The sequence below is a fragment of the Paenibacillus sp. EPM92 genome, from assembly GCF_016586185.1.
Taxonomy (GTDB): Bacteria; Bacillota; Bacilli; order Paenibacillales; family NBRC-103111; genus Paenibacillus_G; species Paenibacillus_G validus.
In genome coordinates this window covers 1-57,671 of the sequence record NZ_BCPS01000057.1, presented here as the reverse complement: position 1 = coordinate 57,671, position 57,671 = coordinate 1, and the positions used below count along the sequence as shown (strand labels likewise).

The following is a 57,671-nucleotide window of genomic DNA, read 5'->3' as shown; positions in this document are numbered from 1 at the left end:
CTAAACAGGTTAAAGGATAAAGCCAATAAAAAGATTACCGTCCCGGGTACAATCGCTACCCAAGGCTGAATGTATAACGAGCTTTGCAAGGATCGCAGCATGCTCCCAAGCTCAGGAACCGGCGGTGTAACGCCCAGGCCCAAGAAACTTAAACCGGTGGAGATGATGATACTTAATCCGAACAATGTAGTTACGAACGACAGAACAGGCCGCATAATATTGCCCAGCAGATGATACCTGATTATCATCCAGTCCCCTGCACCGCTCGCCCTAGCCGCCTCGAAAAACTCGTGTCCCTTTACTTGCTGTACTGAGGTTTCCACGACACGCACGATAGGCGGGATAAAGACGAAAGGCAGCGCAATGAACGAGTTTTGAATGCCAGGTCCTATTGCGGCGGATATGGCAATAGCCAGAACGACGGCGGGAAAGGCGTAGAACACATCCATGGAGCGCATGATGAGCGTATTCATGCGTTTCCCGTAAAAGCCTGCGATAATGCCCAAGGTCAGCCCCACTACACCGGCTATGAGTACAGGAAGCAAGCCCATTAATATCGTAAGTCGGAGCCCGTATAAAACACGAGTGAGCATATCCCGGCCCTGTTCATCTGTCCCTAATACGTGCCCCGGACTGCCGATCTGCTGCAATCGTTCAGTGGCGCTCCCGATATACGGATCGTAGGGAGCGATGAACGGTGCGAAGATCGCAGAAGTAAGCAGCATGGCGATGAATAAACCGGTAATCCACGCAACCGGATCCGACTTGAATTTATTCCATGCCGAGTTGCGTTTAGGTTCTTCTTCCGGAACAGCCGTGCTAGCATCAACCTTCACGTTTTCTCCGATTAATGTGTTTTCTTGCACGATCCTTCACCTCCATGAAGAGCTATGATCTTTGAATACGAGGATCGACCGATGAATGAACCAAATCGATCAAGAGATTCACTAACACAAAGATGAGAGCGATGATCAAGACGCCGCCTTGGATTAGCGGAATATCTCTTAATCCGATTGCTTGATTGAGCAAACTGCCGATTCCGGGCCAGTTGAATATCGTCTCCACCAACACAGATCCGCTCAGCAAGCTGCCGATTTCCAATCCGGTCACGGTCAGCACCGGTGGAGCAACGTTGCGGAAGATATGCCATAGTACTCGCCCTCTAAGCATCCCTTTGGCTTTTAGGGTAACTACGAATTCCTCCGTCAACACTTGTATCATGCTTGCTCTAACCATTCGCGCCATCATCCCTACCGTCGAGACACCTATCGCAATCGCGGGCATGATGAGATGCTGAAGGGAATCCAGCCATCCTCCGCCCCCGATTTTGTTCATTCCGCTGGACGGCAGCCAATGGAGCTCAACCGAGAATACGACAATAAGAAGAAAAGCGAGCCAGAACGCCGGGACGCTAATCCCCGCTAAGCCTATTGCGCTAACGAGCTTATCGACCCATCCTCCTCTACGAAACGCTGAAATTGTCCCCAGCAGTGTGCCAAAGAAAAAACCGAATAGTCCCGCTGCCGCCCCCAAAATGAACGTATTCCACAATGCCGTCCCCAGCAAGCCGATGACAGGTGAGCGCATGCCGATGGACATACCCAAATTGCCTTGGAGAGCATTCAGGAGCCATATTCCGAACTGCACCGGGAGCGGCTTATCCAGACCTAATAACTCCGTAATTCGCTGCTTGTCTTCGACGGACGCATCCTCCGGAAGCAGAATATTGACGGGATCCCCAGGCATAATGTGTGCGAGGGCAAAAATAATGAGTGAAACCCCTAACAGGGTGGGGATGGCCAGCCCCACGCGCTTCCATGCATATCGGTTCATTTGCGTTATCCCACCTTATTAGGCTTGAAGCCTGTTTTTACTTTTCCACCCAGACGCCCCGGAAATCTGCAAACCATGATGATGGAGGTTCAAAGCCTTTCACCTTCGGGCTTAATGCTCTGAGATTCAGATCATGAACGACAGGTAAATACGCGACATCGTCCTGAATCAACTTGGCGGCCTTCAACAAAAGCTCATCCTGCTTGCTTACATCGACCGTATTTTTCACTTCAGTGATCAGCTTACTTAATTCTTCATTGTTATATCCCATATTATTGCTTCCGCCGGGTGGAGGAGTGATGAAATTCCGTTCGAAGTCGCTCGGGACGCGCATCCCCCGGGACATCTCGATCGCATGGACCCCGCTCGGGAACTCTCCTCGTAACGTATTGCTGATCGTGCTCCAGTCATATACATCGAATTTCACCCTGAAGCCAACCTGAGCTAAATTCATCTGAATGTATTCCGCCATCGGGAGCGGCCACATGTTGCCCGAACCGCTGGATGGCATTTGAATCTTTAAATCTACTCCATCCGGATAGCCCGCTTCCGCCAGCAGTTGCTTTGCCTTCTCCGGATTATATTCAAACGTTTTCGCATCCTTCGGGTACCACTTCTGCTCCTGGAAAAAGGGACCGTTCGCTGCAGCACACGCCCCATTTAACAAATTTTCACACAGCCCTTCCTTATCGATGGCAAGAGCGAACGCCTCCCGAACACGGACATCATGAAAGGGAGGAATGGACATATTAGGCTGATAAAACCAAATATGCGCGTAAGGCTTTGTCACAACCTGAAACCCGCTTTGTTTGATTTCAGGGATGGCGTCTGGAGGCGGAACCTCGGCTAGATGGATCTCACCCGATCGAAGAGCTGCATAGCGGGATGCCGGGTCTTGCATCGGACGCACGATCAATTGATCCAGTTTAGCCGGCTCCTTCCAGTATTCTTTGTTCGAGGCCATGACCGTATATTGCCGTTCCTTATACTCCACAAACTTAAAAGGCCCGGTACCTGACGGATTTTTCTCATAGGCATCGCCGTGCTTTCTTACAGCCTCAGGACTCGCGAACAAAATATAAGGAAGTTCGTACAGTATGAAGCCGTCAACCTCCTTGGTGTAGATTTCCAGCGTCAAATCGTCGATTTTCCGATATATATCGATGGAACGGGTTCTGCGGGAGTTAAGAGCGGACATATTGGCGTTATAGTCCGGAGAATCTTTCTTGATTAATCGATCCAGATTAAACACTGCGGCATCGGCATTCCACGGGCTTCCGTCATGGAACTTAACGCCTTCCCTTAAGTGAAAGGTCCATTTCTTTCCATCCACCTCCCAGCTCTTTGCCAATCCGGGAACAATTTCATCCGCCGCTAAAGGATCAAAATTGACTAATCCGTCATAAAGCTGAAATCCGACAAATTTATAGGCTTCCAGCCCTTGCGAGGGCACGACATCCATCGTAGGAAGATCCGAGCTGGTCATCGCTACGATCAATGTCCCCCCCTGTTCAGTCCCTGTTCCCTGCGTTGGGCTTGAAGCTTCATTCGTTGTCGGTGAACCCGTGCACGCTTGTATTAAAAGTATAGTCGCTAACGCCGCCAGAACGTTCATCCTTTTCCTTAGCCTCATCCGGCCCACCTCTTCCTTTGGTCTGTTATCATATCTTCGCTTGTACGAAAGACGGATCATTCATCTGAAAGCATCGAACAGAATGCTGGAGCGGCCTTGAAGATTGAATATAATAATCAGGAACACCGGATAAACACGCATCCGTAGCGATACTGCATCTCGGTGCAAAGCTGCATCCTCTAGGAAGCCGATACGGGACAGGAGGCTGGCCGCCTATCGTTTGCAGCCTTCCTTTTTTTCCGGGAGTCACATTCGCTTCTATCATCGCTTTGGTATACGGGTGCTTCGGTTGTTGAAGAATCGCTTCAACGGACCCTTGCTCCACGATCCGGCCCGCGTACATCACGGCTATTTCATCAGCAACCTGAGCCGCTACGCCTATATCGTGCGTGACGAAGATCATGCTCATACCGGAGCTCCTTCGGAGATCGGATATAAGTCTGAGGATTTGTGCTTGGACGGTCACATCAAGTGCAGTCGTAGGCTCATCAGCCAGCAGCAGCTTGGGACCGCAGGCTATCGCCATGGCGATCATGACTCTTTGCCTCATGCCCCCGCTTAGTTGATGGGGATAGTTGCGAAACCGAAGCTCAGGATAAGGCAGCTTGACCTGATCCAAAAGTTGAACGGCTCGATGCTCCGCTTCTTTGTTCCCTAGTTTTAAATGCTTGCGGATGGTTTCGGTTAACTGAACACCGATCGGGAACACGGGATCGAGAGCCGTCATCGCGTCTTGGAATATCATGGCGATCTCTTTCCCGCGGATCTTTAAGTAGGCATCCTCTCCCATTTGGGTCAACTCTTTACCTTCGAAAATGATTCTGCCCCCGATATTCGTTTTTTTGCTTCTGTTAATGCCCAAGATCGTACGGAGCATCACGCTTTTTCCTGAACCGGACTCGCCCAGAATGGCTAATGCACGGCCTTTTCCTAGAGTGAGAGACACATCGGAAACCGCCTTTGCTTCTCCAAGATCAGTACGAAACGTAACGGACAATTGACTAATATCCAGAAGCCCCATGCCTGTTTCACCCCTTTGTCAACTCTTCCTTAAGTCAATTATATGTTATATATAATAACATTTAAAATACCTTATCCGTATAGATGTGATAACGAAAACTTTTGGAAGCCTTAACATTTCGAAAAAAGTCCAGTGGAACCTCGGGGTATACGCATTTAACTTTGTTTGTGTTATATTATATTACATATAGTTAATTTTGGATTCCGGAAAGGATGTTTTCAATGAACATCGACCATCTGCAAACCTTTCTTACCATTTGCGATTGTAAAAACTTTTCCGAAGCGGCCAAAATGTTATACGTTCCGCAACCGACGATTTCTAACCGTATTCGTTATATGGAAGATTTTCTCGGACATGAATTGTTCGTTCGTGGAAAAAAAGGGGTTCAAATCACCCTTGCAGGCGAAGCTTTATTGCCCTACGCCAAACAAATACTGGACACCTTCGGGGAAGCGGTCAACAAATTGAACAAGCCTTTGGACAAGCAAGAATTAATTATTGGTAGCTCCATCCCTTTTACATTTCCATTAATACTGGATAAAATCCAGGATCTTTACAGCTTTACGCCAGAGACAAGTCAATCCTTAATACGAATTTATTCTACAGATATGATCAATTCTTTACTCCGCAAAGAAATTGATATGGCTTTTGTGAATAAGCCTATCAAGCACAGGGACGTAGAGACCCATCATATCGGTACGGAAGCCCTTCATCTGGTGCTATCAAAGCATCATCCTATGATCACGCAAAGTATCTCCAGCCTTCCGTCCATAACCAATCATGAATTTATCGTGTACTACCAACCTTATTACGAATTGTTTCGGGATCACCCCTTGATGAGCTTAGAATATAAGAGGAAGTTTGTAACTAATCATGCGGGGCTGATTAAGCAGCTCATTATTCGCATGAACGCCATATCCTTTCTGCCCCTATCTCTGGTGGAGGGAGAGCTTGAACGGGAAGAACTCACATTTATTCCGTTGAAGGAGGCTCCTTATACCTTGTCTATTCCCTATTTTTTAATTTACCGGCAAAACGAACGTTATTTCGAAGAGATCTTACTGAAGCAGCATGAGAATCAAGAAAAAAAATTCCAGAACATGCTGGAGCAATTGGATTGTTATCCTGGAAATCAAAAAAGAGGTCCTTACTCGATGTAAGGACCTCTTTCAACGGTAACAATTCCTATGCTGGTTACATTTTTAACGATTTATTATAAGCATACGCTCGTCTTTGCCGCCGATACACGAAACCAATCCCGAGCAACAGTACGCCCATAACCCCAAAACCAAAGGAAAGACCTATCACTGTACTAAGTGTACCGAATAAAACCGGATTCGTTAATTGAACAATGCGATTTGACATGGTCCTAATACTCATCCCCATTCCCTGCTCCTCCGGTTGAACAGCTTGAGAGACCATGATTAAACCCATAGGCTGATTAATTCCTGTACATGCTCCCCATATGAAAATAATACCTGCGATAAGCCAGAAATCAGGCTCTAATGTCAATAACAGCAAACATACTGCACCGCTGAATATACTTATCAACATAATCCGGTGGTGCCCGAGAGCATCCATTAAATAGGACGTACAGGGCCGAATCAGTAAGGCCGCCAGCGCAGATATGGAGAGGATCGTCCCGATTTCGCTATACGTTAATCCGATATTCGAAAAATACAAAGGTAAAAAAGTAGTGCGAAGATCGACCAACATAAACAATACGCCATTTAGCAGAATAGCCACCGAAAAGACTTTGTTCTTTCGCAATAGCAAGTACCCGCTTCCGTAGCTCTGCATGAATGCTTGCTTCCATGTCTCCGCTTTCCCTGAAGTGTACGTAACGCTCCCCTTGTTCGGAGCCGGAATCTTTAACGCCAGAAGCATTCCCATCAGACTGATCGCAGTAAAAATCCAAAAAACAAGCTGAAACCCGCCAAGTTCCGAAAAGAATCCTCCCGCTGCCGGACCTGCCAATTGTGCAATCGAATTATAGAACGTAAAGCTTGAAATCATTCGATTGCCTTTGCCGCTGCCTTGCTGAGCAGTGGCTGAAAGTGATGCTGCAGCTTGAAGTGCCCCCCAAGAGAACATCCCCCCGACTCCGCTAATTAATTGTCCGCATAAGACAATTGAAATGTTGGAATAAGATCCTCCACCGATCAAATAGGCCCCGCCACTGATCAAGCTTAAGAAAGAACCGACGGTCACAGCTCTCCGTGCCCCCATCTTATCAATCCAGCTTCCAACCGGCATTGCAAAAACAATCGGAATTATAGAATTTAGTGCCATAAATAAGCCCACGGCTAGTGACGAAAAGCCCTGATCGTCAAAGAACAGTGCCATAGTGGGACGCACCATACTGAAGCTTAGCCAATACAAAACAGCTGATAAAAAAATGAACGACATGCTGTTCAAAGAAAAGATCCGACTCCATTTTGATATATTTTTCATCAAGCCCTCCTTGAAGCACTCATTTCTGCTCTTCCTTACCTTACCATTTCAAATATAGGTTTTTTTAATTTTACTTAATCACTTGAAATGAAGTAAAATATCAGAAATTTATGATTCTGTCTATTTATTCGTATAATAAAACAATAAGAGACAATATTCGCATAGGATTGGAGTCGGTTAGAACAGCAGAGTAGCTGTTATTACAAGAATTTTCTTTGACAACCGCGCTCGTATATGCTAAATTACTACCTATAAAACAAAGTAATTTCATAGGAATGCTGACCATATGGATGGAAGCCTTCTTCTCTCGTATTTTCATGAGAGTTAAGAAGGCTTTTTTTCATTTGGAGGTTGTATGCTTCCTCAATGGAGGTTAGTTTGATTTTTGGATTTGGTTTAATTTAAACAACTAAGAGATGGAGGTAACAATATGGCAAAATCGGTAACACTTTATCCACTTGGCGTCGGAGATGCCTTCACTGCGCGACATTTTTTTGTGAACTGCTTAATCAACGTGGACGGTCGTGAGTTCTTCATTGACTGCCCGGCTTATCTAGGAAAAATGTTTCATTATAACAATGAGAACGGGGAACAGCAACTCGAGCTTAATCGTTATCGCGAGCTGTTCATTACTCATATGCATGCAGACCATGTCGGCGGACTCGAGGAACTCGCATACTTTCAGTATTACAAAACCGAGAACCCCGTTAAGCTCTATGGTCCAGACTGGCTGCTTCAAGACATTTGGTCTCATTTACGTCCAGCACTTGAGCCTTCTGTGCGTGAAGGAGGCGGGCTTGCTAACTTTGACTGGTTTTTTGACCCGGTTCCGATTGATCATTTCCATGATTTCGGGGACTTCAAAGTCAGCTATACCTACACGCGTCACGTCCCGCGAACGCTAGCTTTCAAATTCGACTTTGGTAATTTCAAGCTTGGTTATGCCCCGGATACAGGATTTGATCATGATTTAATTGCTTGGCTTAATGAGTGCGATTTAATCATCCACGATGCATGGTTCGGCGAAACGGAAGCATTAGGAGGAAACATTCGTAATCTTCACACGCCGATTGCTGATTTGTTAACACTACCAGAGGATTTTCAACGGAAAACGCTCCTGTGCCATTATGCAGACACAGCCTATAGTGACAGTACGGAGAATCCAAGCGAAGAGATTGGTGCCTACCGTTTATTACAGCAAGGAAAAGTATACAAGTTGGTATAAGGTCAGAAATTGCAGGTGATAGAGTCATTTATCCAGGTTTTACGTGAAGCGCCCCAATATAACCCTCACAGATCATCTGTGAGGGTTAATTCATTTCCCTGCTTACCCGTACACTTTTAATTTAAAGCTTGTTTCAGAGCTTTTCCTGCTGAGAAAACCGGAACTTTACCAGCAGGCAGTTCTATTTCTTGACCTGTTTTACGGTTTCTTCCCATACGCGCTTCACGATCACGTACATCAAAATTACCAAAACCATGGAGCTGAACGTCTTCACCTTGTTTTAAAGCATCAAAAATCGAATCCAACACAGAGGCAACCGCCATTTCTGCATTCTTTTTTGAAAAACCGCTTGATTTTGCGACTTTTTCTATTAAATCGTCTCGATTCATTCTTAACACCTCGCTTCATTTTAATATTATATTCCATTACACAACAGTACATGCCCCTTTCATCACTCTAGAGGGTCTACTCGAACAAAAGAAAAGCTGCTCCTACAACGTTAGGAGCAGCTTGATGCGCATCTTAATAAATTTTCGTAACGTTCTCAGCCTGCGGTCCGCGGTTACCTTGTGTCACATTAAACTGAACACGTTGACCTTCATCCAACGATTTATAACCGTCACCTTGGATCGCACTAAAATGAACGAATACGTCGTCTCCGCCTTCAACTTCGATAAAACCAAAACCTTTTTCAGCGTTAAACCATTTTACTGTACCTGTTTGCATTGTAGTTCCTCCAAAAACAAATTTGTAACATGATCATTTTCCGTAAAATAAAAAAATTATACCTTGAAAATAATTCCATCATAAAATGTCCTTATTTGAGGCGCAACCTCATATTCGGTCCGATGAAAATAATATACATTTTGAATAAATAGGGATATAATGAATTGAAGTAAAGAAAGTAAAGAAAGTAAAGAACTTAAATTTTCCAAGCTTATACAAATATCTAAATCGTAGGAAACTAAAAGAAGGGTGAATAAGTTGGAAATTTCCAGAATCAGCAGTAAAGGACAAGTCACCATTCCCAAGAGCATTCGTGAATTATTAGAAGTCGATGCGGGGGATCGTATTCTTTTTATAGAGGAAAATGGACGAGCCTATATAACCAAAGCCAGCTTGGTTGCGCTCAATGATTTTCAGCTGACCATGGCAAGGGGTGCTAGAAATCAGGGGATTTCCAAACAAGAATTTGAAAATAAACAGGAAACAAATCAGGAGAATTCCTGGGGCAAGCCCAGGGATAAGAAACAGGTATGAGAAATGAAGAAGCGAAGATCAGAGATTTCTCGGAATTAAGGATTGGGAGGAAAGATAAACATGAAGGTGGAATTATGGTTTACGCCACAGGGACAGCAAGCGATCAATGAATTCGAGAACCATGAGATCATCGAGTCCTTCACAAGGCATATGAAAACACTAACGAAGAAGTATATGGTGCTCACTTCGGTGCCCCTCGACGAGAATCAGGATATCGCTTCCGCGGGTGTTCTGAATGTGCTGGTGCAAACAAAATCTGTGGAAGTGGACATGTTTTTTCGCGAGTTGGGAAGGGATATGAAAAATCCGCTGAACAAACGGTTTGACGGCAAGCTGGGCAACATTTTCAAGGTGAAAGTGGTCAATGAAAAACCTTCGGTATGATGCGCCACCTCTCCATGCTAATCATGGGATGGTCAGTTACTACTCAGTTGGACCATTTGGAGATCCTAGATTTCATCTAAGATCTGTGATATAATAAATTATTGGTTTATATGGAAAACTAAGTCATGCCCTATAAAACGTATCGCGGAATTAAAGGGATACATTTTATAAGGTGTGATTTTTTTCTTTGTGCAGCTCAAAACAATGAATGACATGAGGTGATCTATCTTGTTCACACAAAATCAATGGCTTGACCATCAAATCGATTTTGATAACGCCATGTTTTTGAGAGTACCGGTTTCAGTTTGGCGCGGAAATACATGTATTGATTACGGCGGGTTTATTAAAAATCATGATATTGACGCCGTTTTTATCGCTGGCGATTATTTCCTCAAAAAGGAATTCGGCTTTAAGGTAAGATAAGCACTAAATGGGATGCTAAAGGGTCGTGCCCTAAAGTCGTATATCGGTGATTCGCCCCGCTAATTCCGGTATTCAGCCCTCCAAAGCCCTCGTACTTTCTAATGGCATCATAAGGGACCGACCCAAGTAAAATGTGTTCATAGCTTTTGGGAACTAATTTACGCATAAACTTGTCCCCATCCGCTGCCTTGTCAAATCTAAACTTGTCATTCGCTAAAAAGTACTGTCTGGCACACTGCAGAGCCGTTGCAAAAAAAAAGAAATTTTACATCCAGACTGTCTAACCCGGTAACGGCTTCAAAATCACGTTCCAGATCATCCAAAATGGCTCTCGAATTACTCGCAACCTGCGCGACCCTGTCAGACTCCCGAATGATTGTATCCATATTTTCAAGGCGCATATTACTCTTCTGACTTAGTGCTTCTCGTCTTTGCTTTAGTTCACTGAACTTATCCATGCCATCCCCATTATTCTAAGTTAGTTTGAATTTTTTAACCAATGAGCAGGAACTTTTAAGTAATGAGGTAATCTAGTATCTTTATTACCTTTAGCCGAGTTAACTTGAGCTTGAGTAAGAAAAATACATCCGGTAAGATTTGCACCTGATAAATCAGCATCTCTTAAGTCTGCACCAATAAAATCCACTTTTCTTAAGTCAGCCCCCCTCAAATTAGATGCAATCAACAATGCCCCTCTTAAATTCATACCTCGTAGGTTAGCACCTTTTAAATTCGCACCTATAAAATCCTTGCGTATCTTGCTTTTCTTATTACTTTGAATGAATTCTTTTCGAATTAATTCACTTGTTTTGAGTAATAAATTATTCACGATTTCTCTGTGGGCGGGTACATCTAAATTTAGAATATCTTTCGGATTAAGATTAGTTAGAGATAAAGTTTTATCAAAAACGCTTTGCAATTCATTCTGGATGGGTTGAGTTTCTTCTAAATCTAAAGCTTGACTTAAGTAGCAAAGCATCTCATGCAACTGTTGAACAATAGGAAATACTGCAAACATTTCCTTTGATAACTCTGGATTCCTTCGCCAATCATTACCTTTGAAAATTTCTTGTGAAACATGTTGTCCTGCACCAAAACATTCATAGGAAACACACCCATGAAAACCTTTATCTCTTAGATGTTCATGTATGCTACAACGATTATCTGGACACAAGTTACGACAAGGGACTCCGCCTTCTTTATTAAAAGCAAAATCTGCTGATTTTGTATAGGGTAATGCCACACAACATAACCCAAAACAATTTTCACAGTCAGACTGCAATGTACTATTCAAAAAACCACTTCCTAAATTAATTCTTATTATAAAGCCAATAAAATATAATTTAATTTTGCAATCAATAATAACTTAAATCTGTTCATTTTAAAAGCTCACAATCCAGCAGTACACTGCTCCATACTTATCCTCCGTAAAATAAAAAGGCCCACCTTGGTACGCATTGTTAAGAGGCGTGGTGGGATCTGTTGATCTCGTTTTACAGGAATTGGATGACAGCGTCAAAGTATGTACAGCATCGAGGGTAAGCCGGAAGCTGCATGCCCAGATTCACCAATTACTTCTTCATCCACGTATCTTCAGGATTCCAATCCAAGGCATTGGTTGTAAACATCCCGAGGTTCTGTACTTTAGGTGTAAAGGCGATACCATTTATCAGACTAAACGTTGGGAAACTAATGGCGTATTCATCAAAGACTACTTTTTGCAGTTCAAGAACTGCTTTTTTTGAGGATTCAAAATCAGGCGCGGTTCTTGCATCAGCCAGCAGCTTTTCTACCTTATCCGGGTGGATGATGCTTTTCGCATAAAGTGCTGCGTCCTTGCTCAACAATCTGTTCATCTGGACTATCGTACTAGGTGACAACACTCTATAACTCATAACCATCCCGTCCCACTTATCTCCAATCAGAGCGACCCACTTCGGAGTATCCACACTGATCACTTGAGCATCAATACCTACCTTGGCAAGATAGCTTTGAATAGCGGTCATTTCTTGTACCCTAGGTGCATCCGTTGTGATCTTCGTCTTGAAGCCGTTCGGATACCCTGCCTCCGTCAGCAATTGCTTCGCTTTTTCAGGATCGTAAGGAAATCCCTTCACATCCGGATTGTAATACTGGTGCGAAGAGTTATTCCATTGGTTCGTGGGGACAGCTAATCCTCTCAAGACCGAGTCGGCAATTGCCTTTGAGTCGACTGCATGCATAGCCGCTTGCCTAACCTTCACATTGGCAAACGGGGAATCAGGATTGGCGCTGTCAAACATTAGCCCAACACCTACTAAGGCCCCGGCTATCTTCTCATCCGAGCGGGTCACATATTTTCCTGACTTCTCCAACTCGATATAATCATCAGCATTCATTTGCGTAAAAACATCAGCTTTTCCAGATTTAAATTCAATTGCTGCCGTGTTTCTGTCATAAATAAGGGAGTACTCTATGGCATCCAAATAAGGCTTGCCATTTTGCCAATAGTTTTCGTTCTTCTTAAACTTTAAGGAAACATCCTTCTCCCAACTCACAAACTTGAAAGGCCCCGTACCTACAGGATTGTTGTTGGCCCACTCTTTACCATTCTTTGTAATAGCTGTGGGCGATGCCATCTTGACGTAATAGGCTACAGATTCAAGCAAGCTGTTATTCCATTCTACAAGATTCAGTCGAACGGTGTTCTCATCGATAACATCGATCGACTGTATACCATTGACCTCAGCTCGCTTTGCTTTCTGGTATTCTTCGATATTCCACTTCACGGCTTCCGAATTAAAGTCGGTATTATCGTGAAACTTGATCCCCTTCTTTAATTTAATAGTAATCGTTTTCATTTTGGGATCGGTTTGCCAGCTTTCTGTCAACCACGGTGTAATCTTTCCTGTTTCGTCATAGCGACCAAGCGTTTCAAACACAGGCTGAACAAAGTACAAATTGGAGGATACCCGTTGATCTGCCGGATAACCGATATTGGTAATATTGTCGACCCAAATCATTCTTAACGTGCCCCCATGGCTCGGTTCTGAACTCTTCAGATCATTCGATGCTTCCAGTTTAGAAGTTTCTTGCTTACTGGTTTCTTTGGTGCAACCGGCTAGTACCACGGAGATCAACAGACAAATTGTGAGGCTGGCATAGATAAGCTGAGCCACTCCTGACTTTTTTCCCATTTGAACGTTCCCTCTTTCGGTTTAAGTTTTCTGTGGATTTACGGTTCCGATATGCTGTTACCGCCAATCTTAACCCAGACACCGTTCAACAGACAGCAAGAACCTCCTCTCCGGCTAGAAAATGGGGGGATTTTGCAACATGGCGAGAATCAAGGTAATGCCGGCAGTACGCGCAGCCTCTTCGATCCAGCGGGACAAAGCGATCTCATTAAACGTGTATAAAGCGCTTACATTTTGAAGCGGATACACAGCAACATCTACTAGCGGCAATGGATTCGAGGCAAAACCTTTCGTTGGATTTATGATGGACCTATTCGTATGTTACTTCAATTACTTGTGAAATTGGTGTGTTTTTTTTATGAATATGTGTGCTTTTTTAATTTTATTGTTGTATCTACTTTTGCAGCGCAAAGAGGCTGCCTCGCGGCAGCCTTCATTCCTTACAACGATACTATGGACTTATGATCTGCAGTCGTCCTGTTAGCAGGCGCATGTCACTACAGGTTGGACGATAGTAGTCTTTGCCGGAGCTCCTCGGGAATCGGCTCGGCCTTCAGCTTACCGCCATTCAAGGAAACCCAAGCCCGAATTTCGTAGCCTTCCGCAACCAGATTCTCCCCGAGATAAAACGTATGCTCGATCTTAAACACTTTGTTTTTCACTTCCGACACCACGGATACTACCTTCACCCAATCATCGAAGTTCAGCGGCCGGCGAAATTGGCAATGAGCTTCAACTAGCGGAGTTCCCAGACTCTCGTTTTGCTGCTTTCTTGTAGGAAACCCGATGGCTGCAAACATCTCATGGAAAGCCTGATCCATCCACTTATAGAAATTCGGATAGTAGACAATGCCCGCCGCATCCGTTTCAGCGAATCTAACCTTAAATTCCCAAACACTTTTATACATGGCAGCCTCCGATTAAACTTTCCCTATTCCATAGGGAGCACTCTTCTCCGGGGATAAAACGCTTTCATTTCAGCGCCTTTATTTGTACATGTAACTCAATGACTTGCTTGTTTCAATATGGCTTCTTTTAATTTTAACTTTTGAATTTTTCCGCTTGCTGTAGCTGGCAGACTCTCCGTAAACACCACTTGCTTGGGAACCTTGTAATCCGCCAAATGCTGTTTAACGTATGCCAGCATTTCTTCATTTGACGATTGTTCATCCGCTTTTAACTTAATGACGGCGCAAGCAATTTCCCCCATCACCGGATCGGGAAGTCCGATGACCGCGGCTTGCAGCACTTTCGGATGCTGGTACAAGATTTCTTCAATCTCTCCCGGATAAATGTTATATCCGCCGCGAATAATCATCTCTTTCTTGCGTCCCACAAAACGAATATAGCCGTCCGGCTGCATAACCCCCAGATCTCCCGTATAAAACCATCCGTCTTGGTCGATGACCTGGCTCGTTTGTTCCGGATTGTTATAATAGCCTTTCATCACTCCAAAACTTCTGCAAGCGATTTCGCCAACTTCTCCAAAAGGAACCGGTTCCCTGCTGTCATTAACAATTTTGGCTTCGGCTCCGGGAATCGCTTTGCCTATCGTTTCATGAATGTTTTTCTCCGTGTCCTGATAGGCTGTAATCGTTAATGAACCGATTTCGGACATGCCGAAGGAGTTGCAAATGTTCATCCTCATTTTTTCCTTGATCGCCCTTATCGTTTCCGCAGGACACGGAGCCCCGCCAACAACCCCTGTCCGTAAAGAAGACAAATCATAGCTTGCAAAATCGGGATGATTTAATTCAAGAATATACATCGTCGGCACCGCATGATGAACGGTTACTTTTTCTTGTTGAATGAGCTCCAACGCCTCTTTGGCTTTATAAACGTCCATCAGCACGATTTTCGATTGCATCGAAATCGCCGCAAACAGATTGATTCCCATGCCAAAAATATGGAAAAGCGGAGCAGGAATGAGGTAAACATCCTCCGGGCTGCTATGAATACTCTCCCCGATGGTTCTGCCCGACCAGACCATGCCCCGATGGGTAAGCATGGCTCCTTTAGGAAAGCCGGTTGTTCCCGAAGTATAGAGAACACAAAATACATCGCGCACAGGGTCAATTTCCACTAACGCAGGTACATGGTTCCCCGCCTGTTCAATCAGGCTTTCAAGAGAAATGATGCCCTCCTTGTCGAAGCGGACGGAAACCACACCCTGAACCAGGGGAGCAACGGATTCGACCCCAACCTGCTCGTCGAATTCGGCGCTAACAAAGAGAAGCTTGATTCCTGAATCCTTGATGATATGCTGCGCTTCGTGCAAACGATATTTGGTGTTAAACGGGACCAGGATGGCCCCGATTTTGGCAACGGCAAAATAGATCGCAACGGTTTCATGCCAATTGGGCAAGCTTACCCCCACGCGGTCGCCTTGTTTAATTCCCTTCGCGTCCAAAGCGGCGGCGATCCGGTCGGTTTCCTGCAGCAGCTCGGCATAGGTCAGCCTGCGGGTTCGATCGTATACGGCTTCTTTATCAGGCCTCTTTTGAGAGGACGCTTCCAATAATTGATATACATTTAATAATTCGCATTGACTGCCGGACATCTAACGACTCCCCCTCTAGAGTCTTTCCCAGATGGCTGCAATCCCTTGGCCTCCACCTATGCATACGGAGGATACCCCGTATTTTTTCCCTCTGCGGCCCAGTTCATAGAGTAAAGACAAGCTGATTCTAGTTCCCGAGGCGGCTAGAGGATGCCCCAGGGCAACAGCCCCTCCATTCACATTACCGATCGACGGATCGAAGTTCAGTTCCTTCTGACAAGCTAAATATTGGGCGGAGAAGGCTTCATTGATCTCAACCAAATCCAGTTGATCTATGGTCATACCCGCCTTCTCTAAAGCTTGCCGGATCGCTGGAACCGGACCGATCCCCATGTATTTCGGATCGACCCCGACGACTCCCCAAGAGACCAGGCGCGCGATGGGCTTCAATCCTTTTTGGGCGGCGTAGCTTCCCGATGCGACAATGACAGCTGCCGCCCCGTCATTCATCCCGCTTGCATTCCCGGGCGTCACGACCCCATTTTCGATAAAGCGCGGCTTCAATTTGCCCAATTGCTCCAGACTCGTTTTTCGCGGATGTTCATCGGTATCAATGATTTTAATTCCCTTCCTATCCTGCACGGAAACCGGGACAATCTCTTCGGCAAAATAGCCTTTCTCGATTGCAGCTAGTGCACGTTCATGACTGGACAACGCGTGCTGATCAATCTCCTCGCGCGAAAGCTCATACTTTCGGGCGAGATTTTCTGCTGTAACGGCCATCGTGCACTCGCCGTATGTGTCATAAAGTCCATCCCATAACCAGTCTTCCATCACAGGAGCGCCTAACGCCTTGCCCCAGCGGGTGCCCCGGATGACATGCGGCACCTGGCTCATGCTTTCCGTTCCTCCGGCCAGGACCACATTAGCTTCACCCGTGAGAATATATCGGGCGGCGGTAAGAATGGACTCCAGGCCGGTTCCGCACAGGCGGTTAATCGTCAAGGCCGGGACCGGGATGGGAAGACCCGCTTTCAAACCGACATGGCGCGCCAACAGGTGGGCATCCCGGCTCGATTGCTGAACATTACCGAACACTACTTGGTCGATCTCTTCCGCCTCGATCTTCGCTTTCTTGATTGCCTCTTTGGCCGCAGCAACCCCTAAATCAGTTGCGGAAATATCGCGAAACGAGCCGCAAAATTCCGCAAACGCCGTCCGTGCGCCTTCCAGCAAAACGATATCGGTATTGTTATCCATCGCTTCTCATCTCCCAAGGGCTTTCTATCGACCGACGTAAACAGGCTTGCGCTTTTCGAAGAAGGAAGCCATTCCCTCTTTTCTGTCCTCGGTCTCGAATGTAATGCCAAAACAAACCGTCTCGATGGTCAATGCGTTGTTCAGATCGGTATCGGCTCCGGTATGCAAGGCGGTCTTCATCATCTTCAGGGCAACCGCCGGTTTCTCGGCCAGCTTCGCCGCCCATTCAAGCGCTGTGTCCATCAAGCTTTCCAGCGGCACCACCTTGCTGACCAAACCGTAAGCCTGCGCCTCCTGCGCTTTGATCATATCGCCAAAATAGAGCAGCTCTTTAGCCCGCGCTTGCCCAATGAGCCGCTGCAGCCGCTGTGTACCGCCCCCGCCGGGGATGATCGCCAAGTTGATTTCCGGCAAGGCGATTTTCGCGTTCTCCGAGCAAATCCGGAAATCGCAGCATAGGGCGAGCTCACAGCCGCCTCCCAGTGCGAGTCCGTTGATGGCGGCAATGACCGGCTTGCCGATGTTTTCCAGTTTCTCGAAGGCTTTGCGTGAAATCCGGTTCATCCTGGCGATGCCCGCAGCGTCGAGTTCTTTCATTTCGCTGATGTCGGCGCCCGCCGCGAATGCGCGCTCCCCCTTGCCGGTAATAATGATGGCGCCAATGTCATCGTTATTTTCCAGCTCCTCCAGTATCTCATACAGCTCGCTGAAAAGCTTCTTATTCAAAGGATTCATCGGGGGCCGATTCAGGCTTAGCACCGCAACTCTACCGTTTACTGTCAGTTCCAGGGTTTCAAACTCCATCGTCTTGTTCATCTCCTTTGGATTGTGGGGGTTATTTGTTGTAATCATACCAGCCTGCTCCTGTTTTCTTGCCCAGACGTCCTGCGCGAACCACTCGTTTCAAGGATTGCGGCGCCGCAAAGCGGTCATCCTTGAATTCCTCATAGAAGTAGTCCAGCACATGCAATCCGATATCGACTCCGGCAAAATCTTGCAGTTCAAACGGGCCCATCGGGTAATTGAGCCCCAATTTTACGGCCTTATCTACATCCTCCATCGTCGCGACCCCTTCCTCCACCAGGCGCATCGCTTCGACGAATTGTGGGATCATGACCCGGTTAACGATGAACCCCGGCGAATCCTTCTTCACTTCAATCGGTTCTTTGCCGAAATCCCGGGCCAGGCCCATCAGCGTCGCAACCGTATCGTCGCTTGTGTTATAACCCCGAACGACTTCAACCAGCTTCATGATCGGAGCCGGGTTGAAAAAATGCATGCCGGCCACGCGGTCGGCACGTTTCGTCGCTTGCGCGATTGATGTGATCGACAACGAGGACGTATTGGTGGCCAGGATCGCTTCGGGTCCCAGAACAGCGTCCAGCTGACGGAACATGTCCTGCTTGATCTTCATATCCTCAACGATCGCTTCGATGACAACATGGGCCTGCTCCATCCGCGTTAAATCAGAGGTAGCCTCTATGTTAGCCAACGTCGTTTCTTTATCGGCTTCCGTCAGCTTTCCTTTTTCAACCAATCTGGCCAAGATGGAAGCAATTCGGCCTTTTCCTTTATGGACCAGCTCGTCGTTCATATCATATAAAACAACGCGAAACCCTTTCTGAGCCGCAAGCTGCGCTATGCCGCTCCCCATCGTTCCCGCTCCGACAACGCCGATGATACGTTCGTTCATCTTATAAATCTCCTTCTCTAAAATAAGCTCGTATTTTTGTATGCGCTTTATAGTTTAATTATAAAAAATTTAGTTGCATCCAAACACGTTCACGATGTAGGAAAAACGGAATAACTTTTCGTCCACCGTAATCAACTTAATTCGATCAGTCTTTAGCCGCGTACGACCAAACGTGATTGGAGAATACTTTTTCAATTTGCAGATTCGTTTCCATGTAATCGAGCATTCCGATGACTTCCGACATCACGAATGTAAATTGGCGCCGGTACTCCGTAGGATACATTTCCTTGGCCAGCTCAAACGGCGTTTTTGCCCTGAGCTTGACCAGCTCTTTGACTCTGTCCGCCTTTTCATCCATCCTTGAAAGTCTGGAGTCGATCAAGGCCGCATGTTGACCGAACGCCTCTCCGTGACCGGGAAACACGATATCCGCGGCGAGCTCCCGGCATTTCAACAGCGATTCCCGGTACAACGCAAGCGAGGGCAACCGGTTCCCGTCTATATCCGGCTCGACAAGCGCATTGCTTGAAATCTTGGGAAGCAGGTGATCGCCTGCCGCCAATACCTTTCTTTGGCGGTCATAGAACATCAGATGGTCGGGGGAGTGACCCGGCGCGTAAATAGGCTCCAGGCTGTCCAGCCCTTGAATATTCCCTCCCTCATCCACCTCAATGATGTCAGCCGTCACTTTTTCATGTTTATTTTCGACCATACTTCTTTTCATCTGCTCGATACGTTGAGCGCCTAACTCACCGCAGCCCATCTCACGGTACAATGTATCAAAAAAGTCACAGCGAAAGCTTAAATATTCCGGATCCCGAGTAAGCCGCGGAACCGCCAACGGATGGGCCAGGACAGGAATCTTGCGACGCTCCGCAATCCTGTTAATTAATCCGATGTGATCGGGATGATGATGGGTGAGCACAATTCGCTCCAAATCCGTTAATGAATAGCCTAAGTTTCCAAGTGAGCTTTGCAGAATGGCAAACGCTTCATCTGTATTTATGCCGGCATCGATCAAGGTTAACTTGCCGTTCCGCTCAATAACCAACACGTTGACCGGACCGACCGGGAGAAGGGTCGGCAGCGTGATTTGATGGAATCCATAACCGTCCTTATGAACCGAGTACATGGAATGCTCCTCCAATACGGGCTAAAATAAAAAACGGGATGCCGGTAACCAAACACCCCTTGAATAATCGTATGGTTCAAGAAATTTTCACTCCCAGATAAGCCGATTGAACGTTTGCGTTATTGCTAATTTCATCTCTCGTGCCGTTTAGAATGATTTTGCCCTGATCCATCACATAAACGCGGTCGGCCACTCTCAGGGCGGCTTTGACGTTCTGTTCCACCAGAATGACCATCGTGCCAAGCTGCTCTTTGATATATTTCAAATTTTCCAATATTTCATTCACGATCATCGGTGCTAACCCCATAGACGGCTCATCCAGCAAAATAATTTTCGGATTCGACATTAAGCCTCGTCCGATCGCGAGCATTTGCTGTTCTCCGCCGCTTAGAAAACCGCCGAGATTATGCATATGTTTTTTCAATCCGGGGAACATTTCAAGTACTTTCTCCAGGTTTCCCTTGACGCTTTCCTTCTCTTTAAAGTATTTGGAATACATGCCGAGCCGTAAATTTTCTTCAACGGTCAGGTTGCTGAAAATTTGCCGCCCTTCGGGAACAAGTGCCAAACCTTTGCCAACAACATGATGGGAAGGGAAACCGCTGATCGTTTCGCCGTGTAAAGTCACTTTCCCTTCCGACGGCTTGTAAAGACCGGCTAACGTGTTCAACAGGGTGCTTTTTCCGGCGCCGTTCGCACCGATCACCGAAACGATTTCGCCGCTATGTACTTCGAGATTAATGGCGTGCAGTATTTGGATGTTGCCTATATGTGTGCTTAAGTTTTCTACTTTCAGCATTAAACCGCCTCCTCCCCCAAGTACGCTTTAATTACTTTTTCATTGCGTTGTACGTCTTCGGGAGTTCCTTCCGCAATTTTTTTGCCGAAATCGATGACGACGATACGATCGGCAATTTCCATAACGGTAGCCATCTTGTGCTCGACAAACAAGAACGAATGGCCTTTCTTTTTATACTCTACGATGTACTCGGACATTTTTTTCGTTTCCGCATCGTTTAAACCCGCCATCGGTTCGTCTAACAAGACGAGTGTAGGCTCATACATGATGGCGCGGGCGAATTCCAATTGCTTCTGAAGTCCGTAGGAGAGCTGCCCTGCTTTTTCATGCATCAGATGGAGCAGCCCTACCATTTCGAGCGCGTCCAGAGCGAGCTGATACGCTTGTTCTTCATCCTTCTTGACGATCGGCAGTCGAAATCCCGCACTGAGCACATTCGTCCTCAATTTCACATGCGCGCCCATCATGGCATTTTCCAGAACGGTCATATTGCGAAAAATTTGAAGATTTTGGAACGTCCTTGATATTTTAAGCGGCGCCAGCTCATATATTTTTTTGCCGGTAAGTCGATTTCCTTGATAAATAACTTCTCCTGAGGTAGGCGGCATAAAACAAGAAATCGTATTGAACAACGTGGTCTTCCCGGCACCGTTCGGACCGATGACCGCCACAATCTCCCCTTCCCCAACTTGAAAGCTAACGTTATCGACCGCGGTTACTCCGCCGAATTTTTTCGTCAATCCCTTAACTTCCAGTAAGTTTGTCATGTTTAAACCCCTTTTGCTTCTTTCATCATTTTGGTTTTGCTGCGCGAAGCTTTGACCCAGGCGCCTGATAGTATCGAAATGACCCCTCTAGGAGCAAACATCATCACAATCACGATCATAAAACCGTAAACCACAATTTCAACCGGACCGCTGAGATGGAGGTAGTCTTTACCGATATACCGGATCAGTTCCTGCAGGAACATGATGGTGCCCGTACCCAGCATAGCGCCCCAGATGGAATGGCTTCCGCCGACCATGACCATGATCAGCAGCAAAATGGAGAAATTAATGTAAAACGTAGGAGGTGCGATAAAATTAATAAAATGCGCGTAAAAGCTGCCCGCTAACGAGGCATATGCGGCGCTGATCGCAAAAATGGCCACTTTATATTTGGCGACGTTAACGCCCAAGGTTTGCGTAGCGATTTCACTGTCGTGTATGCTCCTGAGCAGCCGGCCAATAGGAGAGCGAACGATATTCGTTGAGAAAATGATCACGAGTCCCACAACGGTCCATATGAAATAATAAAAATAGAGCGGATTGCTCAGATCCAGACCGAACAACGATAAAGTCGGAATGCTGTGCAGGCCCAAGGGGCCCCCCGTATAATCCGACAACCCTACAATTAGAATATAGATGATAATATTAAAACCGAGGGTGGCTAAAGCCAGAAAGTGTCCTTTCAGCTTGAGAATGGGAATTCCGATCAGATAGGCGATGCCAAAAGTGACCACCATGCCAAGGATCATGGCCAACCAAGGCGACATCGCGGCTTTCGTCGTCAGCATGCCGGACACGTAGGCTCCGATTCCAAAGAATGCGGCATGCCCTAAAGAGATTTGCCCCGTATAGCCGATCAGCAGACTTAGTCCGACCGTAATGATGCTGTACAGGCCGATTAGAATCAGCACCGTAAAAATATGCGGAGCATGGACGAAAAACGGAAGAGCTAATATGATGGCAATTAAACCGATAAACGGTTTCCAACGATTGCCGTATAAAATTGCGTCAAGTTTAGCCATTATGATTGCCCCCTCTATACTCTTAGACCGGTTGCTTTGCCGAACAAACCGTTCGGTCTGAAGAATAGCACCAACAGCAATACCGTGAAGCTAATGGCGTCACTATACGTACTGGAAAGCAAACCGCTTGAAAAAGCTTCGACTACACCGAGCACCAAACCGCCCATGACGGCCCCGGAAATATTATTCATCCCTCCGATAACCATGGCGACAAAGCCTTTAAGACCGATTAGAAAGCCCATCTCGTACGTTGCGTCCGTTAAGGGAGCGATAATAATGCCGGCGATGGCTCCAAGGGCTGCGGCCAACGTGAAGGATAAGCCTGACATCGCCTGGGTGTTGATCCCCATTAAGCTTGCGGCGCGGGGATTGGTCTCGCTCGCTCTGAGGGCGGATCCGATAAAGGTTTTATCAAAAAAGAAATACAGCAAGGCGAGCAGGACGATCAGTATGGCAAAAATAAACAAACTTTGCGGGTTGATAACGGCCCCGAAAAAATGGATGGGCTTTATCTGAACAATCGGCGACAAGGTTTTCGGATAAGTACCCCAAATAATTAATCCGAGTCCCTTAAGAAAAATGGACAATCCGATAGTAATGACAACAAGGGTGACGGGTGCGCTCTTTCTCGCCGGTTTTATAAGTGTTCTCTCTATGAATAAGCCGATAAACGCGGTAAAAAGGATCGCTATTGGAATCGCTGCGAACATGGGAAGACCAAAACCAATTAAAGAAATACACGACATCGCCCCGATCATCGCAAACTCACCTTGAGCAAAGTTTAATATTCCCGTTGTATTGTAGATGGTGACAAATCCGATGGCTAGCAGTGCATAAATGCTGCCAACGGTAAGTCCGGTGATGAGAAATTGCAAAAATTGCGCGAAATCCATGTTCGATCTCCCTTCTAGTGAAAATCTATGGCAGATCGATATCTGCCATAGATTATTATCCATCCAACTATTCTTCGTATTTCCAGGCGTTGTCTTTAATGCCGAGTACGGTCAATCCGTCCACCTGTGAAGTCAGCCTTGTCTGTGCAAAATCGAAGGTTCCTGTAATGCCCGGATATTTGCCCAAATCTTTATTTAAAAACTTAGTAATATTTTCCGGAGTTGTATGTCCTGCCTTGATCGCCTCCACGATCATGGAAAGCCCGTCATACGTATGAGCGGCAAACAAGTCGGGTTCGCCGTTAAATTCGGCTTTGAATGCGTCACGGAACGCCTGCAATCTTTTCTTCTGATCCGAATCCGGCAGCTGGTCGACGATGCTTAACCGGCTTCCAACCACATAGAGCCCTTCATTGTTGCCTTTTACCTGATCGAGGAATCCCTGGTTCGCGGATGCGGTGCTTTGAATCATCGGAATGTTAAAGCCGAGGGCCTTAAAGTTTCTCGCCACAACCCCGGCGCCCGGCGTTCTGGACCATACGACGACAACCTGGGGATTCGCTTTTTTGACATTCGTTAATTGAACGGTCATATCGGTAGCCGTAGCGTCGAATTCTTCGTGTGCTACAATTTCAATATTATTTTCTTTTGCAAGGTCCTTGAATGCGGGAAGACCTTCAACGCCGAACGCATCCTTGGCATTTACCCAAGCCACTTTCGTAATATTTTTTTCTTTAACCATTCCACGACCTTAACGGAAACGGTTTTTGAACTTGGGGTCATGACAAATACGTTATCCTTATCCGAATTGGCAGGTGCAACCGTCAAAAACGGAAGCTTGGCCGAGATCGCCTTCGGAAGAATTGCGGCGGTTGTACTTACTTGCGTTGCTCCCACGACCGCAACGACGCCTTCGGAAATCAAGCGGTCCATGGCAATGACGGCTTTGGTGTCATCCGTCTCATAGTCCTGCATGACTAGTTTAATTTTATAGCCGTTAATAGGCCCTTGTTTATCCAATTGCTTTTGAAACAATTTTTGTGTTTGAACTTCCGTCAAGCCTAATGTGGATGCGGGTCCGGTTTCGGCAAGCACCAATCCGATTTTAATTTCTTTGGCGTCGCCGCCGCTTCCATCCGATTTGGCAGGCGCGCCGCTGTTGGATGCGTTATTACCTGCTTGCGGGCCTTGCGGGCCGCACCCTGCCAATACAAGAAGCATGACGGCAAGAGCGAATACTAACATGTTTCGGCTTGACATTTTCATATGAACACCCCTTCTTAATAATTAGACCTAACTCTTTTTCGACATTGAAAACGCTGTCATATCTTGTAACAATTTTAATTTTACAGAAAATTCAAACTAAGTATACCTGCATCATGTAGGAATTATAATTTGTCAATTTGTCCACTATGTAGGAATAGCATGAACTTCTGCGTGAACTATTGTTCAGCCGGCCTCTAAACGATTCATAAGCTCATCTTTTAATTTGACTTTCTGGATTTTTCCGCTCGCCGTTGTCGGCAGCTCCTCCACAAATACCACTTTGCCGGGAAGCTTATAGCTGGCGATATACGTTTTTAAGTAATCGATGATTTCCTCCTGCGTCGCCTGGACATTAGGCTTCAGCTTGACGGCGGCGCATACGATCTCGCCTAAAGTCGCATCAGGCAGGCCGACAATCGCGGACTCCAGAACTTTCGGATGGTTTTGAAGCAAGCCTTCGATTTCCTGGGGATAAATATTGTAGCCGCCCCGTATGATCAATTCCTTCTTGCGGCCCACAAATCGAATGTACCCGTCTTCGTCCATCGTGCCCAAATCGCCCGTATAATACCACCCTTCAGGATCAAGCACTTGCCGGGTTTGCTCAGGAGATTGGTAATATTCTTTCATGACGCCGAAGCCTCTGCAAGCAATTTCGCCGGTTTCACCTGGAGGCAGCGTTTCCCTCCGGTCATTGACAATTTTCACTTCGACGCCTTCTACTGCTTTGCCGACCGTCTCGAGAATGTTGCTTTCTTTATCATCATACTGCGTGATGGTTACCGTACCGGTCTCGGTGATGCCGTAGGAAATGCAAAGATTCATGCCCATCTTCTCACGGACCCCTTTGATCGTTTCCGGAGGACAAGTGGCCGCTCCCGTTATTCCCGCCCGCAGCGAAGATAAATCGTAGGAGTCAAAATCAGGGTCCTTCAATTCGAGATTCAACATCGACGGAACCGCGTGGTGAATCGTTACTTTTTCCTGCTCGATCAGCTTTAAGGCGTCTTTCGGTTTGTATTTTTCGAGCAGCACCATTTTGGATTGACAATAGACGGCAGACATCAAGTTAACGGCCATTCCGAAGATATGAAACATCGGCGCCAGAATAATAAACACATCATCGGAGACACATTGCAGGCTCTTCGCAATCGTCATGCCGGACTGAACGACGCTGCGATGAGTGACCATGGCCCCTTTCGGCACGCCGGTCGTTCCCGAAGTATACAAAATACAGAACGTATCATGCAGAGGATCGATGGCAGGCTGCGGCGGAATGACGTCATTCGAGCCTGCTAGAAGGTCGGTAAATGAGAGGCAGCCCTCCTTCTCATACCGGACCGTAATGAGCTGCAAATGGTTCGGTTCTCCGCTTTCAAAGCCTGTTTTTTCAAATTCCTGGGATACAAAAACGACTTTGGCTCCCGAATTTCCTAAAATATGCTGTAATTCATGCAACCGATACTTGGGGTTAAATGGAACGAGAATGGCCCCTATTTTCGCAATGGCAAAAAATAATTGAACCGTCTCATGCCAGTTGGGTAAAGAAACGCCGACCCGATCCCCTTCTTTGATGCCCAGCGATACGAGAGCAGATGCTAACCGATTGACTTCCTCCTGCAGCTCGCCGTAGGTCAGTCTGCGCGTCAGGTCATAAATCGCCTCTTTATCGGGACTGCCTTGCACCGCCATATCCAACAGTTGTGAAACAGACACGCTATTCCCTTGCATGTGATCATTCACCTTACCTTCCTGTGTCCTACATATTTTGGGTAACCTTATTTCGATGACGCGTTAACATGATCGAAAGCCCGAAAATCAATAAAAACAAAGCCATAAACAGGGAAGACAAACGATACATCAAGCCGTACCCTACACCCGAGGCCAGTACGCCCAATAAGATGGAGCCGAGCGCAACCCCTGCATCGATGGAATTGTAGAACATTCCGTTCGCGATCCCCCGCTCATCTGCGGATACTTCCTTGATCATCCAGGCCTGAATGGACGGCTGGATCATCCCATACCCGCAGCCATAGACGATTGCCGACAAAATAAGTTCGAGCAAGCGGTCCGAGTAGGAAAGGAAAATGACTCCCAGCATGACCAGAAAACCACCGGGTATCACGGCGGCAACAGGCCCCCTGCGATCGAATATTTTTCCGGCAAAAGGCCGAATCAGCAGTACCATCAAGGATTGAACCAGAAAGAAGCTGCCCACGCCTTCAATGTTACGCTGAAGGCCAAACAGTGCGATGAAACCGATCAGGCCGCTGTAAGTGATGGATAAGAGCATATTCAAAATGGCGGGCAGAACTAATTTCCGGGAAAAGTAGGTGTTTCCTTGTGAAGATTTCCCTCGAACCGCTCCTGTCGCCATTGTGCTTGCTCCTGGCAACACCCCGTAGATGATAGGAAAAATCAGAAGAAGAACAATCGAAGCTGCGGCCGTTAAAGTCCCAAAGCCGTAATTGGCGAGCAAATACATCCCGATGAGGGGCCCTACAGACAATCCGAGTGTATTGGAAAATCCGAAATACCCCATGCCCTCTCCCATTCGCGCGAGAGGAACCCGATTGGATGCCATAGTGGGCAATACGGTACTGGCCACGCCAAAGCCGAAACCATACACCATTCTTATACCTAAAATGGCGATTAAGGCATGACACCAATAGGTGCCGGCTGTAGCTATCCATGCGATGAATAAACCAAGGAACAAAAGCCGACCCATTCTTTCTTTCTGGCCAGGTCTGCCTGCAAACAGTCTCGCGGCCACCGAGGATAAGGCGAAAAGGCCCGTTATCACTCCGATGCTGAAATCACTGGCCTGAAATTGCTCCTTTAAATACGCAGGGAGAGAACTGATCAGCATCTGTAAGTTTAAAAATAATAAAAACCCGCAAAGTGTGATCCCCAAAAATCCCTTGGTCCACAATTGATCCTGCTGCTGGTCCATGACATCACCTTCCGAAAGTAAACCTGCTTCCCGGATTCCTCCTTCATTTTGACTGGATACAATGTTATCGCTTACATTTGGATGGGTTAAAATAACCGATTTCCTTAAATCTTATTATAAAAAGAAATCCGGCGAAAAAATACCTTCATCGTGCAGGAAAGTAAGCGCATAAATTTCCGCATCGTGACGTATGAACAAGAAAGAAAATACCTTCCAACGAAAACGATGGAAGGTTGGACGATTTGATAAGCCATGATGGAGCCTCTTAAGCTCACTTCGGCTTCTTGTCTTTCAGATGTTTATCCAAGAAAGCGATAAGGATATCCGTAATTTCCGTTTGCACCCATTGCGGTCCGCCGTGCCCGGCACCTTGAACCACGTAGTAGGTGGAATCCACTCCTTGGCTTACGAGAGCCTCATGCAAAATCTCCGTTTGGTTCGGAGAAACCAACGTATCCTTATCGCCATGCATAATTAAGAATGGAGGTGCATCCTTCGTAATATACGTGATCGGATTGGCTTTGGCCGCTTTCTCAGGATTGGAATGGATCGATCCGCCGGGGCCGAACACCGCAGGTCCGTTTACCCACATCCCTTCCGGCGCGGAAGGAGAGTCGTGAACAGCTTCCACCTCTTTGGAGAAACCGTATCCTACCTTCGTTAAATCAGACAAACCGTATAAATCAATGACGGCCTGCACGTTGCTGCTCAGATGAAGATAATCGCCTTTGTCAAATGCCGCAACCTCATTGGTTGTTCCGCTGAATGCCGCCAGATAGCCGCCGGCTGAATTCCCCATCACCGCGATACGGTCCGGATCAATACCATATTTAGCAGCATTGGCCCGAAGGTAGCGGATCGCCGACTTTACATCTTCTAGCGGTGAAGGGAAGGTGCTTCTGGGGGTGACTCTGTATTCGATACTTGCCACGACATAGCCTGATTCGGCCATCGTCATTCTTTGTTGTAAAGAGCTGTCTTTATTGGCTGACATAAAGCCTCCGCCAGGAACAAATACAACGGCGGGAAGAAGCTCTTGACTGCCGGGCTTCAAAATATCCATATGAAGAGGGAAATTAGGATCGCCAAAGATTGAAGGCTGCGAGTAAGAAAGCGGTTACTTAAACCTTCATGCTCGTTCTCTATGCAGCGAAGTCATTCCTTGTGTTGAAATCATCATACAATGAATACCCATGATTGGGTACGTTCGTGATGCAGGAAAAGAACAAATGAAAATTCTCCGCCGTAAACAAAGGTTTAGGCATCGGAGCTTTCCGTAAGATGCAGATCATACAGCTTGTACGCCAGCATGATGTTAAATCGCTGCTCGGCATCGTCAATATCCACCTGAAGGATTTCCCTGATTTTTTCCAGGCGGTATTTAAAGGAGCTGCGGTGAATGAATAAGCGATCGGAGGAATCTTTGATATTTCCGTTCGTCTGCAAATATACCCTCAGTGTATCGAACAGGTCGCGGTTCTTTCCGTTAGCGTACTGCAGCAGCGGGTCCAGATACGCTCTCAAAAATAGGGGAACGATATGGGGATCCGCCAAGTTGTACAGCACCGTATAGGAGCCTAGCTGATGAAAGCTGAGAAATTGCTTGTCCGGAAAGCGATTATAAAGAATAGCCAACGTTTTTTGCGCTTGCTTGTAGCAATTATAGTAATCTTCGATTTTATGGGCCTCTTGACTGATTCCCAAATAACTGGCCACATGGTCGAACTCGGAGCTAATGATTTTCTTGATTCTTTCATAAAAGGTTTTCCAAAACGCACCGGTCGCTTTGGCTTGGGGAACAATGGTTACATAATATTCATCCTTGCGTGTCAGGATAATCCCGGGCTCTGATCTGGAAACATGGTCGCGGATCCGATCCCAGATCCATGTTTTTTGGGCATCGACTTCAAGGAGATTGGATTTCTGCTCTTCCTTCTCTTCGAACACAAAGGAAAACAATCCAATGACGTGCGGCTCGAGAATATTCCAATTCAGCAGATTGGCGTACTCTAATATTTTGCCTTTGTTATGGATTTCCTCCACAAATAACTGATTGAAAAAGCTGTCCTTCACCTGTTCCCGCACGTCAAGAACAACCTTCTGCTTGATGAATTGAACCGCATATACGTTAAGCGCATGGTTCAGGGTCATCTTTAATACGGTATCGAGCTTCTTTCTGGGAATCGCCAGGCCCAGATAGCCCAACAGATCACCTGCTCCAACGACCTTAAACATGCCGAATTCAAGCTGGTCGTTAACCGTGATCCAATACTCCAATTGCTTGCTTTGCTGAAAGTGCCGCCTTTCGTTCTTCACCTGGGATAGAATACGCTCCCCCATCGCAGGATCGGATTCCAGGATACAGCTCGAAGTCAGATGAAAGAACCGGTCAAACAAAAAAACGGAGCATTTCATCATATCCGACAAAAACTCGGAAATTTTGGAGAATCCGTCGTCTTCCAGTGTATGCTTGACCAATTCCTGCTGATGATGCATGAACGTTTCAAGCCGGTATTTGCGGTCTTTTTCACTGGAATACAATCTCGCATTCTCAATCAGAGCCGAAACGTGCGAGGCTAAAAACTGCAGCAGCTCTAAATCGTCGGCTGTAAACAACGCATGCTCTTTATTGATGACATGCAGGACGCCGATCGTTTTCAAATTGATGATCAACGGAATTGTAATTTCACCGCCGCCCGGCTTTTCCAGGAAAGCAAAAAACGGGTTTAAATCGTAGGCTTCCTTGAGATCGATCTTGTCCTGCGGAATATTAATTCCGTAAGACGGGGGCTGATACAGAAAACAGTTCGTGTCTTCGTCATACAGGTAAATGAAGGCAGATTCCGCATTCGTCCCTTTTCCTGCGCGTTCCACGATTTTACTTACGATCTCTTCTAACGAGGAGCCGCCCAAATATACATTTTCCTTCAACCACTCGAGCCCTTTTATTTTCTTAAGCTCGGTTTCTTTTTGCTGCCCCAGGGCAAATGCGATCGCGATGTCCTTGCCATATTCCTCGAAAAGCTTCTCCGCACCGAGTACGAGAGGAACAAAGGAACGGAAGCCGATCACGCACAAGCCCAAGCTGTCTTCGTTCTCCTGCCGGATCGGGAACGTAAACCACGTTTGAAACTGCTCCGCATTTAAACCTGATAACAAAGAGCAATTGTCTTCTTCTTTAATCAAATCAAACGTACAGAGCGGCTCGCCATAAACGCGGGGCAAACAGGCTTCACTGCTCAATGGAAAATGCTGCTCAAACTGAGGGGCCTCGCCCTTCTTCGCTTTAATCTTCAGCGTATGCCCGTCCTTGATAATAATCGCCATATAGTTGCAAGCGAACTGCTCGTGAAACGAATCGATTAAGTAATGCAGCGTTTCGTCCAGCGTATCAAACTGAACCATCCGCCTTGCCGTTTTTCGAAGATGGTGATCGATTTTTTCTAATAGGTGTTTTTGTTTCTGGGTATCCAACCGTTCGCTCCCCTTTCGAATTCATCGCTCATCCACATTTTCTGCCAATAAAGAAAAATAATATCTTTATTATAGTTAGAAAATCGCCTCATGGAAAGTAATGCAATTAGAGAGGAGAGCCGACCTGCCATTAAACGACGTATTTTTCCGCGTCGATCACTCGCGAAGCGACGCTCCTTTTCAAATCAATAAGGTTGACGGCGGGTACGGAGGCCGTTGCCTTGGTCAACGCCGCCAACGCGGCAAGCAGCGCATCGCCGGAAAGGACGGCGCATATCATTTCCTTGGCCCAGGATGCGATCCTGTCGACGGTTTCATGCACGAAAGCGATCGTCATCTGAATGGCATGGCGGGCTTGGTCTTCACGAGTCCGCGCCATCATTTTCTTCGTCCGAAGCAGCACGCTCTCCATGGCGTAGATGGAAATGACGATATCGGCCAAGTTGCCGGCGATCTCCTGTTCCTGGCTCAGCTTCTTGTCATATCTTTGTACGGCTTGCGCCAGCAGCCATTGGAACGTATGCTTGGCGTTTGCAATTAGCCGTGCTTCGAGTTCCAACGTTTCGCCGGCAGAGGAGCTGGGCACGGATTGCAGCTCGCCCGGCTTCTCCAATAAAGGCAGCTCGCCTTTGAACGCCCGCTTCACCAGGGTATCCGGAATCAGCATCCGGTTAATTTCATTCGTTCCCTCAAAAATGCGGAATATCCGCGAGTCCCGGTACATACGCTCAATCCGGTATTCCTGAATGTACCCATAGCCCCCATGAATTTGCAATCCTTCATCCACGACAAAATCGAGAACCTCCGAGCCGAACACTTTATTGATCGAGCATTCCAGCGCATATTCGGAAATCGCTTTGGCCGACAAGGAATCGACATTCGGATGGCTGTGATCGAGCACGCTCAAGCCCTCGTCGAGCAAGCCGGCCGTTCGGTAAATCATACTTTCAAGCGCGAAGGTCCGGATATTCATGTCGGCCAGCTTTTTGCCGATGAGCGGGAAGGAAGCAATGGGCCGGTCGAACTGCTTGCGTTCATTCGCATAGGCAGCCGAAATTTCGATCGCCGCCTTGGAGAGCCCCAGGCCTCCCGCCGCCAGCTTCAATCGCCCGAGATTCAAAATATTGAACGCGATCAGGTGGCCCTTGCCGACCTCTCCCAACAAATTTTCAACCGGAACCTTCACATCCTCCAAAGTTAACGAGCAGGTGGAAGAGCCTTTGAGTCCCATCTTCTTCTCCTCCGGTCCGATATGCAGCCCGTCGAACGACCGTTCCACGATAAACGCGCTGAAGTCCGTCCCGTTCACCTTCGCAAAGACGATGAACACATCCGCAAAGCTCGATCCGGAAATAAATTGCTTCGTTCCGTTCAATATATAATAAGCGCCATCGCCGGATAATTTAGCATGCGTCTTCGCTCCCAGTGCGTCCGTCCCGGACGAGGCTTCCGTCAGCGCATAGGCGGCCAGCTTCTCTCCGGCTGCAATACCCGGCAAGTATCTCCTCTTTTGCTCGTCGTTGCCGAAAAACACGATCGGCAGCGAACCGATGCCCGTCTGACCTCCATACGAGATAAAGAACGAGGTCGCTCTGACGATCTTCTCATTGATTAACAGCGCGCTGACTTTATCCACATCGAGGCCTTCATACCGCTCCGGCACTTCTGCGCTGAGCAAGCCCAGTTCACCCGCGGTCCGCAGCTTTTCCTTTGTTAACTCGACGTTCAATTGATGTTCCATTTCCTCTTCCAGCGGCTCTAATTCATTCGTTACAAAATCGTCCGCCAATTGCGCGATCATACGCTGCTCTTCCGTGAAATCCTCCGGTGTGACGATTCGATTCAAATCCGCTTCTTGCACCAGAAAGCTGCCGCCCACAATTTTATTCATCTTACTCTCCCCTTCATCATTTAGTTCAATCCGAAGACGGATTGTTCCAATATTTCGGCAATATCCTTCGCTTTCACCCGGTCTTCCATTTCCTTCATTTTCGTACCGTCCTCCATCATCGTCAGGCAGTACGGACATGCGCTGCTAATGACCGTCGGATTGACCTGCAGAGCCTGCTCTGTACGGGCTACGTTAACCCTTTTGCCTGCCGTTTCCTCCATCCACATCATCCCGCCGCCGGCACCGCAGCACATCCCGTTCTCGCGGTTTCGTTCCATCTCGACCAATTCGACGCCCGGAATCGCTTTCAATATGCTGCGGGGCTGTTCGTAAACGTTATTGTAGCGGCCCAAATAACAGGAATCGTGATAGGTGATGCGTTCTTTTATTTCATACTGCGGGTTCAGCTTTCCTTCGCGGACCAGCCGATCCAACAGCTCGGTATGGTGAAGCACTTCCACATTCTCCAGCCCGAATTCCGGGTATTCGTTTTTCAACGTATTGTACGTGTGCGGGCAAGCGGTTACAATCTTTTTAACCCCATACTTTTGGAAGGTTTCGATGTTTTCCTGACAAAGCTGTTGAAATAAAAATTCATTCCCCATCCGCCTCGGCGTATCCCCGGAGTTTTTCTCCTCGTTGCCGAGAATGGCGAAGCTGACTCCGGCTTCATGCAGCAATCTGACGAAAGCCCGGGAAATTTTGCGGCTGCGCAAGTCATAAGAGCCCATCGATCCTACGAAGAAAAGAATGTCAAAATCCGGATTGTCCTTCACCGTCGGCACAGCCAAGCCTTCGATTTCCCCCGTCCACTTCTCGCGGTCGTTCCGGCTTAAGCCCCATGGATTGCTTTGTCTTTCGATATTTTGCATCGCACGCTGGCCTTCAGCCGGTACACTGCCCTGCATCAAGACGAGCTGCCTGCGCAGGTCGATGATCTTGTCGACATGCTCGTTGCCGACCGGACATTGATCCTCGCAATTGCGGCACGTGGTACACGACCAAATTTCGTCCTCCGTCATGACGTCTCCGATCAATTCGAGCTCTTCCGCCTTGCGCTCCTGCACAGCCCAATGGCCTTTCTGCCATTCGAGGGTCGGCCCAATATCGGTCACTTCCGGCGAATCCCAGTTGGTTCCGTTCGCGCTGATCCCGGACATCGCATGCACGCCGGACGAAGAGAAAGCAAATCCGGGCACCCAGGGCGATTTGGACGTAATCGCGGCGCCTTTTTCGGTTAAATGATCCCGCAGCTTCATAATCATATGCATCGGAGACAGCGCTTTCCCCGTATTCGACGCAGGACACACATTCGTGCATCTGCCGCATTCCACGCAAGCGTAAAAGTCCAGCATCTGCTTTTGCGTAAAATCTTCGATTTTGCCTACCCCGAAGTTATCGGCCTCTTCATTGTCCAGATCCAGCTTCTTTAACCGGCCTGCCAGCTCAGCCCGGCGAAACCAAATGTTGAGCGGTGCGGTCAGGAGATGAAAGTGCTTGGATTGCGGGATATACACGAGAAAAGCGAGAAGAATCAGCAAGTGCGCCCACCAAAACATATAAAACGCGGCTTTCGCAGCCGTTTCGGACATTCCGCTGAAGACCGCAGCGATCAACGATGAAAGCGGAGCGTACACGGATGCCTCGTGCATGAGCCAGATCCGTTCGAACCCGAGAGAGAACAGGACCGTCATCATCAGGAAAAAAATTAAAAACAGCACCAGGCTCGGCTTCCAGCCTCTTTTCAAGCGGGGCAGTTTCTCCACATATCTGCGGTATGCGGCATAACCCGCCGCCACAAGAATAACGAACACCGTTATTTCCTGCATCAAGCTGAATGCATCATAGCCTGGAATCGGCAAAGCGCCCCCGCCTGTCAAACCTTTCACTATTAAATCCAGGGCGCCGAATTGCAGAATGATAAAGCCGTAAAAAATGACGATGTGCATCAAGCCGCTCTTCGGATCTTTCATCAGCTTCTTCTGGGCAAATACCTGTGATACAAATTCCTGAAGCCGTCCGCCCTCCAGACTCGAATGAAATTCGGCGGGCTGGCCGAGCTTTACATATAAATATCGATGAAACACAGCTTTGTAAAACAGATAGAGTCCATACCCGACTACCGCCAAAAACAAGATGAAGTTAATCCACTGCCACGTCATGCATCGTTCCCTTCCTTCCTTGGTCTGCAAGCTATCTTCCGGTTCTTGCAAGCATTGACAATTCATATGGCGTCATCTACAATAATTAATGAATGGAGATTCATTAATTGTGAGTTATTCTATCATGACGGAGGTTTCATGGCAAGAAAGAAAATTGACAAAACGGATGCCATCTTACAGGCAGCTTTAAAGGTATTCGCTGAACACGGCTTTAACGGAGCGCAAATATCCAAAATTGCCAAGGAGGCAGGTGTTGCCGACGGTACGATCTATTTATACTTCCAGAACAAGGAAGACATCCTGACGACCGTGTACCGCACAACGTTAACCGGTTTTACCCAGCTCTTAACCGATCGTCTGAAGGAAACCTTGAATGCGGATGCAGCGATACATGCCATATGCGAGATTTTATTTACGTTCATGGAAGAAAACGTCCATATCGCCTACTTAAACATCGTAGAGCTGCGCCAACATCCGATGGAACTACGCAAAGAAATCAGCCAGTATACGAGCCCGTTCTTCAGGCTCATCGAAGATGTGCTGCAGAAAGGTAAGGAGGAGGGGGCATTTCGCCCTAACCTTGAAGTCAAGCACGCCCGGAGGCTGTTGTTCGGGGCCATGGATCAAGTCATTTCCTCTTGGCTGATATCGGGCCGAAAGTATTCCCTGACGTCGCTTATTGAAAGCACCACTGAATTTTTAATCAAAGGTTTAAAATAATACATCCAAAGCAGGAGGGATTCCGATGAATATTTATGCCATCCTCAAGCAAACCTTCGATACCGAGGAAAAAATCGTAATCGAGAACGGGAAAATAGCCGACAACGGGGTCAAATTCATCATCAACCCGTACGATGAATATGCGGTGGAGGAGGCCATCCGGTTAAAAGAGCAGCACGGCGGCCATGTCGTTGTCGTATCCGTCGGTCCGGAGCGTTGTGCCGAAGCGCTAAGAACCGCTTTGGCCATGGGGGCCGACGAAGCGGTTCTGATCTCGGACGAGCGCATCGGGAATGACGAATTTAGCGTCTCCAACGCTTTAGCCGCTTATTTCGGCAAGCAATCGTTCGATGTTATCCTTGGAGGAAATTTCTCCGTAGATCACGGTTCAGGCCAAGTCGCCGTACGGCTGGCTCAGCTGATCCATGTTCCACACGTATCCTCCATTACGAAGCTGGATATTTCGGGTGACAAAGCGGTCGCTCTTCGCGATGCCGAAGGAGATACGGAAACGGTGGAAATCTCGCTCCCGGCACTCTTTACCGCCCAACAGGGCTTGAACGAGCCCCGTTATCCTTCTTTGCCCGGCATTATGAAAGCCAAGAAAAAGCCGTTCACCCTCATCGGTTTGGATGAGCTCGGGTTAACGCCGGCACAGATCGCCGCCAAAACCGTTCAGGCCTCCCTTTCCCTTCCGCCGGCCCGAGGCGCCGGAAAGCTTCTGCAGGGGACCCCGGCAGAACAAGCCCATCAATTGGTACAACTGCTTCGCACGGAAGCGAAAGCCATCTAACATTCAATCGAGGAGGAATACCTATGAGCCTAACCTATATCGTTATCGCCGAAGCACGTTCCGGCAAGCTGCGTCAAGTTACTTTGGAAGCGCTTCACGCTGCGAAAATCGCTAAAAATGACGCGGATCGCCTCGTTGCCGTTTTTCCCGGGCATCAAATCACTTCTTTGGCCGAAGAACTGGCCCAATACGGCGTAGAGTCCGTCCACGTGCTGGATCATCCCAGTCTGGAAAATTATAATCCGGATACTTATTTTCCTGCCATAGCCGAGCTCATCGACGGCATCCGCCCGGATGCGGTATTCCTCGGTCATACGGGCATCGGGCGCGACCTGGCTCCGATGCTGGCAGCCCACTTAAACGCAGGACAAATCTCCGATGTCACGGCCATTGAGAAGTCCGGCGCCAACGTCTTGTTTACACGTTCCCTCTATGCCGGAAAAGCGTTGGAACAGAAACGGTTTGTTCAGGGGCCGTCGATCGTTACCGTTCGCCCGAACAATGTGCCTCCCGCGGAGAAAACCGGCTCCCTGGCCCCGATCGTTCCCGTAAGCTACAGCCCTCCCGCAGCGCTGCGCTCCATCGTGAAAGACGTCGTGCGCAAGGCCTCCGGGAAGGTCGACTTAACCGAAGCCAAGATTATAGTGGCCGGCGGCAGGGGAGTAAAGAGCGCAGAAGGCTTTAAACCTTTGGAGCAACTGGCCGAGGCGTTGAACGCGGCGATCGGCGCCTCTCGCGGCGCTTGCGACGCAGGCTACTGCGACTACTCGATGCAAATCGGACAAACCGGCAAGGTCGTTACGCCCGAAATTTATATTGCGTGCGGCATTAGCGGCGCCATCCAGCATCTGGCCGGCATGAGCCAATCCCGGATTATTATCGCGATTAACAAAGATCCGGAAGCTCCGATTTTTCAAGTGGCCGATTACGGCATTGTCGGCGATTTATTCGATGTGGTGCCGCTATTGACCGAAGAATTTAAAGTAACGCTCACCTAGCGCCTTCACCGCAAATACCCCGAGAGCCGCAATTTGTTACGGTTTGCACATACTATGAACAAGTTAAGGAGGGCTTCGCTTTGAACAAACTTGAGCAACTGGCCGGCCTGCTGGATATTATCCAATTGGCTTTTCCCGAGGATGTCAGACTAACGGTGTTCAATAAAGAGAAAGTAATCGCGGAGCTGCCTGGGGGAACCCTGGATTGGCCGACTAAAATCGGGGAGCCCATGGCAACATTCAAAGGGACGGTCACTTCCAAGGCCCTGGAGGAACAACAGGTTTTCCGGGAAGAACGCGGGCCCGAAAGATTTGGAGTCGCATACATTTCTACGGCGGTGCCTGTATTTGAAGAGGGCGAGCTGCTTGGCGTGCTGACCGCGCTCGTTTCCACGCATAGACTCGAAATGTTAAGAAACGGGACCTCCAAAATATCGAACGCTCTTGAAACGATGGCGATTTCCACGCAGGAAATAAGCCAGACCTCAACTGACTTGGCCACGCAAATTCAAATCATTCAGGGGCAATCCGAAGAAATCATCAAGGATGTGGAGCGGAGCTATGCGATCTTGAATTCCGTCCAGGAAATTGCCGAGAACTCCAAGCTGCTCGGTCTGAACGCTGCGATTGAAGCGGCACGACTCGGGGAACAAGGCCGGGGATTTGAAGTGATCGCATCGGAAATTAGGAAAATGGCCGATTATTGTAAACAGTTTGCGCAGGATGTTCAATTCCAGATGGATAAAATTCAAAAGAACGTGTCCATGATGCATCATTCGATTGAGCATGTAGCGGCCTTCTCGGAGGAACATACGGCCGGCTTGCAAAAAATCAACACGGTGTGCGAGGGCATTCACGTTACGTCGGAAGAATTGCTGGCCTCCGCCAAAGTTTGAAGCAATTTGTGCTCCAAACGAATTCCTACGAAACGACAAGGATGCCTCCATACATCGTGTGCCTGCGGGGAGCAGGTTCACGATGTATGGAGGCATCCTAAGGCTTCAACATGAACACGAGATGAGCCCCTTCCTGAAGGAGGTGCGCATGTCAGGTGCGGCGCTATTTCTGCGGGGATGGGTTTCTTAATGAGACTTTCCTTCCTTTCACAGGTTGAGAGTCCTCCTGTTCAATAGATCGTTGACCGTAAATTCGTCCAGCTTTGGGACTAACCCTCTGTGGCCAAACTTAAGCTTTCGGTTATTTTCCCGATTGCTTCCATCGACAAATTGGAGAAACCGAAGCACGGTCTTTCTTCGTTCTACAATGTCAACATGCCCTTTCTTGTAAAACCAGGATTCGATGGTATTGTAAATTCCTTTATTGACGCCAAATTGCTTCTCGCAATAATCGACGAACAAAAGATCGGTGAAATGGACGATTTGATCTTCGGAATAATTTTTCCTCGGCTTGCCGGAAGTTTCACGCTCCGCATAACGAACCATGCTTAACCGGCAATGCTCTTCCAATTTCTTGCGGATCAGCTCGCTCAACCAAACAATAGGAACATCATGCCGGCGAGCCAGCTGTTCGATTTCCGTTATGCTTGCTATTTCCCCGTTATCATCTAAAATTTCGCACATATAGCCGACCGGCTGGCCGGATATCTCTTCGGATAATTCGAGAACGGCTTCAACAATGCTTTGCCGCTCAAGCAGCCCGTTTGCTTTGCCTACCAAAGGAAAGATATGCCCCGGCCTTCTATAATCAAGCGATTCGGTTGCATCGTCGGCCAAAGCTTTAATGGTATCCGCCCGTTCATAGGCGGAAATTCCGGTAGAGGTCGTTTTATAATCAACGGAAACTGTAAAATTTTTAGTTGATCCGCTGCTTCCATGGCTCGTCATGAGAGGAAGGTTTAATTGCTCTGCCTTCTCCTCGGTTATGCATACATAGACTAGCCCTTTGCCCGTTTTGATCATAACATTCACTTGCTCCGGGGTCGCGTATCGGGCCGCCCCCATCCAATAACCCGTTTTTTGCTCTACATCGTCCACAATAATCAAGGGTTTGTCATTCGATCCATTCCCCTCCTGATAGCCGCTTTTATGACCCATGATCGAACATCCCCTTTCCCATAATGGTGCAGCCTATTTGAGCGCTTTTTGCATCATGATCAATTCTTCAGCCAAATACGAGATTCGATCGAGCACATCCCGGTCCGTAATCTCATTGGCCGCATTAAAGTGATCGTTATGAACATAGACGTAGCTAGGCGCCGTATATGCGCGAAAATAACCTGCAATCGGCTTCAACTGATTTTCTATCACCAGGTAGTGCTGGTAGGTTCCGCCGGTCGCTATGAAGCCCATCACCTTGTGTCTGAACGCGGAAACGGGTGCCAAATCAAAAAGATTCTTCAGGACTCCCGTAATGGAGCCTTGAAAGATCGGGGTGCCGATAAGAAAACAATCCGCCGAGCTGACCATATCGATCACTTGTTTCGTATCCCCTGTGTAGGCGTCCGGAGAGCGCCCGTCGCAAAACTGCACATCGTATTGCTTCATGTCCAGCAGCTGGATTTCAATGGCCGGGTCGCCGTTCTTCACTTCTTCCAGCACCTTGTTCAGAACAGCGAGCGTTTTCGATCCGGTTATCGTCCCGCAGATCGCCAATAATTTCATGTAGTCACAGTCTCCTTCCATACAACTTCGCGAACCATAGAGAAAGGGGCAACCTCTACAATTGCCCCTTCCCGACGACCAACCTGGCGCTTAGGCCGATTGCACCTGCCGGATGAGCGCTCTTGCAAATGCAATTTCATCGTCGTTGACAATATGGTCCATATCTTTATAAATCCGGGCTTCCGTATCCGCCCCCATCTGCTTATAGAGAGCTGCCGTTTCAAGCACACGCTGCTCGGGCACCCAACCGTCGATGTCGCTTGACCCCAGAAAAACCGGCGTGTCCAGGAACGATCCTTCAACGTTCCGCTGCATGCCTTCGGGACCGATCACACCGCCTGTGTACAGCACGATCCCCCCATATCGGCCAGGCCGCCGCACGGCATATTCGGCCGTCAAGCAGGCTCCCTGCGAAAAACCGAGGAGGACCAGCTTGGTTACGGGAATCCCCTGCTCGAGCAGCTCGGAGATCCGCGTATGGTAACAGTCCAGCGCGAAGCTCAAGTAAGGTTCATTGTCGTTGAGCGGGGACATAAATCCGTTCGGATACCAGCTGTTGCCGGCCGCTTGCGGCGCAACGTAATGAACGTCAGGAAGGCTGATTCGGTCCGCAAGCTCAAGGATATCGTTCGTCGTTTGATTACGTCCGTGCATCATCATAACTACCGCGCTGCTCTTATCTAGTGGCACACCGCGCGTAACGACAGGCTGCTGCAAATGAATATTCATCAACTGTATTCCCGCAATCTTCTAGACGGCCTGCGGATTTGTAATCGGTTCAAGCGTAGCGAGAACCTCTTGACGACGATGCTCGAACCAGGGCGGGAGCAGCAAGCTTCGTCCGAGCCCATCCAATGGCTCATCCGTTGCAAAGCCGATATCGCTGGTCGCAATTTCGCACAGGATGCCTCCGGGGGAGCGGACGTAAACCGAGTGGAAGTAGTTGCGGTCTTTCACCTCGGAAGCATCCGTGTACCCCAAGCCTTCGAGATGCAGCTTGAGCTTCGTCGCTTCTTCGTCATTCTGGACGGCAAATGCAACATGATGCACCGTCCCTTGACCAAGAATCCAGCTGCCTTGCGGAACATCCGGCTCATGGAGGAGGAATACCGTGTTCTTCGCCCCGCCCTCTCCGATTTCGAAGCGATGATACGGACCTTCCTCCCCGGTCTTCTTGAAGCCGAGCCCTTCGGTAAGGAAGCGTTCCTGTTCCGGTACTTCGCGAACCGACATCGTGACGCTGTGGAAGCCGCGAACCGCTTCCGACTCGGAAATTTCGTCCGTAATCCAGCCATCGCGCTTATCGTTATCGTCGCCGACGATTTCGAACTCGAGGCCGCTCGGGTGAACGAAATGAACCCGCTTCTGACCGAAACGCGTTTCTATCGCGCCGTGCTTCACACCATGCTTGTCAAAATGCTTTTGCCAAAATTCAAGCGACGATTCAGGAGCGGTATACGAAGTAATCTTGACCTGCCCGGAGCCTCTCCGGGCGAGAACGCCGGCCTGCTTGTAAGGAAAGGTTGTCATGACGGTTCCGATCTCGGCGTTGCGGTTCGCATAATAAAGGTGGTAGATGCTGTCCGCGCCGTCAAACAGAATCGTCTGCTTGACCATGCGCTGGCCGACGATTTGCGTAAAGAAGTCGACATCCTCCTGTGCGCCGGCGACGCCGGCCGTAACGTGGTGAATACCGGTGATAAAATTTGTCATATTTCTTTTCCTCCTTCTTATTGTCGCGATGGTATCGCTTACATGAATGTGTTTAGCTTCTGCATCCTTAGAATAAAACGCATACCTAACTGTATTCTTACAGGATCTTTATCATTTCTAACATACGGCAATCCGGGCCGCCTTGGCTTCGCATATCCTCATGATTCACCTAACTTGACGAGCCTACTTCCTCATACCTTTCAGGAGCCAGCAAGGTTAAGGTCGTTCGGAGAACTTCCGGCAATTGCTCTAACTGCGGGAAGTGGGACGACTCTTCAAAGACCGCGAGTTGCGAGTCCGGAAGTTCTTTCTGGAATTCATAAGCATACGCGACAGGAATAACTTTGTCGTGCTTGCCCCACACCAAGCACGTATTTGCCCGGATACGATGCAGCCGACGGCGCAAACCTTTATCGGGAATCGGCCATAAGTAGCGGTTTGCTTCCGCCATTGCAAGCTGTTGATCCATAAAAAATTTCATCCGTTCGTCCGGATCTTCCGGGACCGCCATGGCGGCTTGGGCTACGGGCGATTGGGCATCGTAGTATAAATCCTCAGGGAAAGATGCCTGCGGCATGGGAATATCTTCGTTCCACAATCCGGCTGCGCAGATGAGAAGCAGGTTGTTGACTCTTCTCGAATCGGTTGCCGCTAATTCTGCGGCCAGCATGCCGCCAAAGGAATGCCCGATAAGATCAATGCGCTCCAATCCTAATAAATCGAACAGATCGTAATAATACAGAACAACATCCCATAAGTTCCGGAGATCAAGCTCATTGCTGCCTGACGTTCCTTCCAAGCCGGGGAAGAAGGGAGCATACACTTTATATGTTTTCGCCAGTTCGTCTAAATAGGAATCCCATTTCAAACCACCGGCACCGTGCAAGAAGACCACCGGTTTTCCTTCCCCTGCTACAAGCACCTTGGCTATATGACCATCTCGTATCGGAATAGCCGTCAATTGAGGCGTCGCCATATTCCCTTCCCCCTTAAGATAAAACTGCAGCTTTGGACGAGGCTGCTTTATTGATGTCGTTATGAGCAACGTCCGGCCATCCCACAACAGGCCATTGATCGTCCCAAATGCCTTGCAAGTGCGGCATGACTTCTTTGGTGAACAGTTCGATGTTTTTTACGGCCAGATGGTGCGGCATAGATCCGACATTCAGGTGCGCCGTAATACTTCCGACGCGAAGTGTTTTAATTAAGTGCTTGAGTCTGTCGCGAACGGTTTCAGGCGAACCGGCAATGACATTGCCGGCTTCAACCAGCTCCTGCCAGCTGATATCCTGTTTTCTCGCATACCGGCTCTTGCCGTGTACGGCAAACTGACTCACCGCGCTCTGGGCCACGCTTTTGGCGCTGCGATACCCTGGCGCTTCCGCATACTTGCCGGGTATATGCATGAGCGTTCTTATAAAATAGCGATAATGCTCTTCATAGTCTTGCTGCGCTCGTTCATCCGTTTCGGAAACGAAGATCATTTGATTGTAGCCGAGCCAATAAGGATTTAAATCCTTGCCGGACTTTTGACGGTGCTCCCAGAAGGATTCCGCAAATTTCTTGCCCGCTTCAAAGCCGCTGTAACTGAGATGATAATAGGGGTGATCGTTCCGGATACAATAGTCCCAAGTTTCCACACTTCCGCTGCCGGGAATCCAAATCGGAGGATGCGGGTTCTGATAAGGGCGCGGCCACAAGTTGACATGCTTGAGCTGGGTATACTTCCCGTTAAAAGAGAACACCTCGCTTCGGCTCCAGGCTTGTTTAATGAGATCAAGCGCTTCATAAAACCGGGGTCTTAATTCGGCCGGCGGAATTCCATATACGAAATTCGTATCCATGGAGGTTCCGCTTGGAAAACCGGCAACGACGCGGCCGCCAGTCACGGTATCCAGCATAGACAGCTCTTCAGCCACGCGGATCGGAGGATTGTACAAAGCGATGCTGTCTCCTACGAGCACAAGACACGTTTTCTCCGATTGGCGAACTTTCCCCGCCAGCATAGCCGCCATAATGTTCGGAGAATTATCCAATCCATAGGCGTTGCTGTGATGTTCATTAAAGCCAATCGCATCGAAGCCCCCGTCAACGGCAAGCTCATATTGTTTGATGTACTCGTTAAAAATCTGATGGCCTTTCCGGGCATCGTATAATTCACTCGGAATGGTGATCCATACACTTTCATGATTTTCTACGAAGTCCTCGGGCAAATCCCGATACGGCATGATGTTTACGAAAACAAATTTCACGGCTTATCCCTCCCAAGTCTTGGTTACATCATTAGCATAAACTGCAAACCTAACTGAGTTCTTACACGATCTTTACAAGTTCTAACAATTGCAGTGATAACGGTCGGCCCCCGTGTCAATTGGGGAACGGAGCAGCTACGGAAGCACAAAAAAGCCCAAGCCTCTTTTCATCGGAAGAGGCTTGGGCGTATGGTTTCCTGCAGCGTCAAGAGACTTACGTGGAATGAAACATTTTTTGCAATTTGGCCTGGACAGGAATACCCAGTTCTTTTTCAATATATTTTTGATACAGTTCGGATACTTTCTTGGCTTGCAGAACCAGATTGGCTTTCATCAACCGCTCCATATATTCCAAATATACGCTTTCTTCATAAGGCTCCTTACGCAGCGCTTTCTCAAAGTAAGAAATGCCTTGCTCGTAATCGGCTTGATCCCAATAATATACAGCTAATTCCTGCAGCACTTTTAAATAATAAACACGAAATTTTTCCCGAACCAGTTCAAGGAAGCTGACATAAGGATATTCCTCGAAATAATCTCCCCGATACAAAAGCTCCGCTTTTTTTAATTTGCCGAGATGCTCCAGCGAGGAGTATTCCCCTTTATGAATAAGCTGCGTGAATTGATGAATATCCAGATCCATATGATCCAAACTTAACGTATAATGTTCGCCGGACTGCTTAATGAATAAGGAATCCCGGCCCGATTTTAATTGAGGCTCCAACGTTTTTCTAAGATACGACAACGTTACATAAAATTGATTATTCACCGCTTCAAACGAGCCTTCGGGAAAAATTTCATCGATGATGCTGTCTTTCGTCAGCTTGCTTTCCCGATGCGTAATGAAAAATTGCAGCAGCCTTAAGCTCGATTTTCTTTTTAAGGTGACGATCTGATCCCCCGATTGAATCTCAAATTTACCCAAGACGCGTATCGATATTTTGGCATGTTCGGGTTCCTGCACGACCAGCGGACGGTGCGCTTCCAATTGGGGTGTCGGGGCGGCCATGTCGACGGCCGATGTAGAAGATCCCCTTTTTTCCGAAAGGGCTTGCTGCATTTGCTTGACTTTATTGGATAAATAAATATTGTGTGTAAAAGACACGCTCGATTTCGATAAATACAGCTCCGCCTCTTCCCATTGTCCGGTTTCCATGTAGGCGGCAACCATCTCTAAATAAACATTGCCAAGATCGTAATCCAAATGGAACTGAACCCCGATATCCTCGGCTTTCCTGAACCAGGCAAACGCTTCTTGATAGTCCCCTTGCAGACGGTAATATTTGCCCATCAACCGGTAAGGAAACAGGATGGCACAGTCAAAGCGTTCTTCCGATAGCTTCAGTGTTTCTTTGATCAAAGAATCCGCTTTCAACAATTTGTTTTGATCTAGATAAATTTCCGCCAATACGCACAATGACATGTGATGAGGATGATAATTACTATACGTGCCCCGGTACGATAACGCTTCTTGAGCGCATTGCACCGCTTCCTCCTGCCTCCCGGTTTTCATGCAAAGCATCGCTTGCAGCGATAAATTTTTACAAATCATCTCTTGATCCTTGATGCTCAACGATTCGTTCAAGGAATTGCTGCACAATTGCTCCGCCTTGTTCATTTCACCGACAAAATAATAGATGGCTGCAAGCTGATGCTGAAAATGAACCGATAATTTAGGGTTCATATTGCCATTCATACTTTTGAAATTGATTTCGAGCGGCGTGATTAAATCTTTAATCATATCTAATGGGATGCACCTGAACAGGAACAGGCTGATACTGGCGAAAGTAAGATCCGGGGAGAAATTTTCCGATAACTTATCGATCAGTGTTAGAAACTGGGAACGGGTGAAGCGCTCTTTCATGCTTTTCATTAAAGTCGCGGCGTTAATGAATTGACTGCCCATCACCGAATGGACAAAAGCATGAATAAAATCCGATTTCTTTTCATAAATAAGCGAAAGCTTCTGGTGAAACTCGTCGATTTCCGTGCTACTGTGCCGCTTGGATAATTCCCGGTACAAAAATGACCGGAACAGCTTGTGATATTTAATCATGCCCAAATTGTTTTTATATATAAACAGATGATTTCGAAGTAAATGTTCCAGAATTTCGTCCGCATTATGAATGCCGAGAAACTTGTTAATCACATTGGAGTTGATATCCGTAAGCAGACACGTTTTATACAGAAAGTCGCGAATCTCTTCCGATTGGGAAGCCAGTATCTCGGCACTTAAGTAATCGTTGATGTCAGGGGTTCCGTTGAACTTCAGCCAAAATGAAGGACGGTCGGCATCATTCACTTCTTTGATCAAATCCTTCAGAAGCTGCAGGCTGGTCACCCAGCCTTCCGTCTTATGATAGATGAGATCTATTTCATTCTCCTGCAAGGCAATACCGTGCAAATCAACGAAAAACATACCGATTTCATCTTTGGTAAACGCTAACTCCTTGGTGTGCAACTCAGCCAGGCGGTTCTGCAATTTTAAACTTACGAGCTGCAAGCTGGGGCGGGTCCGGCTCGTGATAATAAAAGTAACCGACGGGGAAGCGTTTTCAATCAATCTGGTCAAGATGTGCTGGATCTCTTCGCATTGATCGACGGATTGGTATTGGTCCAGGATGATGATCAGCCGGGTCGGCCAAGTTGACAGCAAGGCGGAGAGATGGTCAAGCTCCTCATCGATTTGTTCCGGTCTGACGTCGTAAATCATTTGTTCACCGGAAATTCTACGCAAGATGGCCGTCTTCATATAGGAGAGAAAGGTATGCGGGTTTCGGTCCTGCTGCGATAACTGATACCAGACGGCCGGAAGCTTTTTTTCCTTAACAAAACTTGAGATTAACGTTGTTTTGCCATACCCTCCATCGCTGGTCAAACAAATGAGCGAACGATCAAGATGATTTTCAATAAACGATAATAAACGATTTCTAACGAGGTAAAGAGAGTAATTAGGCACGCGAAGTTTAGATTCAAGGATAATCACGGCGTTCCTCCCTGTATAATATCGAAAACTTATGATATTCAAAATTTTACAGGAATTTGGTGATCTTGGCAATTACAACTCATGGACGCCTCATACGAGCGGATGCGATGAGACGCCATGGAATGCCGGCGCCGGTCCGAATTTCTTACACACCCAGATAGCGGTGCTGAATATCGTTATCCGCCAGCAGTTCTTTGGGACTCCCTTGCCACACAATTTGCCCTTTATTCATGACCATCACTTCATCCGCAACACCGCATGCCAAGAAAAAATTTTGTTCCACCAGGAGAATCGATAAACCCTTTTGCTTCAAAGTTCTAATAATTTCGCCCACCTGCCCGATAATAACCGGTGCAAGACCCTCGGACGGTTCATCCATCAGCAGGAAATGGGGATTGGTCATAAGCGCTCTTCCGATAGCCAGCATTTGCTGCTGCCCGCCCGAAAGCTGGTTGCCCATATTGGTTTCCCGTTCCTGAAGAACCGGAAACAGCTCGTATACTTTCTCCAAAGTCCACGGGTCCAGCTTCGTATCCCCTGAATTTTGCGGCTTCCTTGCAGGCATCGTCAAATTTTCTCTGATCGTTAACGATGGAAAGATACGTCTTCCCTGCGGGACCAAACCGAAGCCCAGCTTGGCAATACGATAAGGAGCTTCGCCTAATATCTCCTTATCCCCGTATCGGATGCTTCCTTTACGGGGAGGAGTCAGACCGGCGATGGAATGGATCGTTGTCGTTTTGCCCGCACCGTTGCGGCCGAGCAGCGCAACACACTTGCCTTTCGGAATTTCGAACGAAACGCCTTGCAGAATGTGGCTGTTCCCATAGTACGTATGAACGTTCTCAAGCTTGAGCATGTTCCCGTGCACCTCCGCCGAAATAAATCGCCTTCACTCGTTCGTCTCCGCTTATTTCATCAGGGCTGCCGGTTAAGAACACTTCCCCATGATGCAGCACGGTAATGCGGTCCGCAATCGAAAATACGACTTCCATATCGTGTTCGATGACCAATAGCGAAATGGAGCGGGGCAAGCCTTGAATCAGCTTCGTTGTCTGGATCGTTTCGGCCGGCGACATGCCTGACGTCGGTTCATCCAGCAGCAAAATACGCGGTTTCGAAGCGATCGCAAGCATGATCTCCAGCAATCGCTGCTCCCCGTATGACAGCTCGTTCACCACACGTTTCCGGCGCTCCCACAGATTCCACTGGGTCAGCAGCTCTTCCGCTTCTTCCATCATATCGCGATATTGGTTCAGCGGTTTAAATAAACGGTTCCGATAAGGCTTGCAGGCCGTAATGGCTAAGTGCAAGTTCTCCTCAATCGTTAATTTGCCGAACAAATTGTTTTTCTGAAACGTTCGCGCCATGCCGGCCGATACCCGGGTATGGGAAGGCATCCGGCTTACATCCTGGCCATGAATTCTCACGATTCCTTCATTCATGGGCACGACTCCCGTAATACAGTGAAACAGCGTCGTTTTCCCCGCTCCGTTCGGCCCGATGATCACATGCCGCTCCTCGGGCTTCACCTCCAGATGAACCTGCTTGAGCACCTGCAAAGCTTTATACGATTTCGATAAACGTTCCACCTGCAGAAGACTCATGGCCGGTTCCCTCCTACGCTGTCGCTTTCCGTAACTTTGGGCATTGCATAGGACGGCTTCTGATTATCCGCGTCAACGTCCGTGCGAGGCAGGGTCAGCTTTCTCCACAGGCCGATCAGCAAATGAGCCACGCCACCGCGTCCTAGCAAAACAAGAATGAGAAACAGAGCGCCCATAATAATCGGCCATCGTTCCGTATAGGAACTAATATAGCTTTGCAGGACGACGAACACCGCAGCTCCGATCGGAGGTCCGAGCAACGTTCCCGAGCCTCCGATAATGACCATGATCAGCGCTTGTCCGGACAGCCCCCAGCTAATGATTTCCGGACTGGCGAACTGGTTGGAGAAGCCGTATAACGAGCCCGCTAATCCCGCCATCATTCCAGAGAGCGTGAAGGCAAGCACTTTATAGCTTTCCGTGTTATACCCCAAAGCCCGCATACGGGAAGTGTTCTCTTTCACGCCAATCACAATTTTGCCTGTCGGAGAATTGATGAAATAGTGCAGCACGATATAACATAAGATAAAAATGACAGCCATTACATAATACCGGCCTATCGGAGTCGTAACAGGACCGAAACCAAAGTCAGGTCTTACGCTGATCGACATGCCGTCCGCGCCTCCGGCCAAGCTTTTAAATTTATAGAAAAACACGTAAAGGAGCTGGTTGAACGCAAGCGTCAGCATGAAAAAGTAAGATCCCGTTATACGCACGAACATAAGTGCAGCAATCCAGGCAAGCAGCCCGGTAATCACAATGGCAGCCATGATCAGCACATACGTGTTGGTCACAAACTGGCTCAATATCGCGACCACATATACGCCCGTTCCGAAAAAAGAAGCATGTCCGAACGATGTAAGTCCTGCATATCCCATGAGCAGGCCCAAACTGAGGGCAAAAATGGACATGATGAACAGCTCGCCCGCCAACCGGATGCCATAGGTGGAAAGTATGAATGGAAGGGCAAGAATTGCCGCTACGGCAACAATCGCAAGGACCTGATTTTTATTCATGCTCCCACTTCCCTTCCAAACAATCCGGTCGGTTTAACAATTAGGATGGCGATCATAAAGATGAAAATAAGCGCCATGGAAACGGAAGGGAAATACACCTGACCCATGCTTTCGATCAAACCGATCAAAATCGCAGCGATAAACGTTCCTTTCCAGGTTCCCAGTCCGCCGATAACGACAATGACCAGAGAAAGAATTAAAACTTCAATATCCATCCCGTTATATAAGCTCAGGATCGGTCCGGCCAATACGCCGCCGAATGCCGCCAAAGCCGCCCCAAAAACAAATACGCTGGCAAACACGAATTTCACGTTGATCCCTAGTGCGCCCAGCATCGTCCTATCATCAACGCCCGCCCGAATAATCGCGCCGGTTTGAGTGTGATTTTCCATATACCACAGAACGAAAGCCAGCAGGATTCCGATGATAATGACGAACAGCCGATACGACGGAAACATGACAGGTCCCATCGAAATGGAAAAGTTAAGAATGGGAGGCACGCCTAACGTTAGCGGATTGGAGCCCCACATCCACTTCATCAAATCGGCAATAATAAACATGAGTCCAAAGGTCATCAGAACTTCTTTATCATGCGATCCGTAAACAGGGGCCAGCAGCACGCGTTCAATAAACAGGCCGATCCCGCCAACCACAATGACAGATAAAATCAACGAGACCCAAAATCCGAAGTGCTGACTCGTAAATGTATAGGCGAGATATGCACCGAGCGCAAAAAATGTACCATGAGTCATATTCACCACATTCATTAAGCCGAATATAATAGACATTCCCGATGCGATCATAAACAAGAGCATTCCATAAGCCAAGCCTGTTAGAAGTTGTAGTAATAATGTGGATACATTCAAGTTATCTCCTCCAATGAATGCGCTTACAAACACATTCCTTTACGGGTGTGATTTATTTTTTGAATGGATTTTTTTCAGGCATCCCTACATCTTTCATCGTATCCAGATACTCGAATCCGAGCTTTCCGTCTTTCACTACAAATTTCTGCACAAAAAAGTCGGATATCGGATTGTTTGTTTTAGGATCCATTTGAAATTTACCGCGAGGACTGTCGAGGCTAATGTTCTTCATCACTTGAATCAGATCCTCTGCCTTTGTGCTTCCGGCCTTTTCGATCGCTTTGTCAGCCAGCATAGCGGAATCGTATCCCATAATTTCAATGTTAGGCGGAATGTTAGGATGCTTCTTCGTGAAAGCTTCCATAAACTTTTTAGTCGCCGGATTGTCCAAGGAATCTTTGAAAATTTTGATCCCGTATACGCCATCCAGAGCGGCGATCATTTCCGGCGTCGTGGCCAAATCCGTCGGCACTGTAGAAATTAACGCGATTTTATCCTTCAAACCGAATTCCTTGAATTGAACAGCAAACCTCATCCCGTCCGTGCTCGGTCCCATATTGTACACGACATCCGGCTTGGCTTGGGCGATTTGAGTCATGAACCCGGCAAAATCGTTCGTGCCTACTTTAGGAAATTCCATTTGCATCACTTGGCCGCCCGCAGCTTCATAGGCACTCTTGAAAGCTTCAGCCTGCTCGCGACCCGCAGGATTGTCATATGAAACGATATACGCCTTCTTCCCGACATTCTTGGCTATATAATCGGAAATCGCAGCGCCTTGCTGATAGTTGGAAGCGGCTGCTCTGTAAATGTAGTCGCTCTTCTTGTCCCACGAGCTGTCGTTCCCGCCCGCATTGGCAACGATCAGAGGCTTCTTATCCCTGTCAATCTGGTCCCTCAGAGCGTATAAAGTCGTACTGGTCGTCATCCCGATAAGCAAATCAATCTTGTCTTCGTCAACCAGCTTGTGATATTTACGCAAGGCCACTTGCGGATTGTTCTCGTCATCTTCATAAACAAGCTCTACTTTTTTGCCGCCCACCGTATGGTTATTTAACTCGAAATAAAGCTCCAGCCCGCGCTTCAAGCCTTCTCCGACCGTTGCGAACGGACCGCTGAAGGTCAGCAATACGCCGACTTTAACCGAATCTGCTTGATTGCCAGCCGGCTTTTCCGTACCTGAGCTTGCCGGCGCGCTGCCTCCATTGCTTCCACAGGCAGTCAGAAATAGGAGAAAAGCTGCTATGACAACAGCGAGTGATCTTTGCATACCTTTGTTTGTTAATTTCATGAGAATCCCTCCGGCTACAGGTTATGGTTGCTCTTACTATGCTTGTTCATCGTCTCAACGCGCTTGATCGCATCCGGGTCATTCTCGGGAAGCGGCATCGCATCCAGCACCACGTTGTGCAAGCGTGTCAACAGCCCGCGGAATTCCGAATAAGGAATAATGTAAGGGGCATTGTTCTCGACCGCCTCCAGCACCTTCTCGCCTAATTTGACGGGGTCCATCCCGCCCTCGCTGAACGCTTTCATTCGATTCATCGTTTCGGCATCCACCTGGGTCTTCGTGTCGGAAAGCTGCTGCGGACGGGTGACCACCGACTCGTGAATATTCGTATTGACCGCGCCTGGACAAAGCACCGATACGCCGATACCACGGGGCTCCAGATCGAGGCGGAGCGCCTCGCTCATCCCCCGTACCGCGAATTTCGACGTCGTATACACGGTGCTGCCTTGAATCGCGTAAAAAGCGGACATGGATGCGGTGTTCACGATGTGTCCGCCCTTGCCGTACTCGATCATGCGCGGAACGAAGGTTTGAATCCCGTTGATGACGCCGTTCAGATTAACGTTCATTAACCAGTCCCAATCATCGTAGGTCACCTTCTCGATGTGGTTCAGCAGGTTGACGCCGGCATTATTGCATAAGAGCTGCACCTTGCCGAATACGCGCTCCGCTTCATCCGCCGCCTCGGCCATCGCCTTCCGATCCGTAATATCGAGATGAATGCCATGCACTTGAGCGTTCCGTTCGTTGAAATACGCCATCGCCTGATCCAGATGATCCTGACGAATGTCGGCGATGACCACGTTCATGCCGGCGGCCGAGAACACTTTCGCCATGCCCAGCCCTACTCCGCTTCCCCCGCCGGTAATAAATGCGACCTTGCCTGCTAGATCCTTCATCATCGTTTCCTCCATATTTGCGGTGCGTATCGATAGCATGATCTAATCCCTATATCACTATATCAATAACATGCACACGCTTTCAATTTGTAATATAAAATTTACTTCGCATAATGAAATGTATTCATGTATTTCGAACCGCGCGGAATATCGTGGAAATCCCCTGACCTCCGGCAATGCATAGGGTGGCGAGGCCCCAGGTCACCTGTCTTTTCAGCATCGCATGGATCAAGGTCACACTAATTCTTGCACCGCTGTTCCCAATCGGATGTCCCAGGGCGATTGCCCCTCCGTTCACATTCGTCTTGTCCAGCGGTAAGTTCAATTCCTTGATAACGGCTAACGCTTGAGCGGCGAATGCCTCGTTCAGTTCAATCAGATCCAGATCCTGGAGCGTCAGACCGGCCATAGCCAATGCTTTCTTCGTAGCCTCTACCGGTCCGATCCCCATCCGCTCCGGCTGCACGCCCGACACCCCAAGGCCCGCTACTTCAGCCAGCGGCTCCAATTTATACCGCTTCAACATCTCTCCGGAAACCAGCAACAGCAAGGAGGCGCCGTCATTTAAACCGGAAGAATTGCCGGCGGTCACCGTTCCATTCTTCTTGAAAACCGGCTGCAGGCTTGCCAGTTTCTCCAAATCCGTTAGTCTTGGATGCTCGTCAGTATTAAAAATGGAAGATTTTCCTTTTGGCTGCGGTACGGCAACCGGGACAATTTCGTCCTTAAAATCATTTCCTTCTATGGCGGCACGAGCCTTGATCTGGCTATCGTAAGCAAAACGGTCTTGTTCTTCGCGGGAAATCGAGTACTCCTCGGCCAAATTTTCCGCCGTCATGCCCATGACGAGACGGCCATACTTTTCTTCCGGCTGCGAGCCCGGCTGACTTTCTTTATTGGGGTCCAAAATCTCGCTGTTTCCGGAAAGAAAGCCAAATCGGGCGTTTCGGATATAATAGGGGGCGTTGCTCATACTTTCCACCCCTCCTACGACATAGGCGTGTCCGGTGCCGGCGCGGATGGACAAATACGCATTATGGATAGCCTGCATGCCGGAGCCGCATTGACGATGGACCGTATACCCGGGAAGCGATTCCGGAAAGCCTGCCTTTAGCAGAGCCATTCTTGCAATATTCGATTGATCCTGACTTTGCTTCGCTTGGCCGATAATGACTTCATCGATGGCTTCGTCGGGAATCAGGTTTTTCTCCTTCAAATTCTGGAATAAAGGGAGCAGCAGAGCATCCGGCTGCATATCCTTAAGCGCTCCGCCTAATTTGCCCACCGCTGTCCGATGAGCGCTTACTACATATACGCGGTTATCCATTTGTTCGGGCACCTCCGTTCATTGTGTGACAGAGTCGGCGATTTCAAAGGATGCCTCCGTCTTGTCCTTCACTTCGTTCAGGTCGGCTCCAGGCATCAGCTCTGTCAATACCAACCGCTCGTTCCGATAGGCAAACACGGCCAGCTCGGTAATAATGACATCCACTTTCCGTACCGAGGTGATCGGATAGGTGCACGATTTCACGATTTTGGCAGCTCCGTTCTTGGCGGTATGGTTCATCGTGATCACGACCTTCTTCACCCCGCTCAGCAGATCCATCGCTCCCCCGACTCCCATAATGCTTTGTCCGGGTATGGCCCAATTGGCGATATGCCCGTGTTCGTCGATCTGCAAGGCGCCTAGAAATGCCATGTCCACATGCCCCCCGCGAATCATGGCGAACGACTCCGCGCTATTAAAGTAAGAGGCGCCGATTTGCTCAGCGATCGGCAGCTTCCCGGCATTGACCAAATTCGGGTCGAGCTCCTCTTCGCTCGTCAGCTCCTTGACACCCAGCATCCCGTTCTCGGTATGGAAATAACCGCCGTCCGGCTTCACATATTTGGCTATTAACGTAGGAATGCCTATCCCCAGATTAACTATCGAATAAGGCTGAATTTCCGCCGCAGCCCGCTTGGCAATCAACTCTTGGATCTCCTGAATCGAACGCATATTAAGATTCAACTCCTTCTTTTCCCAACACCAGCGTGCTCTTCACAATGGCGTCTACAAATAAATGAGGAGTTACAATTTCTTCAGGCGAAAGCTCTCCCGCTTCGACGATTTCATCAACCTCTGCGATCACGTAGTCCGCCGCCGTCGCCATCACCGGGTTAAAATTGCGCGCGGTCTTGTAATAAACCAAATTTCCGAGCGTATCGGCCTTCGCCGCTCTAATTAAGGAGACATTCGCCCACAAGGGCTTCTCCAGCACATATAACTGGCCGTTGATTTCCTTTACTTCCTTGCCTTTGGCCAATTCCGTACCTACACTCGTCTTGGTGTAGTAACCGCCGATACCCGCGCCTCCGGCCCGGATCGATTCGGCCATCGTCCCTTGGGGCAACAGCTCGATCTCCAGCTTGCCTTCGTTAAAGCGGTCTCCTACTTCCCGGTTGCTTGTGAAATAAGACCCGATCGCCTTCTTGATCTTGCCTTGTCGCAACAAGAGGCCCAGGCCTTTTCCCGGTTCGCCCAGGTTATTGCTGATCACCGTCAGCTGTTCGGCATCATGACGGGTCAGGGCGTCGATCAGGCTTAAAGGAGCGCCCACCAAGCCAAATCCTCCGACCATGATGGTGTTGCCGGATGTAATGACGCGTATTACCTCATCGGCCGCTTTCCGTTTTTGCATCCTCATCCCCTCCTAAAGACTGCATCCGGTGTTACGTGTTTGCCAGCATGGCAAGACGCTGCTTCACCTCATGCTGGCAAATCCCCCCATGGTAGCAAACCACCGTCTCGATGTCGTACGACAATAACTTGGAGAGCGAGCGGATCGCTTCATCCATATCAAGCGTGTGCTGCTGCGCCGGTCCGAGCAACCGACCCTGAACGGCGATGGCCGCGTCACCGGCGAGCAATGTTCTATATGCATGCACGTAGAAACTGGTGTGATCCGGCGTATGCCCCGGAGTCGATATCACCGTGATTCCTCCGCAATAGGGCAATACTTCGCCATCCTTAAGCACGGTATCCACCTTCGCAGCAGGGGCCGGCGCAGCGGCAGGCAAGCGGATCAGCCGTTTGTCGCCTTCCAGATACGGCTTCGTCATTTCGTGCGCCAGCACTTCAATTTTGTGGTCAGCCGCGCCGAGCAATTCCGGCAAGCTGCCGATATGATCCAGATCTTGATGGGTTACGATAATTTTAGTGAGCTTACGAAAAGGTACCCCCAGTTTTTCCATTTCATTCCGGATCACTTCCAATTGCCCGGGCGTGCCGGTATCCACCAAAATAACATCTTGTTCGTCCCAAATCAGTGCAGGATGAATGATCTTGCGATCTCCGCCAAATACCATCGTTAAGTCAAGAGCTGCCAGCCCGGCTGCCTGCATATCACCATTCTCCTTGTGAAAATGATCTTCGATGGGTAGTTTCTTATTCATCGCAACGTCTTCCGTCATCAGCCTCGTCAATGAACTGTGGCTCACCTCGTTTCTCCGAAGCGTTTCTTGCGGCTCATACCCCGTTACAAGAGTAAAACAAAAATCTAACTGGATCCTTACAGGTTCATCTGAATATCTTACAAATCTATGCCTATAACGAAGAGTTTCAACGATTTTATCCCTTTTGTTAAGCCGGCAGATCGGCTATGATGGATTTGTTGGTGTACATCATGAAGGAGGATACGATGAAATCACAACCGTTATCGCATTGGGGCTTGAATACGAGCAGGCTCGTGCTGGGATGCATGGGGCTTGGCGGAGGCTGGAACCGCGACCCCATTACGAATGAACACCTGAAACATGCCGAGTCGGCGGTCGAAGCGGCGCTGGAGGCCGGCATTACGATGTTTGACCACGCCGATATCTATACGATGGGGAAAGCGGAGACCGTCTTCGGACAAGTGTTGAAAAAGCGGCCGCAGCTTCGCGACAGTATCGTCATCCAGTCCAAATGCGGCATCCGATTTGCGGAGGGCGACGTGCCGAGCCGGTACGATTTTTCAAAATCGCACATTTTGAATGCGGTGGACGGCATTCTGCAAAGGCTCGGGATCGAGACGCTGGATATTTTGCTGCTGCACCGGCCCGATCCGTTAATGGAGCCTGACGAAGTTGCGGAAGCGATCCATTCGCTGAAATCGTCGGGCAAAGCGAAGCGGTTCGGCGTTTCCAATATGAGCGCCGGGCAAATTCGTTTCCTGCAGCAGGCGTCGTCCGAGCCGATCATCGTCAACCAGCTCGAAATGAGCTTGGGGCATTTGCACTGGCTGGAGCAGGGCATTCTCGTCAATCAACACGCAGGCACGAGCGTCAACTTCGCCGAGGGCTTGTTGGAGTTCTGCCAAACGGAACGCATCCAAATCCAAGCGTGGAGCCCGCTCGCCCGCGGGGTATTCACCGGACGTGCGGCGGACAGCGAGCCGGAGCACATCCGGCAAACGGCCGCGCTCGTCGCCAGGCTGGCGCAGCAGAAGGAAACGACGCCGGAAGCCATCGTCCTCGGCTGGCTGATGAAACATCCGGCACGCATCCAGCCCGTAATCGGCACCGCCAATCCGAAGCGGATCGCCGCCTGCCGCGATGCGGAGCGCCAAGCGGAGCTGATGACCCGCGAGGAGTGGTATCAGCTGTATGTCAGCGCCAGAGGCGCGAACATGCCATAAGAGGCTAAAAAAAAAGTGTCGTCGTCGCGG

53 protein-coding genes and 1 pseudogene (1 of these 54 running past the window's edge) are annotated in these 57,671 nt (G+C 48.4%); 10 read left to right on the top strand and 44 right to left on the bottom strand.

The features are described from left to right. The 4 genes from JMF85_RS11740 to JMF85_RS11725 form a co-directional block, all read right to left on the bottom strand. Window positions 1-866, bottom strand: the 5' portion of a protein-coding gene (locus tag JMF85_RS11740; RefSeq protein WP_201318228.1) for an ABC transporter permease. 37 nt of this gene lie to the left of the window's left edge; only the first 866 of its 903 coding nucleotides appear in the window; it begins with the start codon at window positions 864-866; its stop codon lies beyond the left edge, outside the window. A gap of 22 nt (window positions 867-888) precedes the next feature. Further along, complete coding sequence (locus tag JMF85_RS11735; protein ID WP_141334192.1) at window positions 889-1,833, bottom strand: ABC transporter permease; 945 nt, start codon at window positions 1,831-1,833, stop codon at window positions 889-891. Window positions 1,834-1,870: 37 nt separating this feature from the next. Next, window positions 1,871-3,331, bottom strand: a complete 1,461-nt coding sequence (locus JMF85_RS11730) for an ABC transporter substrate-binding protein (protein ID WP_181410056.1) — start codon at window positions 3,329-3,331, stop codon at window positions 1,871-1,873. 163 nt (window positions 3,332-3,494) lie between these two features. Next, entirely contained in the window at window positions 3,495-4,487 is a 993-nt protein-coding gene (locus tag JMF85_RS11725; protein ID WP_201318227.1) for an ABC transporter ATP-binding protein, read from the bottom strand. A 221-nt stretch (window positions 4,488-4,708) separates the two neighbouring features. Here JMF85_RS11725 and JMF85_RS11720 point away from each other — a divergent pair, with 221 nt between their 5' ends. Then, window positions 4,709-5,647, top strand: a complete 939-nt coding sequence (locus tag JMF85_RS11720) for a LysR family transcriptional regulator (protein ID WP_201318226.1) — start codon at window positions 4,709-4,711, stop codon at window positions 5,645-5,647. Window positions 5,648-5,681: 34 nt separating this feature from the next. Here JMF85_RS11720 and JMF85_RS11715 read toward each other — a convergent pair whose 3' ends face one another. Then, window positions 5,682-6,941 carry an MFS transporter gene (locus tag JMF85_RS11715; RefSeq protein WP_201318225.1) on the bottom strand — a complete coding sequence of 420 codons (1,260 nt, stop codon included), beginning with the start codon at window positions 6,939-6,941 and terminating at the stop codon, window positions 5,682-5,684. 430 nt (window positions 6,942-7,371) lie between these two features. On the opposite strand from JMF85_RS11715, the gene JMF85_RS11710 reads away from it, so the two are divergent. Further along, window positions 7,372-8,166, top strand: coding sequence for an MBL fold metallo-hydrolase (locus tag JMF85_RS11710; RefSeq protein ID WP_127610805.1), 795 nt, complete (start codon window positions 7,372-7,374; stop codon window positions 8,164-8,166). Window positions 8,167-8,282: 116 nt separating this feature from the next. On the opposite strand, the gene JMF85_RS11705 is transcribed toward JMF85_RS11710, so the two are convergent. Further along, window positions 8,283-8,555, bottom strand: a complete 273-nt coding sequence (locus tag JMF85_RS11705) for an HU family DNA-binding protein (RefSeq protein WP_127610806.1) — start codon at window positions 8,553-8,555, stop codon at window positions 8,283-8,285. A gap of 133 nt (window positions 8,556-8,688) precedes the next feature. Continuing rightward, complete coding sequence (locus JMF85_RS11700; protein ID WP_054799707.1) at window positions 8,689-8,892, bottom strand: cold-shock protein; 204 nt, start codon at window positions 8,890-8,892, stop codon at window positions 8,689-8,691. 258 nt (window positions 8,893-9,150) lie between these two features. Between JMF85_RS11700 and JMF85_RS11695 the strand changes: the two genes are divergently transcribed. The 3 genes from JMF85_RS11695 (at window position 9,151) to JMF85_RS11685 (ending at window position 10,233) form a co-directional block, all read left to right on the top strand. Further along, a complete protein-coding gene (locus JMF85_RS11695) occupies window positions 9,151-9,426 on the top strand; it encodes an AbrB/MazE/SpoVT family DNA-binding domain-containing protein (RefSeq protein ID WP_127610810.1) in 276 nt (91 codons plus the stop codon). Between the two features lie 60 nt (window positions 9,427-9,486). After that, window positions 9,487-9,810, top strand: a complete 324-nt coding sequence (locus JMF85_RS11690) for a hypothetical protein (protein WP_127610811.1) — start codon at window positions 9,487-9,489, stop codon at window positions 9,808-9,810. A 228-nt stretch (window positions 9,811-10,038) separates the two neighbouring features. Beyond that, window positions 10,039-10,233: a hypothetical protein gene (locus JMF85_RS11685; protein ID WP_054799706.1), complete on the top strand. Its 195-nt coding sequence runs from the start codon at window positions 10,039-10,041 to the stop codon at window positions 10,231-10,233. A gap of 206 nt (window positions 10,234-10,439) precedes the next feature. On the opposite strand, the gene JMF85_RS11680 is transcribed toward JMF85_RS11685, so the two are convergent. The 20 genes and pseudogenes from JMF85_RS11680 to JMF85_RS11580 all read right to left on the bottom strand — a co-directional run bounded on the left by JMF85_RS11680 (window position 10,440) and on the right by JMF85_RS11580 (window position 35,221). Further along, complete coding sequence (locus JMF85_RS11680) at window positions 10,440-10,691, bottom strand: hypothetical protein (protein ID WP_127610812.1); 252 nt, start codon at window positions 10,689-10,691, stop codon at window positions 10,440-10,442. A gap of 20 nt (window positions 10,692-10,711) precedes the next feature. Then, window positions 10,712-11,527 (bottom strand): pentapeptide repeat-containing protein, encoded by an 816-nt coding sequence (locus tag JMF85_RS11675; RefSeq protein WP_127610813.1) that lies wholly within the window; start codon window positions 11,525-11,527, stop codon window positions 10,712-10,714. A gap of 277 nt (window positions 11,528-11,804) precedes the next feature. Further along, window positions 11,805-13,409 (bottom strand): ABC transporter substrate-binding protein, encoded by a 1,605-nt coding sequence (locus JMF85_RS11670; protein ID WP_201318224.1) that lies wholly within the window; start codon window positions 13,407-13,409, stop codon window positions 11,805-11,807. 497 nt (window positions 13,410-13,906) lie between these two features. Next, complete coding sequence (locus JMF85_RS11665) at window positions 13,907-14,317, bottom strand: acyl-CoA thioesterase (protein ID WP_054797147.1); 411 nt, start codon at window positions 14,315-14,317, stop codon at window positions 13,907-13,909. A gap of 95 nt (window positions 14,318-14,412) precedes the next feature. Further along, window positions 14,413-15,969, bottom strand: coding sequence for a class I adenylate-forming enzyme family protein (locus JMF85_RS11660; protein WP_141334208.1), 1,557 nt, complete (start codon window positions 15,967-15,969; stop codon window positions 14,413-14,415). A gap of 15 nt (window positions 15,970-15,984) precedes the next feature. Next, on the bottom strand, window positions 15,985-17,169 hold the full coding sequence (locus JMF85_RS11655; protein WP_127607213.1) for an acetyl-CoA C-acetyltransferase: 1,185 nt from the start codon (window positions 17,167-17,169) through the stop codon (window positions 15,985-15,987). Between the two features lie 24 nt (window positions 17,170-17,193). After that, a complete protein-coding gene (locus JMF85_RS11650; protein ID WP_127607211.1) occupies window positions 17,194-17,973 on the bottom strand; it encodes an enoyl-CoA hydratase/isomerase family protein in 780 nt (259 codons plus the stop codon). 31 nt (window positions 17,974-18,004) lie between these two features. Continuing rightward, entirely contained in the window at window positions 18,005-18,862 is an 858-nt protein-coding gene (locus tag JMF85_RS11645) for a 3-hydroxyacyl-CoA dehydrogenase family protein (RefSeq protein ID WP_127607209.1), read from the bottom strand. Window positions 18,863-19,007: 145 nt separating this feature from the next. Beyond that, window positions 19,008-19,994, bottom strand: a complete 987-nt coding sequence (locus JMF85_RS11640; protein WP_201318223.1) for an MBL fold metallo-hydrolase — start codon at window positions 19,992-19,994, stop codon at window positions 19,008-19,010. Window positions 19,995-20,070: 76 nt separating this feature from the next. Beyond that, window positions 20,071-20,793: an ABC transporter ATP-binding protein gene (locus tag JMF85_RS11635; RefSeq protein WP_127607205.1), complete on the bottom strand. Its 723-nt coding sequence runs from the start codon at window positions 20,791-20,793 to the stop codon at window positions 20,071-20,073. Next, the gene (locus tag JMF85_RS11630) at window positions 20,793-21,560 is read right to left on the bottom strand and encodes an ABC transporter ATP-binding protein (RefSeq protein ID WP_141334212.1); all 768 of its coding nucleotides are present in this window, start codon (window positions 21,558-21,560) and stop codon (window positions 20,793-20,795) included. The genes JMF85_RS11635 and JMF85_RS11630 overlap by 1 nt, the downstream gene beginning before the upstream one ends. Before the next feature lie 2 nt (window positions 21,561-21,562). Next, window positions 21,563-22,582: a branched-chain amino acid ABC transporter permease gene (locus JMF85_RS11625; protein WP_127607201.1), complete on the bottom strand. Its 1,020-nt coding sequence runs from the start codon at window positions 22,580-22,582 to the stop codon at window positions 21,563-21,565. Window positions 22,583-22,596: 14 nt separating this feature from the next. Continuing rightward, the gene (locus JMF85_RS11620) at window positions 22,597-23,538 is read right to left on the bottom strand and encodes a branched-chain amino acid ABC transporter permease (protein WP_306439338.1); all 942 of its coding nucleotides are present in this window, start codon (window positions 23,536-23,538) and stop codon (window positions 22,597-22,599) included. A gap of 4 nt (window positions 23,539-23,542) precedes the next feature. Beyond that, window positions 23,543-24,696: pseudogene (locus tag JMF85_RS28030) on the bottom strand (ABC transporter substrate-binding protein). Window positions 24,697-24,924: 228 nt separating this feature from the next. Beyond that, window positions 24,925-26,472, bottom strand: a complete 1,548-nt coding sequence (locus JMF85_RS11605; protein ID WP_141334218.1) for a class I adenylate-forming enzyme family protein — start codon at window positions 26,470-26,472, stop codon at window positions 24,925-24,927. A 28-nt stretch (window positions 26,473-26,500) separates the two neighbouring features. Further along, a complete protein-coding gene (locus tag JMF85_RS11600; protein ID WP_141334220.1) occupies window positions 26,501-27,694 on the bottom strand; it encodes an MFS transporter in 1,194 nt (397 codons plus the stop codon). Window positions 27,695-27,965: 271 nt separating this feature from the next. After that, window positions 27,966-28,757, bottom strand: coding sequence for an alpha/beta hydrolase (locus JMF85_RS11595; protein ID WP_236595825.1), 792 nt, complete (start codon window positions 28,755-28,757; stop codon window positions 27,966-27,968). Window positions 28,758-28,951: 194 nt separating this feature from the next. Beyond that, entirely contained in the window at window positions 28,952-31,168 is a 2,217-nt protein-coding gene (locus JMF85_RS11590) for a helix-turn-helix domain-containing protein (RefSeq protein WP_155613796.1), read from the bottom strand. Window positions 31,169-31,298: 130 nt separating this feature from the next. Next, the gene (locus JMF85_RS11585; protein ID WP_054797134.1) at window positions 31,299-33,059 is read right to left on the bottom strand and encodes an acyl-CoA dehydrogenase family protein; all 1,761 of its coding nucleotides are present in this window, start codon (window positions 33,057-33,059) and stop codon (window positions 31,299-31,301) included. 20 nt (window positions 33,060-33,079) lie between these two features. Next, on the bottom strand, window positions 33,080-35,221 hold the full coding sequence (locus JMF85_RS11580) for a (Fe-S)-binding protein (RefSeq protein ID WP_201318219.1): 2,142 nt from the start codon (window positions 35,219-35,221) through the stop codon (window positions 33,080-33,082). Window positions 35,222-35,359: 138 nt separating this feature from the next. Between JMF85_RS11580 and JMF85_RS11575 the strand changes: the two genes are divergently transcribed. From JMF85_RS11575 to JMF85_RS11560, 4 genes are all read left to right on the top strand, one after another. Then, window positions 35,360-35,941 carry a fatty acid metabolism transcriptional regulator FadR gene (locus JMF85_RS11575; protein WP_127607187.1) on the top strand — a complete coding sequence of 194 codons (582 nt, stop codon included), beginning with the start codon at window positions 35,360-35,362 and terminating at the stop codon, window positions 35,939-35,941. 25 nt (window positions 35,942-35,966) lie between these two features. After that, window positions 35,967-36,734: an electron transfer flavoprotein subunit beta/FixA family protein gene (locus JMF85_RS11570; RefSeq protein WP_201318218.1), complete on the top strand. Its 768-nt coding sequence runs from the start codon at window positions 35,967-35,969 to the stop codon at window positions 36,732-36,734. Window positions 36,735-36,757: 23 nt separating this feature from the next. Next, a complete protein-coding gene (locus JMF85_RS11565; protein ID WP_127607183.1) occupies window positions 36,758-37,732 on the top strand; it encodes an electron transfer flavoprotein subunit alpha/FixB family protein in 975 nt (324 codons plus the stop codon). Window positions 37,733-37,812: 80 nt separating this feature from the next. Further along, window positions 37,813-38,628, top strand: coding sequence for a methyl-accepting chemotaxis protein (locus JMF85_RS11560; protein ID WP_127607181.1), 816 nt, complete (start codon window positions 37,813-37,815; stop codon window positions 38,626-38,628). A gap of 207 nt (window positions 38,629-38,835) precedes the next feature. Here JMF85_RS11560 and JMF85_RS11555 read toward each other — a convergent pair whose 3' ends face one another. From JMF85_RS11555 to JMF85_RS11475, 17 genes are all read right to left on the bottom strand, one after another. Continuing rightward, window positions 38,836-39,786 (bottom strand): 3,4-dihydroxy-2-butanone-4-phosphate synthase, encoded by a 951-nt coding sequence (locus tag JMF85_RS11555; protein WP_201318217.1) that lies wholly within the window; start codon window positions 39,784-39,786, stop codon window positions 38,836-38,838. A 33-nt stretch (window positions 39,787-39,819) separates the two neighbouring features. Further along, window positions 39,820-40,353 (bottom strand): NADPH-dependent FMN reductase, encoded by a 534-nt coding sequence (locus JMF85_RS11550; RefSeq protein WP_054797129.1) that lies wholly within the window; start codon window positions 40,351-40,353, stop codon window positions 39,820-39,822. 90 nt (window positions 40,354-40,443) lie between these two features. Beyond that, a complete protein-coding gene (locus tag JMF85_RS11545; protein ID WP_201318216.1) occupies window positions 40,444-41,082 on the bottom strand; it encodes an alpha/beta hydrolase in 639 nt (212 codons plus the stop codon). Between the two features lie 21 nt (window positions 41,083-41,103). Continuing rightward, window positions 41,104-42,066 (bottom strand): ring-cleaving dioxygenase, encoded by a 963-nt coding sequence (locus JMF85_RS11540; RefSeq protein ID WP_141334232.1) that lies wholly within the window; start codon window positions 42,064-42,066, stop codon window positions 41,104-41,106. A 169-nt stretch (window positions 42,067-42,235) separates the two neighbouring features. After that, window positions 42,236-43,042 carry an alpha/beta fold hydrolase gene (locus JMF85_RS11535; protein WP_127607175.1) on the bottom strand — a complete coding sequence of 269 codons (807 nt, stop codon included), beginning with the start codon at window positions 43,040-43,042 and terminating at the stop codon, window positions 42,236-42,238. 13 nt (window positions 43,043-43,055) lie between these two features. Continuing rightward, a complete protein-coding gene (locus JMF85_RS11530) occupies window positions 43,056-44,318 on the bottom strand; it encodes an LLM class flavin-dependent oxidoreductase (protein ID WP_127607173.1) in 1,263 nt (420 codons plus the stop codon). Window positions 44,319-44,532: 214 nt separating this feature from the next. After that, the gene (locus JMF85_RS11525) at window positions 44,533-47,304 is read right to left on the bottom strand and encodes an AfsR/SARP family transcriptional regulator (RefSeq protein WP_155613792.1); all 2,772 of its coding nucleotides are present in this window, start codon (window positions 47,302-47,304) and stop codon (window positions 44,533-44,535) included. Between the two features lie 145 nt (window positions 47,305-47,449). After that, window positions 47,450-48,163, bottom strand: a complete 714-nt coding sequence (locus tag JMF85_RS11520; protein ID WP_127607169.1) for an ABC transporter ATP-binding protein — start codon at window positions 48,161-48,163, stop codon at window positions 47,450-47,452. Continuing rightward, complete coding sequence (locus JMF85_RS11515) at window positions 48,150-48,911, bottom strand: ABC transporter ATP-binding protein (protein WP_155613791.1); 762 nt, start codon at window positions 48,909-48,911, stop codon at window positions 48,150-48,152. The genes JMF85_RS11520 and JMF85_RS11515 overlap by 14 nt, the downstream gene beginning before the upstream one ends. Further along, window positions 48,908-49,927, bottom strand: a complete 1,020-nt coding sequence (locus JMF85_RS11510) for a branched-chain amino acid ABC transporter permease (RefSeq protein WP_127607167.1) — start codon at window positions 49,925-49,927, stop codon at window positions 48,908-48,910. The genes JMF85_RS11515 and JMF85_RS11510 overlap by 4 nt, the downstream gene beginning before the upstream one ends. Beyond that, window positions 49,924-50,793 (bottom strand): branched-chain amino acid ABC transporter permease, encoded by an 870-nt coding sequence (locus JMF85_RS11505; protein WP_127607165.1) that lies wholly within the window; start codon window positions 50,791-50,793, stop codon window positions 49,924-49,926. The genes JMF85_RS11510 and JMF85_RS11505 overlap by 4 nt, the downstream gene beginning before the upstream one ends. Before the next feature lie 52 nt (window positions 50,794-50,845). After that, entirely contained in the window at window positions 50,846-52,084 is a 1,239-nt protein-coding gene (locus JMF85_RS11500) for an ABC transporter substrate-binding protein (RefSeq protein ID WP_155613790.1), read from the bottom strand. Window positions 52,085-52,098: 14 nt separating this feature from the next. Further along, complete coding sequence (locus JMF85_RS11495; protein ID WP_196426800.1) at window positions 52,099-52,986, bottom strand: SDR family NAD(P)-dependent oxidoreductase; 888 nt, start codon at window positions 52,984-52,986, stop codon at window positions 52,099-52,101. Window positions 52,987-53,107: 121 nt separating this feature from the next. Beyond that, complete coding sequence (locus tag JMF85_RS11490) at window positions 53,108-54,310, bottom strand: thiolase family protein (RefSeq protein ID WP_127607161.1); 1,203 nt, start codon at window positions 54,308-54,310, stop codon at window positions 53,108-53,110. Window positions 54,311-54,328: 18 nt separating this feature from the next. Continuing rightward, window positions 54,329-54,982: a 3-oxoacid CoA-transferase subunit B gene (locus JMF85_RS11485; RefSeq protein ID WP_201318215.1), complete on the bottom strand. Its 654-nt coding sequence runs from the start codon at window positions 54,980-54,982 to the stop codon at window positions 54,329-54,331. 1 nt (window position 54,983) lies between these two features. Then, window positions 54,984-55,664: a CoA transferase subunit A gene (locus JMF85_RS11480; protein ID WP_127607156.1), complete on the bottom strand. Its 681-nt coding sequence runs from the start codon at window positions 55,662-55,664 to the stop codon at window positions 54,984-54,986. A 31-nt stretch (window positions 55,665-55,695) separates the two neighbouring features. After that, complete coding sequence (locus tag JMF85_RS11475; protein WP_397375988.1) at window positions 55,696-56,418, bottom strand: MBL fold metallo-hydrolase; 723 nt, start codon at window positions 56,416-56,418, stop codon at window positions 55,696-55,698. 245 nt (window positions 56,419-56,663) lie between these two features. On the opposite strand from JMF85_RS11475, the gene JMF85_RS11470 reads away from it, so the two are divergent. Next, window positions 56,664-57,641, top strand: coding sequence for an aldo/keto reductase (locus JMF85_RS11470; RefSeq protein ID WP_054797155.1), 978 nt, complete (start codon window positions 56,664-56,666; stop codon window positions 57,639-57,641). Window positions 57,642-57,671: the final 30 nt, after the last annotated feature.

Coding starts and splice junctions, on each gene's coding strand:
- JMF85_RS11735 (WP_141334192.1), bottom strand. CDS start 1,833: ATGAACCGATATGCATGGAAGCGCGTGGGGCTGGCCATCCCCACCCTG.
- JMF85_RS11725 (WP_201318227.1), bottom strand. CDS start 4,487: ATGGGGCTTCTGGATATTAGTCAATTGTCCGTTACGTTTCGTACTGAT.
- JMF85_RS11720 (WP_201318226.1), top strand. CDS start 4,709: ATGAACATCGACCATCTGCAAACCTTTCTTACCATTTGCGATTGTAAA.
- JMF85_RS11715 (WP_201318225.1), bottom strand. CDS start 6,941: ATGAAAAATATATCAAAATGGAGTCGGATCTTTTCTTTGAACAGCATG.
- JMF85_RS11710 (WP_127610805.1), top strand. CDS start 7,372: ATGGCAAAATCGGTAACACTTTATCCACTTGGCGTCGGAGATGCCTTC.
- JMF85_RS11705 (WP_127610806.1), bottom strand. CDS start 8,555: ATGAATCGAGACGATTTAATAGAAAAAGTCGCAAAATCAAGCGGTTTT.
- JMF85_RS11700 (WP_054799707.1), bottom strand. CDS start 8,892: ATGCAAACAGGTACAGTAAAATGGTTTAACGCTGAAAAAGGTTTTGGT.
- JMF85_RS11690 (WP_127610811.1), top strand. CDS start 9,487: ATGAAGGTGGAATTATGGTTTACGCCACAGGGACAGCAAGCGATCAAT.
- JMF85_RS11680 (WP_127610812.1), bottom strand. CDS start 10,691: ATGGATAAGTTCAGTGAACTAAAGCAAAGACGAGAAGCACTAAGTCAG.
- JMF85_RS11670 (WP_201318224.1), bottom strand. CDS start 13,409: ATGGGAAAAAAGTCAGGAGTGGCTCAGCTTATCTATGCCAGCCTCACA.
- JMF85_RS11665 (WP_054797147.1), bottom strand. CDS start 14,317: ATGTATAAAAGTGTTTGGGAATTTAAGGTTAGATTCGCTGAAACGGAT.
- JMF85_RS11660 (WP_141334208.1), bottom strand. CDS start 15,969: ATGTCCGGCAGTCAATGCGAATTATTAAATGTATATCAATTATTGGAA.
- JMF85_RS11655 (WP_127607213.1), bottom strand. CDS start 17,169: ATGGATAACAATACCGATATCGTTTTGCTGGAAGGCGCACGGACGGCG.
- JMF85_RS11650 (WP_127607211.1), bottom strand. CDS start 17,973: ATGGAGTTTGAAACCCTGGAACTGACAGTAAACGGTAGAGTTGCGGTG.
- JMF85_RS11645 (WP_127607209.1), bottom strand. CDS start 18,862: ATGAACGAACGTATCATCGGCGTTGTCGGAGCGGGAACGATGGGGAGC.
- JMF85_RS11640 (WP_201318223.1), bottom strand. CDS start 19,994: ATGTACTCGGTTCATAAGGACGGTTATGGATTCCATCAAATCACGCTG.
- JMF85_RS11635 (WP_127607205.1), bottom strand. CDS start 20,793: ATGCTGAAAGTAGAAAACTTAAGCACACATATAGGCAACATCCAAATA.
- JMF85_RS11630 (WP_141334212.1), bottom strand. CDS start 21,560: ATGACAAACTTACTGGAAGTTAAGGGATTGACGAAAAAATTCGGCGGA.
- JMF85_RS11625 (WP_127607201.1), bottom strand. CDS start 22,582: ATGGCTAAACTTGACGCAATTTTATACGGCAATCGTTGGAAACCGTTT.
- JMF85_RS11620 (WP_306439338.1), bottom strand. CDS start 23,538: ATGGATAATAATCTATGGCAGATATCGATCTGCCATAGATTTTCACTA.
- JMF85_RS11605 (WP_141334218.1), bottom strand. CDS start 26,472: ATGCAAGGGAATAGCGTGTCTGTTTCACAACTGTTGGATATGGCGGTG.
- JMF85_RS11600 (WP_141334220.1), bottom strand. CDS start 27,694: ATGGACCAGCAGCAGGATCAATTGTGGACCAAGGGATTTTTGGGGATC.
- JMF85_RS11595 (WP_236595825.1), bottom strand. CDS start 28,757: ATGGATATTTTGAAGCCCGGCAGTCAAGAGCTTCTTCCCGCCGTTGTA.
- JMF85_RS11585 (WP_054797134.1), bottom strand. CDS start 33,059: ATGAATAAAATTGTGGGCGGCAGCTTTCTGGTGCAAGAAGCGGATTTG.
- JMF85_RS11580 (WP_201318219.1), bottom strand. CDS start 35,221: ATGACGTGGCAGTGGATTAACTTCATCTTGTTTTTGGCGGTAGTCGGG.
- JMF85_RS11575 (WP_127607187.1), top strand. CDS start 35,360: ATGGCAAGAAAGAAAATTGACAAAACGGATGCCATCTTACAGGCAGCT.
- JMF85_RS11570 (WP_201318218.1), top strand. CDS start 35,967: ATGAATATTTATGCCATCCTCAAGCAAACCTTCGATACCGAGGAAAAA.
- JMF85_RS11565 (WP_127607183.1), top strand. CDS start 36,758: ATGAGCCTAACCTATATCGTTATCGCCGAAGCACGTTCCGGCAAGCTG.
- JMF85_RS11555 (WP_201318217.1), bottom strand. CDS start 39,786: ATGGGTCATAAAAGCGGCTATCAGGAGGGGAATGGATCGAATGACAAA.
- JMF85_RS11550 (WP_054797129.1), bottom strand. CDS start 40,353: ATGAAATTATTGGCGATCTGCGGGACGATAACCGGATCGAAAACGCTC.
- JMF85_RS11545 (WP_201318216.1), bottom strand. CDS start 41,082: ATGAATATTCATTTGCAGCAGCCTGTCGTTACGCGCGGTGTGCCACTA.
- JMF85_RS11540 (WP_141334232.1), bottom strand. CDS start 42,066: ATGACAAATTTTATCACCGGTATTCACCACGTTACGGCCGGCGTCGCC.
- JMF85_RS11535 (WP_127607175.1), bottom strand. CDS start 43,042: ATGGCGACGCCTCAATTGACGGCTATTCCGATACGAGATGGTCATATA.
- JMF85_RS11520 (WP_127607169.1), bottom strand. CDS start 48,163: ATGCTCAAGCTTGAGAACGTTCATACGTACTATGGGAACAGCCACATT.
- JMF85_RS11515 (WP_155613791.1), bottom strand. CDS start 48,911: ATGAGTCTTCTGCAGGTGGAACGTTTATCGAAATCGTATAAAGCTTTG.
- JMF85_RS11510 (WP_127607167.1), bottom strand. CDS start 49,927: ATGAATAAAAATCAGGTCCTTGCGATTGTTGCCGTAGCGGCAATTCTT.
- JMF85_RS11500 (WP_155613790.1), bottom strand. CDS start 52,084: ATGAAATTAACAAACAAAGGTATGCAAAGATCACTCGCTGTTGTCATA.
- JMF85_RS11495 (WP_196426800.1), bottom strand. CDS start 52,986: ATGATGAAGGATCTAGCAGGCAAGGTCGCATTTATTACCGGCGGGGGA.
- JMF85_RS11490 (WP_127607161.1), bottom strand. CDS start 54,310: ATGGATAACCGCGTATATGTAGTAAGCGCTCATCGGACAGCGGTGGGC.
- JMF85_RS11485 (WP_201318215.1), bottom strand. CDS start 54,982: ATGCGTTCGATTCAGGAGATCCAAGAGTTGATTGCCAAGCGGGCTGCG.
- JMF85_RS11480 (WP_127607156.1), bottom strand. CDS start 55,664: ATGCAAAAACGGAAAGCGGCCGATGAGGTAATACGCGTCATTACATCC.
- JMF85_RS11475 (WP_397375988.1), bottom strand. CDS start 56,418: ATGAATAAGAAACTACCCATCGAAGATCATTTTCACAAGGAGAATGGT.
- JMF85_RS11470 (WP_054797155.1), top strand. CDS start 56,664: ATGAAATCACAACCGTTATCGCATTGGGGCTTGAATACGAGCAGGCTC.